72 protein-coding genes, 1 rRNA gene and 1 other annotated feature (1 of these 74 running past the window's edge) are annotated in these 55,826 nt (G+C 44.1%); of the genes, 70 read left to right on the top strand and 3 right to left on the bottom strand.

The window, feature by feature from the left end:
* On the top strand, window positions 1-28 hold the 3' portion of the coding sequence (gene disA, locus IFO66_RS20380; protein WP_192026893.1) for a DNA integrity scanning diadenylate cyclase DisA. The gene continues 1,052 nt to the left of window position 1, outside the view; the window shows 28 of its 1,080 coding nt (coding positions 1,053-1,080); its start codon lies beyond the left edge, outside the window; its stop codon occupies window positions 26-28.
* A gap of 54 nt (window positions 29-82) precedes the next feature.
* Window positions 83-808, top strand: a complete 726-nt coding sequence (gene pssA, locus IFO66_RS20375; RefSeq protein ID WP_192026892.1) for a CDP-diacylglycerol--serine O-phosphatidyltransferase — start codon at window positions 83-85, stop codon at window positions 806-808.
* Window positions 809-931: 123 nt separating this feature from the next.
* On the opposite strand, the gene IFO66_RS20370 is transcribed toward pssA, so the two are convergent.
* The gene (locus IFO66_RS20370; RefSeq protein WP_028595101.1) at window positions 932-1,327 is read right to left on the bottom strand and encodes a nucleoside triphosphate pyrophosphohydrolase family protein; all 396 of its coding nucleotides are present in this window, start codon (window positions 1,325-1,327) and stop codon (window positions 932-934) included.
* Between the two features lie 223 nt (window positions 1,328-1,550).
* On the opposite strand from IFO66_RS20370, the gene IFO66_RS20365 reads away from it, so the two are divergent.
* From IFO66_RS20365 to IFO66_RS20050, 64 genes are all read left to right on the top strand, one after another.
* Complete coding sequence (locus tag IFO66_RS20365; RefSeq protein ID WP_192026891.1) at window positions 1,551-2,639, top strand: PIN/TRAM domain-containing protein; 1,089 nt, start codon at window positions 1,551-1,553, stop codon at window positions 2,637-2,639.
* A 43-nt stretch (window positions 2,640-2,682) separates the two neighbouring features.
* Window positions 2,683-3,390, top strand: coding sequence for a 2-C-methyl-D-erythritol 4-phosphate cytidylyltransferase (ispD, locus tag IFO66_RS20360; RefSeq protein ID WP_192026890.1), 708 nt, complete (start codon window positions 2,683-2,685; stop codon window positions 3,388-3,390).
* A gap of 82 nt (window positions 3,391-3,472) precedes the next feature.
* Window positions 3,473-3,946, top strand: a complete 474-nt coding sequence (gene ispF, locus IFO66_RS20355; protein WP_192026889.1) for a 2-C-methyl-D-erythritol 2,4-cyclodiphosphate synthase — start codon at window positions 3,473-3,475, stop codon at window positions 3,944-3,946.
* 58 nt (window positions 3,947-4,004) lie between these two features.
* The gene (gene gltX, locus IFO66_RS20350; protein WP_192026888.1) at window positions 4,005-5,465 is read left to right on the top strand and encodes a glutamate--tRNA ligase; all 1,461 of its coding nucleotides are present in this window, start codon (window positions 4,005-4,007) and stop codon (window positions 5,463-5,465) included.
* A gap of 431 nt (window positions 5,466-5,896) precedes the next feature.
* Window positions 5,897-6,655 (top strand): serine O-acetyltransferase, encoded by a 759-nt coding sequence (gene cysE, locus IFO66_RS20345; RefSeq protein ID WP_192026887.1) that lies wholly within the window; start codon window positions 5,897-5,899, stop codon window positions 6,653-6,655.
* On the top strand, window positions 6,652-8,094 hold the full coding sequence (gene cysS / locus IFO66_RS20340; RefSeq protein ID WP_192026886.1) for a cysteine--tRNA ligase: 1,443 nt from the start codon (window positions 6,652-6,654) through the stop codon (window positions 8,092-8,094). The genes cysE and cysS overlap by 4 nt, the downstream gene beginning before the upstream one ends.
* 17 nt (window positions 8,095-8,111) lie before the next feature.
* Complete coding sequence (locus IFO66_RS20335; protein ID WP_192026885.1) at window positions 8,112-8,615, top strand: Mini-ribonuclease 3; 504 nt, start codon at window positions 8,112-8,114, stop codon at window positions 8,613-8,615.
* A gap of 58 nt (window positions 8,616-8,673) precedes the next feature.
* Complete coding sequence (gene rlmB / locus IFO66_RS20330; RefSeq protein WP_192026884.1) at window positions 8,674-9,417, top strand: 23S rRNA (guanosine(2251)-2'-O)-methyltransferase RlmB; 744 nt, start codon at window positions 8,674-8,676, stop codon at window positions 9,415-9,417.
* 5 nt (window positions 9,418-9,422) lie between these two features.
* Window positions 9,423-9,965: an NYN domain-containing protein gene (locus IFO66_RS20325; RefSeq protein ID WP_192026883.1), complete on the top strand. Its 543-nt coding sequence runs from the start codon at window positions 9,423-9,425 to the stop codon at window positions 9,963-9,965.
* 202 nt (window positions 9,966-10,167) lie between these two features.
* Window positions 10,168-10,824, top strand: coding sequence for an RNA polymerase sporulation sigma factor SigH (sigH, locus tag IFO66_RS20320; RefSeq protein WP_028595110.1), 657 nt, complete (start codon window positions 10,168-10,170; stop codon window positions 10,822-10,824).
* A gap of 344 nt (window positions 10,825-11,168) precedes the next feature.
* Window positions 11,169-11,318 carry a 50S ribosomal protein L33 gene (rpmG, locus tag IFO66_RS20315; protein WP_028595111.1) on the top strand — a complete coding sequence of 50 codons (150 nt, stop codon included), beginning with the start codon at window positions 11,169-11,171 and terminating at the stop codon, window positions 11,316-11,318.
* Window positions 11,319-11,356: 38 nt separating this feature from the next.
* The gene (gene secE, locus IFO66_RS20310; RefSeq protein WP_028595112.1) at window positions 11,357-11,548 is read left to right on the top strand and encodes a preprotein translocase subunit SecE; all 192 of its coding nucleotides are present in this window, start codon (window positions 11,357-11,359) and stop codon (window positions 11,546-11,548) included.
* Window positions 11,549-11,572: 24 nt separating this feature from the next.
* On the top strand, window positions 11,573-12,106 hold the full coding sequence (nusG, locus tag IFO66_RS20305) for a transcription termination/antitermination protein NusG (RefSeq protein ID WP_028595113.1): 534 nt from the start codon (window positions 11,573-11,575) through the stop codon (window positions 12,104-12,106).
* Window positions 12,107-12,179: 73 nt separating this feature from the next.
* Window positions 12,180-12,605 carry a 50S ribosomal protein L11 gene (gene rplK / locus IFO66_RS20300; protein WP_144995569.1) on the top strand — a complete coding sequence of 142 codons (426 nt, stop codon included), beginning with the start codon at window positions 12,180-12,182 and terminating at the stop codon, window positions 12,603-12,605.
* 60 nt (window positions 12,606-12,665) lie between these two features.
* Window positions 12,666-13,358 (top strand): 50S ribosomal protein L1, encoded by a 693-nt coding sequence (rplA, locus tag IFO66_RS20295; protein WP_144995567.1) that lies wholly within the window; start codon window positions 12,666-12,668, stop codon window positions 13,356-13,358.
* Between the two features lie 89 nt (window positions 13,359-13,447).
* Window positions 13,448-13,604 (top strand) — a sequence feature (ribosomal protein L10 leader region).
* Between the two features lie 55 nt (window positions 13,605-13,659).
* Window positions 13,660-14,163, top strand: a complete 504-nt coding sequence (rplJ, locus tag IFO66_RS20290; RefSeq protein ID WP_192026882.1) for a 50S ribosomal protein L10 — start codon at window positions 13,660-13,662, stop codon at window positions 14,161-14,163.
* Between the two features lie 61 nt (window positions 14,164-14,224).
* The gene (gene rplL / locus IFO66_RS20285; protein ID WP_192026881.1) at window positions 14,225-14,587 is read left to right on the top strand and encodes a 50S ribosomal protein L7/L12; all 363 of its coding nucleotides are present in this window, start codon (window positions 14,225-14,227) and stop codon (window positions 14,585-14,587) included.
* Window positions 14,588-14,719: 132 nt separating this feature from the next.
* Window positions 14,720-15,322, top strand: coding sequence for a class I SAM-dependent methyltransferase (locus tag IFO66_RS20280; protein WP_192026880.1), 603 nt, complete (start codon window positions 14,720-14,722; stop codon window positions 15,320-15,322).
* A 426-nt stretch (window positions 15,323-15,748) separates the two neighbouring features.
* Complete coding sequence (gene rpoB, locus IFO66_RS20275; protein WP_192026879.1) at window positions 15,749-19,291, top strand: DNA-directed RNA polymerase subunit beta; 3,543 nt, start codon at window positions 15,749-15,751, stop codon at window positions 19,289-19,291.
* Window positions 19,292-19,477: 186 nt separating this feature from the next.
* Entirely contained in the window at window positions 19,478-23,098 is a 3,621-nt protein-coding gene (rpoC, locus tag IFO66_RS20270) for a DNA-directed RNA polymerase subunit beta' (RefSeq protein WP_192026878.1), read from the top strand.
* A 336-nt stretch (window positions 23,099-23,434) separates the two neighbouring features.
* A complete protein-coding gene (locus IFO66_RS20265) occupies window positions 23,435-23,689 on the top strand; it encodes a ribosomal L7Ae/L30e/S12e/Gadd45 family protein (protein WP_192026877.1) in 255 nt (84 codons plus the stop codon).
* 149 nt (window positions 23,690-23,838) lie between these two features.
* Window positions 23,839-24,258: a 30S ribosomal protein S12 gene (gene rpsL, locus IFO66_RS20260; protein WP_028595122.1), complete on the top strand. Its 420-nt coding sequence runs from the start codon at window positions 23,839-23,841 to the stop codon at window positions 24,256-24,258.
* 53 nt (window positions 24,259-24,311) lie between these two features.
* Window positions 24,312-24,782: a 30S ribosomal protein S7 gene (rpsG, locus tag IFO66_RS20255; protein ID WP_028595123.1), complete on the top strand. Its 471-nt coding sequence runs from the start codon at window positions 24,312-24,314 to the stop codon at window positions 24,780-24,782.
* Between the two features lie 56 nt (window positions 24,783-24,838).
* The gene (gene fusA, locus IFO66_RS20250; protein ID WP_192026876.1) at window positions 24,839-26,914 is read left to right on the top strand and encodes an elongation factor G; all 2,076 of its coding nucleotides are present in this window, start codon (window positions 24,839-24,841) and stop codon (window positions 26,912-26,914) included.
* 110 nt (window positions 26,915-27,024) lie between these two features.
* A complete protein-coding gene (gene tuf, locus IFO66_RS20245; protein ID WP_192026875.1) occupies window positions 27,025-28,215 on the top strand; it encodes an elongation factor Tu in 1,191 nt (396 codons plus the stop codon).
* A 210-nt stretch (window positions 28,216-28,425) separates the two neighbouring features.
* Window positions 28,426-29,760, top strand: coding sequence for a globin-coupled sensor protein (locus tag IFO66_RS20240; protein WP_192026874.1), 1,335 nt, complete (start codon window positions 28,426-28,428; stop codon window positions 29,758-29,760).
* Window positions 29,761-30,117: 357 nt separating this feature from the next.
* Window positions 30,118-30,426: a 30S ribosomal protein S10 gene (rpsJ, locus tag IFO66_RS20235; protein ID WP_028595127.1), complete on the top strand. Its 309-nt coding sequence runs from the start codon at window positions 30,118-30,120 to the stop codon at window positions 30,424-30,426.
* A gap of 47 nt (window positions 30,427-30,473) precedes the next feature.
* Window positions 30,474-31,097, top strand: coding sequence for a 50S ribosomal protein L3 (rplC, locus tag IFO66_RS20230; RefSeq protein ID WP_028595128.1), 624 nt, complete (start codon window positions 30,474-30,476; stop codon window positions 31,095-31,097).
* A 25-nt stretch (window positions 31,098-31,122) separates the two neighbouring features.
* A complete protein-coding gene (gene rplD / locus IFO66_RS20225) occupies window positions 31,123-31,746 on the top strand; it encodes a 50S ribosomal protein L4 (RefSeq protein WP_028595129.1) in 624 nt (207 codons plus the stop codon).
* The gene (gene rplW, locus IFO66_RS20220; protein ID WP_028595130.1) at window positions 31,746-32,036 is read left to right on the top strand and encodes a 50S ribosomal protein L23; all 291 of its coding nucleotides are present in this window, start codon (window positions 31,746-31,748) and stop codon (window positions 32,034-32,036) included. Before rplD ends, rplW begins: the two co-directional genes overlap by 1 nt.
* 33 nt (window positions 32,037-32,069) lie before the next feature.
* Window positions 32,070-32,900, top strand: a complete 831-nt coding sequence (gene rplB, locus IFO66_RS20215; RefSeq protein ID WP_028595131.1) for a 50S ribosomal protein L2 — start codon at window positions 32,070-32,072, stop codon at window positions 32,898-32,900.
* A gap of 71 nt (window positions 32,901-32,971) precedes the next feature.
* Window positions 32,972-33,247, top strand: a complete 276-nt coding sequence (gene rpsS / locus IFO66_RS20210) for a 30S ribosomal protein S19 (RefSeq protein WP_028595132.1) — start codon at window positions 32,972-32,974, stop codon at window positions 33,245-33,247.
* Between the two features lie 34 nt (window positions 33,248-33,281).
* Entirely contained in the window at window positions 33,282-33,614 is a 333-nt protein-coding gene (rplV, locus tag IFO66_RS20205) for a 50S ribosomal protein L22 (protein WP_028595133.1), read from the top strand.
* Window positions 33,615-33,627: 13 nt separating this feature from the next.
* Entirely contained in the window at window positions 33,628-34,293 is a 666-nt protein-coding gene (rpsC, locus tag IFO66_RS20200) for a 30S ribosomal protein S3 (RefSeq protein ID WP_028595134.1), read from the top strand.
* A 2-nt stretch (window positions 34,294-34,295) separates the two neighbouring features.
* Window positions 34,296-34,730 carry a 50S ribosomal protein L16 gene (gene rplP / locus IFO66_RS20195; RefSeq protein ID WP_028595135.1) on the top strand — a complete coding sequence of 145 codons (435 nt, stop codon included), beginning with the start codon at window positions 34,296-34,298 and terminating at the stop codon, window positions 34,728-34,730.
* Window positions 34,720-34,920: a 50S ribosomal protein L29 gene (gene rpmC / locus IFO66_RS20190; RefSeq protein WP_028595136.1), complete on the top strand. Its 201-nt coding sequence runs from the start codon at window positions 34,720-34,722 to the stop codon at window positions 34,918-34,920. The genes rplP and rpmC overlap by 11 nt, the downstream gene beginning before the upstream one ends.
* A 61-nt stretch (window positions 34,921-34,981) precedes the next feature.
* Window positions 34,982-35,248: a 30S ribosomal protein S17 gene (gene rpsQ, locus IFO66_RS20185; RefSeq protein ID WP_028595137.1), complete on the top strand. Its 267-nt coding sequence runs from the start codon at window positions 34,982-34,984 to the stop codon at window positions 35,246-35,248.
* Between the two features lie 35 nt (window positions 35,249-35,283).
* Window positions 35,284-35,652 (top strand): 50S ribosomal protein L14, encoded by a 369-nt coding sequence (rplN, locus tag IFO66_RS20180; protein ID WP_028595138.1) that lies wholly within the window; start codon window positions 35,284-35,286, stop codon window positions 35,650-35,652.
* 40 nt (window positions 35,653-35,692) lie between these two features.
* On the top strand, window positions 35,693-36,043 hold the full coding sequence (gene rplX / locus IFO66_RS20175; RefSeq protein WP_084509214.1) for a 50S ribosomal protein L24: 351 nt from the start codon (window positions 35,693-35,695) through the stop codon (window positions 36,041-36,043).
* A 26-nt stretch (window positions 36,044-36,069) separates the two neighbouring features.
* Entirely contained in the window at window positions 36,070-36,612 is a 543-nt protein-coding gene (rplE, locus tag IFO66_RS20170) for a 50S ribosomal protein L5 (RefSeq protein WP_192026873.1), read from the top strand.
* A gap of 95 nt (window positions 36,613-36,707) precedes the next feature.
* Complete coding sequence (locus IFO66_RS20165) at window positions 36,708-36,893, top strand: type Z 30S ribosomal protein S14 (protein ID WP_028595141.1); 186 nt, start codon at window positions 36,708-36,710, stop codon at window positions 36,891-36,893.
* 32 nt (window positions 36,894-36,925) lie between these two features.
* A complete protein-coding gene (gene rpsH / locus IFO66_RS20160) occupies window positions 36,926-37,324 on the top strand; it encodes a 30S ribosomal protein S8 (protein ID WP_144995535.1) in 399 nt (132 codons plus the stop codon).
* A gap of 33 nt (window positions 37,325-37,357) precedes the next feature.
* The gene (gene rplF / locus IFO66_RS20155; RefSeq protein WP_144995532.1) at window positions 37,358-37,900 is read left to right on the top strand and encodes a 50S ribosomal protein L6; all 543 of its coding nucleotides are present in this window, start codon (window positions 37,358-37,360) and stop codon (window positions 37,898-37,900) included.
* Between the two features lie 63 nt (window positions 37,901-37,963).
* On the top strand, window positions 37,964-38,332 hold the full coding sequence (gene rplR / locus IFO66_RS20150) for a 50S ribosomal protein L18 (RefSeq protein WP_192026872.1): 369 nt from the start codon (window positions 37,964-37,966) through the stop codon (window positions 38,330-38,332).
* Window positions 38,333-38,358: 26 nt separating this feature from the next.
* The gene (rpsE, locus tag IFO66_RS20145; RefSeq protein ID WP_028595145.1) at window positions 38,359-38,856 is read left to right on the top strand and encodes a 30S ribosomal protein S5; all 498 of its coding nucleotides are present in this window, start codon (window positions 38,359-38,361) and stop codon (window positions 38,854-38,856) included.
* Window positions 38,857-38,869: 13 nt separating this feature from the next.
* Window positions 38,870-39,055 carry a 50S ribosomal protein L30 gene (gene rpmD, locus IFO66_RS20140; protein WP_028595146.1) on the top strand — a complete coding sequence of 62 codons (186 nt, stop codon included), beginning with the start codon at window positions 38,870-38,872 and terminating at the stop codon, window positions 39,053-39,055.
* Between the two features lie 91 nt (window positions 39,056-39,146).
* Window positions 39,147-39,587, top strand: a complete 441-nt coding sequence (gene rplO, locus IFO66_RS20135; RefSeq protein ID WP_028595147.1) for a 50S ribosomal protein L15 — start codon at window positions 39,147-39,149, stop codon at window positions 39,585-39,587.
* Window positions 39,587-40,885 (top strand): preprotein translocase subunit SecY, encoded by a 1,299-nt coding sequence (gene secY, locus IFO66_RS20130; protein ID WP_192026871.1) that lies wholly within the window; start codon window positions 39,587-39,589, stop codon window positions 40,883-40,885. The genes rplO and secY overlap by 1 nt, the downstream gene beginning before the upstream one ends.
* Window positions 40,886-41,017: 132 nt before the next feature.
* Entirely contained in the window at window positions 41,018-41,662 is a 645-nt protein-coding gene (locus IFO66_RS20125) for an adenylate kinase (RefSeq protein WP_028595149.1), read from the top strand.
* Between the two features lie 4 nt (window positions 41,663-41,666).
* Complete coding sequence (gene map / locus IFO66_RS20120; RefSeq protein WP_028595150.1) at window positions 41,667-42,419, top strand: type I methionyl aminopeptidase; 753 nt, start codon at window positions 41,667-41,669, stop codon at window positions 42,417-42,419.
* A gap of 8 nt (window positions 42,420-42,427) precedes the next feature.
* Complete coding sequence (locus IFO66_RS20115) at window positions 42,428-42,727, top strand: KOW domain-containing RNA-binding protein (protein ID WP_192026870.1); 300 nt, start codon at window positions 42,428-42,430, stop codon at window positions 42,725-42,727.
* Window positions 42,728-42,741: 14 nt separating this feature from the next.
* Window positions 42,742-42,957, top strand: coding sequence for a translation initiation factor IF-1 (gene infA, locus IFO66_RS20110; RefSeq protein ID WP_006676514.1), 216 nt, complete (start codon window positions 42,742-42,744; stop codon window positions 42,955-42,957).
* Between the two features lie 107 nt (window positions 42,958-43,064).
* The gene (gene rpmJ / locus IFO66_RS20105) at window positions 43,065-43,178 is read left to right on the top strand and encodes a 50S ribosomal protein L36 (RefSeq protein ID WP_003333770.1); all 114 of its coding nucleotides are present in this window, start codon (window positions 43,065-43,067) and stop codon (window positions 43,176-43,178) included.
* A gap of 20 nt (window positions 43,179-43,198) precedes the next feature.
* Window positions 43,199-43,567, top strand: a complete 369-nt coding sequence (rpsM, locus tag IFO66_RS20100; protein WP_028595152.1) for a 30S ribosomal protein S13 — start codon at window positions 43,199-43,201, stop codon at window positions 43,565-43,567.
* A gap of 16 nt (window positions 43,568-43,583) precedes the next feature.
* The gene (rpsK, locus tag IFO66_RS20095; protein ID WP_028595153.1) at window positions 43,584-43,979 is read left to right on the top strand and encodes a 30S ribosomal protein S11; all 396 of its coding nucleotides are present in this window, start codon (window positions 43,584-43,586) and stop codon (window positions 43,977-43,979) included.
* A gap of 136 nt (window positions 43,980-44,115) precedes the next feature.
* A complete protein-coding gene (locus IFO66_RS20090) occupies window positions 44,116-45,060 on the top strand; it encodes a DNA-directed RNA polymerase subunit alpha (RefSeq protein ID WP_192026869.1) in 945 nt (314 codons plus the stop codon).
* 31 nt (window positions 45,061-45,091) lie between these two features.
* Window positions 45,092-45,457, top strand: a complete 366-nt coding sequence (rplQ, locus tag IFO66_RS20085; RefSeq protein WP_028595155.1) for a 50S ribosomal protein L17 — start codon at window positions 45,092-45,094, stop codon at window positions 45,455-45,457.
* A gap of 111 nt (window positions 45,458-45,568) precedes the next feature.
* The gene (gene truA, locus IFO66_RS20080) at window positions 45,569-46,345 is read left to right on the top strand and encodes a tRNA pseudouridine(38-40) synthase TruA (protein WP_192026868.1); all 777 of its coding nucleotides are present in this window, start codon (window positions 45,569-45,571) and stop codon (window positions 46,343-46,345) included.
* 196 nt (window positions 46,346-46,541) lie between these two features.
* Window positions 46,542-46,979: a 50S ribosomal protein L13 gene (gene rplM / locus IFO66_RS20075; RefSeq protein ID WP_144995511.1), complete on the top strand. Its 438-nt coding sequence runs from the start codon at window positions 46,542-46,544 to the stop codon at window positions 46,977-46,979.
* 20 nt (window positions 46,980-46,999) lie between these two features.
* Window positions 47,000-47,392 (top strand): 30S ribosomal protein S9, encoded by a 393-nt coding sequence (gene rpsI / locus IFO66_RS20070; RefSeq protein WP_144995509.1) that lies wholly within the window; start codon window positions 47,000-47,002, stop codon window positions 47,390-47,392.
* Window positions 47,393-47,694: 302 nt separating this feature from the next.
* Complete coding sequence (locus IFO66_RS20065; RefSeq protein ID WP_192026867.1) at window positions 47,695-48,387, top strand: phosphoadenylyl-sulfate reductase; 693 nt, start codon at window positions 47,695-47,697, stop codon at window positions 48,385-48,387.
* A 36-nt stretch (window positions 48,388-48,423) separates the two neighbouring features.
* Window positions 48,424-49,596 (top strand): sulfate adenylyltransferase, encoded by a 1,173-nt coding sequence (sat, locus tag IFO66_RS20060; protein WP_192026866.1) that lies wholly within the window; start codon window positions 48,424-48,426, stop codon window positions 49,594-49,596.
* 168 nt (window positions 49,597-49,764) lie between these two features.
* The gene (cwlD, locus tag IFO66_RS20055) at window positions 49,765-50,475 is read left to right on the top strand and encodes an N-acetylmuramoyl-L-alanine amidase CwlD (protein ID WP_192026898.1); all 711 of its coding nucleotides are present in this window, start codon (window positions 49,765-49,767) and stop codon (window positions 50,473-50,475) included.
* 72 nt (window positions 50,476-50,547) lie between these two features.
* Window positions 50,548-51,696, top strand: coding sequence for an Mrp/NBP35 family ATP-binding protein (locus IFO66_RS20050; RefSeq protein WP_192026865.1), 1,149 nt, complete (start codon window positions 50,548-50,550; stop codon window positions 51,694-51,696).
* A gap of 106 nt (window positions 51,697-51,802) precedes the next feature.
* Here the strand turns inward: IFO66_RS20050 and gerD are convergent, their stop codons facing one another.
* A complete protein-coding gene (gene gerD / locus IFO66_RS20045) occupies window positions 51,803-52,495 on the bottom strand; it encodes a spore germination lipoprotein GerD (RefSeq protein WP_192026864.1) in 693 nt (230 codons plus the stop codon).
* Between the two features lie 156 nt (window positions 52,496-52,651).
* Between gerD and IFO66_RS20040 the strand changes: the two genes are divergently transcribed.
* Entirely contained in the window at window positions 52,652-53,293 is a 642-nt protein-coding gene (locus tag IFO66_RS20040) for a KinB-signaling pathway activation protein (protein ID WP_192026863.1), read from the top strand.
* Window positions 53,294-53,341: 48 nt separating this feature from the next.
* Here the strand turns inward: IFO66_RS20040 and pdaB are convergent, their stop codons facing one another.
* Window positions 53,342-54,157, bottom strand: a complete 816-nt coding sequence (gene pdaB / locus IFO66_RS20035; protein ID WP_192026862.1) for a polysaccharide deacetylase family sporulation protein PdaB — start codon at window positions 54,155-54,157, stop codon at window positions 53,342-53,344.
* Window positions 54,158-54,330: 173 nt separating this feature from the next.
* Between pdaB and IFO66_RS20030 the strand changes: the two genes are divergently transcribed.
* The 3 genes from IFO66_RS20030 to IFO66_RS20020 all read left to right on the top strand — a co-directional run.
* Window positions 54,331-54,948: a stage II sporulation protein M gene (locus tag IFO66_RS20030; protein ID WP_337913452.1), complete on the top strand. Its 618-nt coding sequence runs from the start codon at window positions 54,331-54,333 to the stop codon at window positions 54,946-54,948.
* Window positions 54,949-55,143: 195 nt separating this feature from the next.
* A complete protein-coding gene (locus IFO66_RS20025; RefSeq protein ID WP_192026860.1) occupies window positions 55,144-55,368 on the top strand; it encodes a hypothetical protein in 225 nt (74 codons plus the stop codon).
* Window positions 55,369-55,744: 376 nt separating this feature from the next.
* Window positions 55,745-55,826: ribosomal RNA gene (locus IFO66_RS20020) — 16S ribosomal RNA — on the top strand; the annotation flags it as partial.

The following is a 55,826-nucleotide window of genomic DNA, read 5'->3' as shown; positions in this document are numbered from 1 at the left end:
GCAGGTTTTCATTGACAGGCAAATTTAGTTTACCTACAATGAATTCACGAACGTTGGGCATAGTATAATTAGAGGTGAATCTATGATTACAAAGTCTATTCCGAACTTGTTTACCATTGGTAACTTATTTCTCGGAATTATATCCATTATGCTTGCGTTTGATCAGGAGTATAATCTGGCTGCGCTCATGGTCATTATAGCTATGCTATTGGATGGCTTGGATGGACGTGTAGCACGTGCATTGAATGCACAAAGTGAGTTCGGTAAGGAGCTTGATTCACTTTCCGATGTCATATCATTCGGAGTTGCACCAGCATTTATTATGTACGTGACTGCATTGACGGATGTGAATCCAGCTATAGCGTGGATTGTAACAGCTATTTTCCCAATTTGCGGTGCGCTTCGCTTAGCTCGTTTTAACGTGATTGAGGGCACTCCTGGTTATTTTATCGGCTTGCCAATTCCAGCAGCGGGTGGCGTTATCTGTACATTAGCATTATTCCATAATGATATTTCCACAACATTTTTATTGATTGCAATGCTGCTTGTATCCTACCTAATGGTAAGTACAGTGCGTTATCCGAACTTTAAGAAGATCGGTATTCCTAAGAAAGCAATCTGGATTACGCCGTTTGTTATTGCGGCTGCTGTCGGTCTTGCTCTATGGAAGCCGGAGCAAATGCCAGTACTTATTTTCGTGCCGCTCGTTCTATACGCGCTGCTCGGCTTAAAAAAAAACGTTAGAATGCTGATGCGTCGTCGAAAATCACAAGTGGATTCCGAAGATACAGTATCGAAACATTTATAAAATCGGTATACGAAAAGGTGCTTATTTCATCTGAAAAGGATGAGGTAAGCACCTTTTTTGTTCTTGCATACAAAAAAACCGCTATGCCCTTAGCATAGCGGTCGTTGCGAAAGCGAAAGCTCATTATGACAAGTTAAATATACCTAACGTTTGGCACTTCTTTGCTTCATCCTTCACGACATCTTCGAGTTGAATGTCCAGTAAGTTACATAGGGCAGACATATAGAATAGATGTTTTCCTAGCTCAGAGCGTATCACTTCTGTACAATGCTCACATAATTGACCTTTTACATGGCTTTCCATACTGTGTTTCGCCTCGTGAAGATTCATTTCTTCTTTGTATGGCTGCCTTTTGGCGTGTAGCTCCAAACAACCGCATTCCGTAATTGCTTTCGTTACAGCACGATTTACAGAAGCATCGGATTGGCCGTATTTGGATAGTACGTCTAACAAACTGCGATGACGTAACAGCAAATCGGCGACTTGGTCTTGAAATGCTTGCAAGTTGGGAGTGCTCATGTGCAATTCCACCTCTATTCTTGTTATGGTGCCAACCTCTTATAGTAAGGAGTGGCACGAATCGTTAAGGTTGAACGGATGCATACTACTCCACCATTATAAGACTAATAATTGCCATTTTTCAACTGTGACTCTTCGTAAAAAGCAAAGCGAATGGATTAGGACGTGGTTACTTGGGTCATAATTGTAAAGAATATACATTGGAGCTAGGAGGTGGACGTTCATGATTAAACGAATTGTTGTGATATTGGCCGGCTTGCTTGGGGCATGGGGCGGGATGGAATTATACAACAGCATGTCGGTTCAAACGATGCAGTGGTCAGCAGTAGCGGGAGGTTGGACGTCAGGTCGGATCATGTGGGCCTTTGGGGGCTCGGTAATAGGGATAGTGCTTTGTCAGGCATTCGCTTCTCCTGTTAAGCATTGGTGGAGTCTATTTCGCGAAAGAGTAGCAGAAATGTCTACACCACATATTTTGATTTATACATGCGGACTTTTAGTAGGTCTCTCTGTGTCGGCGCTGCTCGTGCCATTATTGAGCCATTTTGGAGTTATAGGTCAGCTTGCTGCAACGATAATTACAGTAGGATGTATGATTGCCGGTGTTCAAATGTCGACGTGGAAACTGGATGAAGCAGCTTCATGGTTAGCATCTGTACGTCTTCCCAAAAAAGGAGAAGATGAACGTTCGAGCACCGATTTTGAAGAGCATAAAATTTTGGATACGAGCGTTATTATCGATGGCCGTATTGCAGACATTTGCAAGACAGGATTTATTGAAGGGACAATTGTTATTCCAGAGTTTGTATTAGAGGAACTACAGCATATCGCTGATTCTTCTGACTTGCTTAAACGTAATCGTGGGCGTAGAGGATTAGACATTTTGAACAAAATCCAAAAAGAACTTGAAGTTAGAGTGCTTATTTACGAAGGCGACTTTGAGGAAATTTCAGAAGTAGACAGCAAGCTTGTTAAGTTAGCAAAACTGTTAAAAGGCAAAGTGGTTACAAATGATTTTAATTTGAATAAAGTGTGCGAACTGCAAGGGGTATCGGTTCTTAATATTAATGACTTGGCTAATGCCGTTAAACCTGTTGTACTACCTGGAGAAGAAATTGTGGTTCAAGTTATAAAAGACGGTAAGGAGCATGGGCAGGGTGTTGCTTATCTTGACGATGGTACGATGATTGTTGTTGAAGGTGGACGTGATTATATCGGGACCACGATGGAAGTGCTGGTGACCAGTGTATTGCAGACTTCTGCGGGTCGTATGATATTTGCTAAGCCGAAACTGTTGGAAAAAGCCCAGTAAAACAGGTATGATGATGTTATTATCACCATGGAGGGCGTTAACCATGCAACAAAGTTTCGGAGTTGTTGTTGTAGCGGCAGGTAAAGGGACGCGCATGGGTACTGCGGAAAGTAAGCAATTTTTACAATTGCAGGACAAGCCAGTATTCATTCATACGTTAGAGCGGTTCCAGCAGATGTCTCAATGTGAGACGATTGTGCTTGTCACTTCTTCACATGACAGTGAACGCTGCCAACAGTGGGTTGAGCAATATCAGTTGAGTAAAGTAAGGGACATCGTTAGCGGCGGTACAGAACGTCAGCATTCTGTATATGCGGGACTACAGGCGGCTAAGGCGCGAGGTGTGCAAATTGTGCTAATTCATGATGGGGTACGTCCTTTTGTGGAAGAGAAGCATGTTCTTGCTTGCTGCCAAGGTGCAGTCGAACATCGTGCTGCTGTGCTGGGTGTGCCTGTTAAAGATACGATTAAACAAGTGGACGCAGCGGGAGTCATTACGGCTACCCCAGATCGGAGCAGCTTGTGGGCGATTCAAACCCCACAAGCTTTTCGTCTTGAGGATGTAATCAGAGCTCATGATGAAGCGAATGCTGCGAACAGACTTGGCACCGATGATGCAGTTCTCGTTGAGCAGATTGGTATTCCTGTTCATGTTGTGGAAGGCAGCTATACCAATATTAAGCTGACTACTCCAGAGGATTTGGATTGGGCAGAATGGTGGCTTGAGCGTCGCTTAAATCGGGGAAGTTAGCAATAGCTTTCTCATCTACGCTGTAACGGTGAATTAGCAATTGTAATAATTAATCAGGTTAAGGAAAAGGGAGAGGGACACGATGATTCGAGTAGGACAAGGTTTCGATGTTCACCAGCTAGTAGAAGGTCGTCCATGTATTATTGGAGGCGTTCATATTCCATACGAGAAGGGATTGCTCGGGCACTCTGATGCAGATGTATTGCTGCATACGGTTAGTGACGCAGTGCTTGGTGCTCTGGGACTAGGAGATATCGGTAAACATTTTCCGGATACGGACCCGGCCTTTAAAGATGCAGATAGCATGAAATTGATGGAGCATGTGTGGAATTTAGCTAAAGAGCGTGGTTACCGTCTGGGTAATGTAGACTGCACAATTATCGCTCAGGCCCCTAAAATGCTGCCGCATATTCCAGCAATAGTTGAAAATTTAGCGCGTGTACTAGACGCTGAGACTTCGCAAGTTAATGTGAAGGCGACTACTACCGAGAAGTTAGGCTTCACAGGTAGAGGCGAAGGGATTGCTGCGCAAGCGGTTATCTGTCTTGTCCGCTAAGACAGCGGTATGATATGATGGTACGATGAAAATAAGGCATATTGTGAGGGATACATAAATGACAAAAGACATCCGCGTCCGGTATGCACCTAGTCCTACAGGACACTTGCATATTGGTAATGCACGCACAGCGTTGTTTAACTATTTATTCGCTCGCCGTCATGGCGGGAAGTTCATCGTTCGTATTGAAGATACAGACGTGAAGCGTAATGTAGCTGGTGGGGAAGAAAGCCAGTTCAAATATATGAAATGGCTCGGTATCGAGTGGGATGAAAGTATTGATGTTGGCGGTGACTTCGGTCCATATCGTCAGACTGAGCGTTTGGAAACGTACCGTAAGTATGCGCAAGAGCTAATGGACCGTGGTGTTGCTTTTAAATGTTATTGTACGGAATCGGAGCTTGAGCAAGAGCGCGATGCTCAAATGGAGCGCGGCGAAACGCCTAAATACGCTGGCACTTGCCGTCATTTAACAGCTGACGATCACGCTCGTCTTGAAGCAGAAGGCCGTGAGTCAAGCATTCGTTTCTTAGTACCAGCAGGTCGCTCGTACACATTTGACGATGTTGTTAAAGGTGAAATTACATTCGAGTCCGATACAACGGGAGACTGGGTCATCATTAAGAAAGACGGTATTGCAACGTACAACTTTGCTGTCGTTGTTGATGATTATGAGATGAAAATGTCTCACGTTCTCCGTGGAGAGGATCATATTACGAATACGCTTCGTCAGTTAATGATTTATGAAGCGCTTGGTTGGGAGCCTCCAATATTCGGCCATATGACACTTATCGTAAATGAAAATCGCAAGAAGCTAAGTAAGCGTGATGAGTCTATCGTTCAGTTTATTGAGCAATATGATCAACTTGGCTATTTGCCAGAAGCAATGTTTAATTTCATCGTATTGCTTGGTTGGTCTCCAGAAGGCGAAGAAGAGATGTTCTCGCGTGAAGAGCTTATTCAAATTTTCGATGCAAACCGTCTCTCTAAGAGTCCGGCTGTATTCGATACGAACAAGCTGAAGCACTTGAACAACTTGTATATGAAAAAAGCAGACCCGGACCGCATTGCGGACATGTCTATTCCGCATCTTCAGAAAGCAGGAAAACTGCCTGAATCGCTTAGCGAAGAACAAGCAGCATGGGCAAAAGCGCTCGTGAAGCTTTATCAGGAGCAGATGAACTGCGCTTCAGATATCGTGGAATTGTCTGATTTGTTCTTCCGTGATGAATTAGTAATTGACGAGGAAGCACAAGCAGTATTGTCCGAGGAACAAGTGCCAACTGTACTTGCAGCTTTGCATGGCAAGCTGGATGCGGCATCTACTTGGGATGTTGAAACTGTAAAAGGTGCATTGAAAGAAGTGCAGAAGGAAACAGGTGCAAAAGGCAAAGGGTTGTTTATGCCTGTGCGCGTAGCGGTTTCTGGACAAATGCACGGTCGTGATTTGAATGAGACGATTATTTTGCTTGGTCGTGAAACGGTATTGAAGCGCCTGCAAAATGGAGTATCTGCATAATCCACTAGCTTTTGCAATCCTAGGATTGTCAAGATAAGATCATTTCTCGTATACTGATGTATACACGAAATGAAATAGTATGAATAATTGAAATAGCGTTGAACGGGAGAGTATACAAGTAAATGGCATGTTCAGAGAGGGTCTTTTACGAAGCATGATTCGTAAGGTGTGAATGACCTCATGCTAATTGTATGCATTGCACCCGGAAGCTTCATTTTTGATATAAGCCATCTTTTTTTGTTTAAGGAGAAAGGCTTAAGGTAAAGAATGACGAGTCGTTCACGTTACAGAACGCAGGAGTGGGATTGGTGAGTTATCTCCGATCCAAACAGAGTGGAACCACGCGTCGCGTCTCTGTAGCATAGCTACAGGGGCGTTTTTTTTATGACCAACCATACAAAATGGCGGTTCAGGGGGAGAATGTACAAATTATGGGACGTATACGAAAGCTAATCCAGTCCGACATACAGACAGTATTCGAGAATGATCCAGCTGCACGTAGTAAGTTCGAAGTTGTGTTTACCTACTCAGGATTGCATGCGATATGGGCTCATCGAGTTGCACATTGGTTTTTTAGACGCCGCTGGTTTACGGTTGCTCGGATGATTTCTCAAGTGAGCCGATTTATGACCGGAATTGAAATACACCCAGGCGCTTCGATCGGAGAAAGGTTGTTTATTGACCATGGTATGGGAGTTGTCATCGGAGAAACTTGTATTATCGGTGATGATGTTGTTATTTATCAAGGGGTTACTCTTGGTGGTACAGGAAAAGAAAAAGGCAAACGTCATCCTACAATCGGCGACAATGTTGTTATCGGTTCCGGTGCGAAAGTGCTTGGTTCTTTTACAGTAGGGGATAATTCTAATATAGGTGCGAATTCACTTGTGCTGAGAGAAGTACCATCCAATTGTACAGTGGTAGGTAATCCGGGACGTATCGTTAAGCAAAATGGAATTAAAATTGATCGCTTGAATCATACACAGCTGCCTGACCCTGTTATCGACATGCTCCGTTCAATGGAAGATGAGATAACTGGATTGAAGGCGGAACTTGAACAGATGCGCCAGCATATACAAGTGAACAGCTCGGGGTCTTTGGTGAATGAAGCGAGACATGATAAAACGATTAAACAGTCAATACACAGTAGTACGGGACAACCCGACTTGAAGGAGGTAAAGCAGATATGACACTAAACATATTCAATACGATGACACGTGAGAAGGAGCTCTTCACGCCGCAAAAAGCGGGAGAAGTAAAAATGTATGTGTGCGGTCCGACTGTATACAACTATATTCACATTGGTAATGCAAGGCCTGCTATGGTGTTTGATGTGGTACGTCGTTACTTAGAGACGATCGGATACGATGTACAATATGTGATGAACTTTACGGATGTTGATGACAAACTGATTACGAAGTCTCAAGAGTTGAATGTTACGGTTAATGAAGTAGCCGACACATTTATCTCAGCTTACTTGGAAGATTGCGATGCGCTAGGTATTCGCCGTGCAACGATTAACCCACGTGTAACGGAGCATATTCAAGAAATTGTTGAGTTTATCTCTAAATTAGTGGAGACAGACTTTGCTTATGAGTCCGGTGGGGATGTTTATTTCCGTACGAAGCAGTTTGAAGAGTATGGTAAGCTATCACACCAAAAGATTGACGAGTTGCAATTCGGTATTCGTATCGAAGTGGATAAGCGTAAGGAAAGTCAAGAAGACTTTGTACTGTGGAAAGGCGCTAAGCCAGGTGAAATTTCGTGGAGTAGTCCATGGGGAGAAGGTCGTCCTGGCTGGCATATCGAATGCTCGGCAATGGCTCGTCGTTACCTTGGTGACACGCTTGATATACATGGCGGCGGTAAAGACTTGGCGTTCCCACACCATGAGTGCGAAGTAGCGCAGTCCGAAGCCGTAACAGGCAAGCCTTTGGCTAACGTATGGATGCATAATGGCTATATTAATATGGACAATGAAAAAATGTCGAAGTCGCTTGGGAACGGTGTGCTTGTTAGAGAATTAGTTAAGGCATATAAGCCGAATGCACTTCGCTACTTTATTTTAGCTACTCACTACCGCAATCCGTTGAATTTCTCCGCTGAAGCGTTACAACAGGCAGAAAAATCGGTTGAGCGTCTAGAAAATGCAGTAGCAAATGTGAAGCATGCTTTGCAATCCCTGGGTGTATCTGTACATGATGAAGCGGGAGATGTGTCTAGCCATGGAGAACCGAATGAAGATCTCCAAGTGAAATTGGCAAACATTCTTGAGACATTTGATGCAAAAATGCAGGATGACTTTAACACGGCCGATGCGATAACAGCGATGTTTGAGTGGGCTACAGAAGCAAATGTATGGGCACAACAGCACGCACATGCTAACACGCTACAAGCTGCTGATCTGCTTGCACTCATTGATGCATTCGATGCAATGAATGAGGTGCTAGGAATTGTAGTAGAACAAGAAGAATTGCTCGATGCAGAAATTGATCAGTTGATTCAAGATCGAATCGAAGCTCGCCAGTCAAAAAATTGGGCTCGTGCGGATGAGATTCGCGATTTATTAACGGCGCGTGGTATCGTACTTGAAGATACACCGCAAGGTGTTCGCTGGAAGCGGGCGTGAAAGGAGTGCAGTTGACGATGTCAGATGAACAGCAACAGCAAGAACGTCAGCTGGGACAGATAGAAGCGGGACAGCTGGATTGGCTGTTCCCTTATCGTCCTTCTAAAGATACAAAGCAGCTTAATCCGATTGTACTTGCGTACATCGGAGATGCGGTATACGAGATGGCTGTGCGCCAATATGTGATTTCACAGGCCAATCATCGGCCGAACCATCTACACCGTGAGTCGATTAAGCTGGTGTCTGCTAAGGCGCAAGCTCGCAACTTACAGAAACTTGTGCCGTTTTTGTCTGAAGAAGAGGCAGATGTCGTGCGCCAAGGACGCAATACGAAATCCAATGTACCAAAGAGTGCTAACGTAAATGAATATCGGCAAGCTACTGCGTTAGAAGCTTTGTTTGGGTATTTGTATTACGAGAAGCGGGTGGAACGACTCCGTGAGTTAGTGGAACTGATGATGTCTGAAGAGGATGTTTCTATTAAGGAGTCAGAAGCCGTCGTTCTCGACGATAGTAAATAGAGAAAAATGATTTGAAATGTTAAATTAGAACGATGTAATAGCTAGGAGGATATACACGATGGAAGAACAAGAACTCATTGCCGGGAAGCACTCCGTAACAGAGGCGCTTCGCTCCGGTCGAACGATCAATAAAATATGGATTGCTGAGCAGGCACAAAAACATTTAACACAGCCAATTATTGCGGAAGCGAAAAAAGCAGGTGTTGTCGTTCAATTTGTAGATAAGCGTAAGCTAGATCAAATGGCTGAGGGAATACAGCATCAAGGTGTAGTTGCTCAAGCTGCGGCATATGCTTATTTCGAAGTGGACGAGCTGTTGGCTCGTGCAGAAGAGCGCGGAGAGAAGCCGTTTTTGCTTATTTTGGATGAGATAGAGGACCCTCATAATTTAGGTTCTATTTTACGTTCGGCTGACTGTACAGGAGTTCACGGGGTTATTATTCCGAAGCGCCGTTCCGTTGGCTTGACGGCTACTGTATCGAAAATTTCTGCTGGTGCTGTTGAATATGTACCAGTAGCGCGAGTAACGAACTTAGCATCGACTATCGCTGATCTAAAAGAGCGTGGAGTGTGGGTCGTTGGAACAGATGTGTCAGCACGTGAAGATTTATATGACACGAATGTGTTTGATTCTCCAGTTGCACTCGTAATTGGCAATGAGAATAAGGGAATGGGACGTCTTATCCGCGAATCTTGCGACGTATTGCTGAAGCTTCCGATGGCTGGACAGATTAACTCCTTGAATGCGTCGGTTGCAGCGGGAATATTCATGTATGAGGTTGTGCGTCGTCGCCGGGGGTGACCTTTATGGCACAACAGCCTGATTATCGTGATGTATTGCTTGTTGACGGCTATAATATGATTGGAGCATGGACAAATCTGAAGCAGTTGGCTGATCAAGATTTGGAGGAAGCTCGCAATCGATTGCTGGATATGCTTGCTGACTATCAGGCTTATTCGGGGCGTCGAGTTATTACCGTATTCGATGCCTACCGAGTACCTGGGCTAGGGGCTTCCTACAAGCAAGGCGATGTGAACATAACATTCACAAAGGAAAAAGAAACAGCTGATGAGTGTATAGAGCGTCTTGTAGCTGAGCTGAAACATCGGCGTCGGGCGATATATGTAGCCACTTCAGATATGACAGAGCAAAATGTAGCATTTGCCCAAGGAGCTTTACGAATTTCTGCACGTGAGTTACAGCTCGTCATTCAACAAGCTCGTCAAGAAGTACAGGTTCGTATTCGCGATCAAGCTCTTTATCCTGTGAAGCGCAATCCATTAGAAGAGAAGCTTAGTCTGGATGTGTTGTTAAAGTTAGAGCAGCTTAGGCGTGGTAAATCGAAATAAGCAGTACTCTAGTAAATGAGCAAATATTTGACCTACTTGGTAGGTAGTTTCAATAGTTTCCAGTTGATCTTTGGAGTGAAAGTGTTTTTTTCGCATGGGATCAAGCTTTCTCGCGGTTGACGGTATACCAACTATTCTATATACTAAATCTATCATTTGTGATGTAACGGGTGGATTGCGTTGCAGGCCGGAGGGATTGCTAGTGAGTGTAGACCTCAAAGAATTAAGCACGTTCCCATACGATAAATGGACGGATGAACAACTCGTGGACGCTGTCCGTGAAGGTGATTGCGATGCTTTGGAGTATTTGATTAACAAGTACCGCAATTTTGTTCGTGCTAAGGCCCGTTCATACTTTCTCATTGGAGCTGATCGTGAAGATATTGTACAGGAAGGTATGATAGGACTGTACAAGTCGATACGTGATTTCAAAGGAGACAAGTTAGCTTCATTCAAGGCATTTGCGGAACTCTGCATTACCCGGCAGATTATCACTGCCATTAAGACTGCCACGCGTCAGAAGCACATTCCTCTTAATTCTTATGTTTCGTTGGACAAGCCGATTTATGATGAAGATTCAGATCGTACATTATTAGATATAATCGGGGGTTCAAGGGTTTCTGATCCTGAAGAACTTATTATCAATCAAGAAGAATTTGTTGGTCTTGAAGATAAGATGTCAGAAATACTGAGCGATTTAGAACGGAAAGTGCTGATGTTGTATTTAGACGGTCGGTCATATCAGGAGATTGCAGTTGATTTGGATCGACATGTGAAGTCGATTGATAATGCGTTACAACGTGTTAAGCGTAAGCTAGAGCGCTATCTAGAAGTTCGTGATGGTGTTGAACTGGCATAGGAAGTTATGAATTCGCTATTATTTACAGATTTGAGTCTACTTCTTACTTATTAAAGAAGTAGACCTTTTTTGATTTATTATCGTAAATGGTCTGTACAGGTTTAGTTTGAAAAGAAAACTACCATACTGATAGCAATAAAAGTTTGACGATCTTTACCTTTGTATTCAGCTGTCGGATATGATAGAGTAAAGGGCATAAACCCCCATGGCGTCAACATAAATTTCATTGACATGAAATTACCCGTATGATAAAGTGTTTTAGGTAGCCCTAAATATGCGTACGTTTTTAGGATAAAATTCCGACGCTTCTTATCATTAAAAGGTGTCTTCAGGAGGTGTACAACATGCGCGTAATCGTTACGATGGCTTGCACAAGCTGCAAACAACGCAACTATACGACAACAAAGAACAAGCGCAATCATCCAGACCGCATCGAGTTCAAGAAATTCTGCAAGTACTGCAACGAGCATACTTCTCATCGTGAAACAAGATAAGCTAGATGGAGGTGCAGTCCGTGGCTTTCTTAGGGAATGTGAAGCGTAGTTTTGGTTCGATGTTTTCCTTCTTCTCCGACAGCTGGGGCGAATTGAAGAAAGTTCGCTGGCCTAACCGTAAAGAGTTGACAAGCTATACGATCGTTGTGTTATCTACGGTCATCTTTGTTACGCTTTATTTTTGGGTGTTGGACATCGGCATTTCGGCGATTGTCGAAGCGATTATTTAATAAAAGTCCCAAGGTGGAACAAGTATGGAAAAAAGATGGTATGTCGTTCATACCTATTCAGGGTATGAAAATAAGGTGAAAGCCAATCTCGAAAAGCGCGTCGAATCGATGGGCATGGAAGATAAGATATTCCGTGTTCTTGTTCCTATGGAAGAAGAGTTGGTAAACAAAGACGGTAAGAAAAAGACTGTCATGCGTAAAGTTTATCCGGGATATGTTCTTGTCGAAATGATCCAAACTGATGAATCGTGGTACGTTGTGCGTAATACGCCGGGTGTTACTGGATTCGTTGGTTCAACAGGCTCAGGTTCCAAACCAACAGCGTTGTTGCCAGAAGAAGTTGATCAGATTCTGAAAACAATGGGTATGGAAGCGCCTAAGCCGACAGTCGACTTCGAACTGAAAGAATCAGTGCGCATTAAGGTAGGGCCTTTTGCGAATTTTGTTGGTTCAATCGAAGAGATTGTAACAGACAAAGAAAAGCTCAAGGTTCATGTGAACATGTTTGGTCGAGAAACCCCGCTTGAGTTGGATTACCACCAAGTGGAGAAGATTTAATAAATCTTTCTAAAAGGTTTCTGTTGTGGGAGAAGTGATTCTGCCCACATATTAGCGCAAGGAGGTGTACAACATGGCGAAGAAAGTCATTAAAGTTGTCAAATTGCAAATTCCAGCAGGTAAAGCGAATCCTGCACCGCCGGTAGGTCCAGCATTGGGTCAAGCGGGTGTTAACATCATGGCGTTCTGTAAAGAGTTCAACGCGAAAACAGCTGATCAAGCAGGTCTTATTATTCCTGTTGAGATTTCTGTATTCGAAGATCGTTCCTTTACGTTCATCTTGAAAACTCCACCAGCTGCAGTATTGTTGAAAGTAGCTACTAAAGTGGAAAAAGGTTCTGGCGAGCCTAACAAGAAGAAAGTTGCGACTGTAAAGCGTAACGTTGTTCGTGAAATCGCTGAGCAAAAAATGGCTGACCTTAACGCAGCGTCCGTAGAAGCGGCTATGCGTATGGTTGAAGGTACAGCTCGTAGCATGGGTATTGTTGTAGAAGACTAATCCGTCTTCGTACGCACATGTGGGAGGTTTATCCGTTATTACCACAAAGGAGGAAATATCATGGCAAAGCACGGTAAGAAATACCTTGAAGCTGCTAAGTTGATTGATAAAGATGCAATCTACGAACCAGCTGAAGCCATTGAATTGGTGAAAAAAGCAGCGACTGCTAAATTCGACGAGACTGTTGAAGCTGCAGTTCGTTTGGGTGTAGACCCTCGTAAACAAGACCAAGCTGTTCGTGGTGTAGTTGTATTGCCACACGGTACTGGTAAAACTAAACGCGTTCTCGTATTTGCAAAAGGCGAGAAAGCTAAAGAAGCAGAAGCAGCTGGTGCTGATTTTGTTGGAGATCAAGATCTTATCAACAAAATTCAACAAGGTTGGTTCGAATTCGATGTCTGCGTAGCAACACCAGACATGATGAGTGAAGTTGGTAAATTGGGTCGTATCCTTGGTGGTAAAGGCCTAATGCCAAACCCTAAAGCTGGTACGGTTACTTTCGATGTTACTAAAGCTGTTCAAGAGATCAAAGCTGGTAAAATCGAATACCGTCTAGACAAAGCAGGTCAAATTCACGCACCTATCGGTAAAGTATCTTTCAGCGCTGAACAGTTGAACGAGAACTTGAAAGCTCTAATCGATGCTCTTAACCGTGCTAAGCCAGCAGCGGCTAAAGGTGTTTACATGAAGAACATCGCGGTTTCTTCCACGATGGGTCCTGCAGCACGCGTAAACACAACTTCTTATCGTTAAGATAAACTATTGGTAATTAACGCTAAAGGTTGACATAAATCGACTGGACGTGTTAGTCTAATAGAGTTGTTGTTGACAACGTGTTGAATTAAATTTGAATAAACGTACCGTAGACAGTAGGTGCCGTGAGGCTTAATTTCCTACCGAGGTGTTCGAATAGAATGAGTGCGAAGGCTGGGCGTAGCCCGCCTGCCATTCGCTTCGTATGCCTCTGTAGAACACTGCAGAGGCTTTTCTTATGCTAATGCATAAAGAACTCATCGAATACATGCGGTCATTAATCTTGTAGGAGGTGGATCGAGTGGCAAACGCAAAAGTAATCGCAGCGAAACAAGAATCCGTTCAAGTAATCGCTGAGAAATTGCGTGGCAGCGCAACTACGGTTGTAGCGGACTACCGCGGATTGAGCGTAGCTCAGGTAACTGAACTTCGTAAACAATTGCGTGAAGCAGGCGTTGAATTCCAAGTATTGAAAAATACATTGGTTCGTCGTGCGACAGCGGAAGCTGAATTGTCTGAGTTGGACCAAGTTCTAACAGGACCTACAGCGATCGCGTTCAGCCGTGAAGACGCAATTGCTCCTGCGAAAATCTTGCATGATTTCGCAAAGAAAAACGATGCTCTTGAAATTAAGGGTGGTATCGTAGAAGGTCGCGTCGTAGACGTAGCACAAATTCAAGCATTGGCAACATTGCCATCCCGCGATGGTTTGCTGTCCATGTTGCTCAGCGTGCTTCAAGCACCTGTTCGCAACTTCGCATTGGCAGTCAAAGCAGTTGCAGAGAAGCAAGAAGCCGAAGCGTAAGAGACTTATTCGTCAAGAATGTGTCCTAAACTTATAAAAGAACTAAATGGAGGTTATCCTAATGAGCAAAGAGCAAATCTTGGAAGCCATTAAAGGCATGTCCGTATTGGAATTGAACGATCTTGTTAAAGCAATCGAAGAAGAATTCGGTGTAACAGCTGCTGCTCCAGTAGCAGTTATGGCTGGTGGCGCTGGTGAAGCTGCTGCAGAGCAAACTGAATTCGACGTAATTTTGACTAGCGCTGGCGCTGGCAAAATCAACGTAATCAAAGTGGTTCGCGAAATCACTGGTCTTGGCTTGAAAGAAGCTAAAGAGCTAGTTGACAACGCTCCAAAAGCTTTGAAAGAAAAAGTAAGCAAAGAAGAAGCAGAAGCAGTTAAAGCTAAGCTTGAAGAAGCAGGCGCATCTGTAGAAGTTAAGTAATAGCTACTTCCTTGATACGAACCCCTTGAACTTGGCTTCAAGGGGTTCGTTGTCTAGGATACGATGGATGACATTACTATGTCTTTGACGCATCCTAGGCAAGAGAGGAAAGGAAGATAGGGGGTGCCGTAGATGGCTCACTATTACAGTAAGGAACAGCAAGTTGTGCATAATAGACGTGAATTGACATTTGATTTACGTGGGATTTCATTGCGCTTATGGTCGGATGCTGGTGTATTTTCAAAAGGTAGTGTCGATTATGGTAGTAGAGTGTTAATTGAGCATATGGAAATTCCGGTGAAAAGTCAGGTGCTGGATGTAGGTTGTGGCTACGGGCCGATTGGCTTGGTAGCGGCAAAACTGAATCCAAGTGGGCATGTGACGATGGTAGATGTTAATACTCGTGCCCTTGCTTTGGCACAAGAAAATGCCGGTTTGAATGGTGTATCAAATGTAACGATTCATGAGAGTGATGGATTGAACGCGCTAGTAGGCAAGAAATACGACGTTATATTAACAAATCCACCAATTCGTGCGGGTAAGGACGTTGTGCATCGTATTTTTGAGCAATCCTATCATCAGCTGAATGGAAGTGGTAGCCTGTGGATCGTTATTCAGAAGAAGCAGGGTGCGCCATCGGCAGTTGAGAAGCTTAAAGACTTATTTGGCGAAGATAGTGTAGAGGAAGTAGCAAAAGATAAAGGTTATCGAATTTATCGTGCGATCAAATCCTAATTGGCAATATCTTCACTGGAGTATAGCGTATATTAATAACCACTTTTAATTGACTTGATATTTGTGGTGTGTTATTATTATAGAATGTCAGTATTAGAATGGTCTTCATGTCTTTAAATTACTGAAATGTCAAGCTTTTTTATGAAAAGCATGCATACATTTTCGTGAAGTAACGTATAATGTTTACATTTTGGGCAAATCTATCGAATATGAAGAACCTATGACAACACCGAAACGACGGAATGGGGAAACGGCGTCCATTGCAAATATGCGTTATCAGCGTTTTTGTTATGAGCGTATGTTTTCTTTTTGTGTTTGTTTCTTACTTAGGTGTTTTAGAGTCTCTTTCGTGGACTTTATTATAAAGGATATCGAAAAGGATTCGCAATCCAATTTTTTTGAGTAGACATGAGGGGTGAGTATAAGTTGGCAGGACATCTTGTTCAATATGGACGACGCACTCGACGTAGTTATGCGCGCATCGAAGAAGTTCTCGAGGTTCCGAACTTGATTGAAATCCAACAGAAATCGTACCAATGGTTTTTGGATGAAGGATTGCGAGAGATGTTCCAAGACATATCTCCGATTCAGGATTTCACAGGTAATCTAGTTCTGGAATTTATCGATTACAGCTTAGGTGAGCCAAAGTACTCGGTCGATGAATCTAAAGAACGCGATGTAACATATGCGGCACCGCTTCGTGTAAAGGTGCGTCTTCTTAATAAAGAAACCGGTGAAGTAAAAGAGCAGGAAGTATTTATGGGAGATTTCCCGCTCATGACAGAAACCGGAACGTTCATCATCAATGGTGCGGAACGTGTAATTGTCAGCCAGTTAGTTCGCTCCCCTAGTGTCTATTTTAGCACAAAAATCGACAAAAACGGGAAAAAGAACTATACAGCTACAGTGATTCCGAACCGTGGTGCATGGCTTGAGTTGGAGACTGATGCGAAAGATATTATCTATGTTCGTATTGATCGCACGCGTAAAATCCCAGTAACGGTACTTCTTCGTGCATTGGGCTTCGGAACTGACGAACAAATTTTAGATTTGCTCGGGCATGATGAATATATTCGCAACACTCTTGATAAAGACAATACAGATTCTACTGAAAAAGCGCTTATCGAAATTTATGAGCGCCTTCGTCCAGGTGAGCCGCCGACATTGGATAACGCAAGGAGCTTGCTTATCGCTCGTTTCTTCGATCCAAAGCGCTATGACTTGGCGAACGTAGGTCGTTACAAAATTAATAAAAAGCTTCACATCAAAAACCGTCTCTTCAATCAGCGTCTAGCTGAGACATTGGTTGATCCGGATACGGGTGAGATTGTTGCAGAAGCAGGTCAAATGATTGACCGTCGTTTGTTAGATGAAATATTGCCACGCTTGGAAAGCAACATTGGCTTCAAGATTCATCATGTAGCCGGTGGAGTACACGAAGCGGACGATATTCCATTGCAAACGATTAACGTATATTCACCGATTGACGACAGCAAAACCGTGAAGTTGATTGCAAATGGGATTATCGATAAGTCTGTTAAGAACATTACTCCAGCAGATATTATCTCATCTATCAACTACTTCATTAACTTGCTGCACGGCATCGGAAGCACGGACGATATCGACCACTTAGGTAACCGTCGTTTGCGCTCTGTTGGTGAATTGCTTCAGAACCAATTCCGTATCGGTCTTAGCCGTATGGAACGTGTTGTTCGTGAGCGTATGTCCATTCAAGATGCGAATGTGATTACGCCACAGGCGCTCATCAACATTCGTCCGGTTATTGCTTCGATTAAAGAGTTCTTCGGTAGCTCTCAGTTGTCGCAGTTTATGGATCAGACGAATCCGTTGGCTGAGCTGACGCATAAGCGTCGTCTCTCTGCGTTAGGACCTGGCGGTTTGACGCGTGAGCGCGCGGGCTTCGAAGTCCGAGACGTTCACCCATCTCACTATGGTCGTATGTGTCCAATCGAGACACCAGAGGGTCCGAACATCGGTTTGATCAACTCCTTGTCCACATTCGCTCGTGTGAACGAATATGGCTTCATCGAAGCACCATATCGTTGGGTTGATCCTAAGACAGGTCAAGTAACCGATCATATCGATTACATGACAGCGGATGAAGAAGATAATTATGTTGTCGCACAGGCGAATGCTCCTCTTAATGAAGATGGAACTTTCCGTGATGATGCAACAATCGTTCGTTACAACAAGCAATCGGATAACATCCTTACAATGCCGACGGAGCGCGTCGACTATATGGATGTATCACCTAAACAGGTAGTATCCGTTGCAACAGCGCTTATTCCGTTCTTGGAGAACGATGACTCTAACCGTGCGCTCATGGGATCAAACATGCAGCGGCAAGCGGTGCCATTGCTAATTCCGCAGGCTCCGTTTGTTGGTACGGGAATGGAACATAAGTCGGCTAAAGATTCCGGCGTATGTATCGTGTCTAAGATTAATGGTGTTGTTGAGCGTGTAAGTGCGAACGAAATTCAAGTTCGTGAGATTCAAATGGTAGATGGCCGCGAAGTTCGCGGAGATCTCGTTAAGCATAAATTGCAGAAGTTCATGCGTTCTAACCAAGGAACTTGTATCAACCAGCGTCCGCTTGCTAAACGCGGCGAAAACGTCAAAGTTGGCGATATTCTGGCTGACGGTCCTTCCACGGAGATGGGTGAATTGGCACTCGGCCGCAACGTTGTCGTTGCGTTCATGACGTGGGAAGGTTACAACTATGAGGATGCGATTCTTCTCTCTGAGAAACTTGTGAAAGAAGACGTGTATACGTCTATTCACATCGAAGAGTACGAGTCTGAAGCTCGTGATACGAAGCTTGGACCAGAAGAAATTACTCGTGACATCCCGAACGTCGGTGAAGAGGCTCTTAAAAATCTAGACGAACGCGGTATTATCCGTGTTGGTGCGGAGATTAAAGCAGGCGATATTCTCGTTGGTAAAGTTACACCTAAGGGTGTTACTGAGTTGACGGCTGAAGAGCGTTTGCTCCATGCAATCTTCGGTGAGAAAGCACGTGAAGTTCGTGATACTTCCTTGCGTGTGCCTCATGGTACTGACGGTATCGTTGTTGATGTCAAAGTGTTCACACGTGAGAATGGTGATGAATTGCCACCAGGCGTGAACCAACTTGTGCGTGCATATATTGCACAGAAACGTAAAATCTCTGAGGGAGATAAGATGGCGGGACGTCACGGTAACAAGGGTGTCATCGCTCGTATCTTGCCTGAAGAGGATATGCCATTCTTGCCAGACGGCACGCCAGTTCAAGTTGTATTGAATCCACTAGGCGTTCCTTCCCGTATGAATATCGGTCAAGTACTTGAGGTTCACTTGGGTATGGCAGCACGTTACTTGGGTATGCATACTGCTTCACCGGTATTCGACGGTGCAACGGAGTATGACGTATTCGACACAATGGAAGAAGCAGGTATGCAACGCAACGGTAAAACCGTATTGTACGATGGACGTACGGGTGAACGCTTCGAGCGTGAAGTTACTGTCGGCGTTATGTACATGATTAAGCTGGCGCACATGGTTGACGATAAAATCCATGCGCGTTCTACAGGTCCTTACTCTCTTGTTACGCAGCAGCCGCTGGGTGGTAAAGCTCAGTTCGGTGGACAGCGCTTTGGTGAGATGGAGGTTTGGGCACTTGAAGCTTACGGTGCTGCATACACGTTGCAAGAAATTCTTACTGTCAAGTCCGATGACGTTGTTGGCCGTGTGAAAACGTACGAGTCTATCGTCAAAGGTGAGAACGTGCCAGAACCAGGTGTTCCAGAATCCTTCAAGGTATTGATCAAGGAGCTCCAAAGCTTGGGTATGGACGTTAAGATTCTGACAGAGAATGAAGAAGAAATTGAAATGCGTGAACTCGATGAGGATGATGAAGGTCCTCAAGACAAGCTGAACCTTGGTTTGGATGACGACTACGCAGCTGAATAAAATAGAACTAGCAGGACGATAGCAGGCAGCATTAGCTGCCTACTATCGTTACATGGTGTATAACCGTCTGTTCTAGGGAATTTGTTGTTCTTAGGGAGACATTTGCTCGAAGATAGAACGAAGTTCACTAGGCCGTCTAACAGTAGACGGTGATCTCAAGTACAGATTAAGGAGGGTCGCTCCTAGATGGACGTCAACAATTTTGAATTTATGAAGATTGGGCTTGCCTCTCCCGAAAAGATCCGTTCGTGGTCTCGCGGTGAAGTAAAGAAGCCGGAGACAATCAACTATCGTACGCTCAAGCCGGAAAAAGAAGGTTTGTTCTGCGAAAAAATCTTCGGACCGACGAAAGACTGGGAATGTCATTGCGGTAAATACAAGCGTGTTCGTTACAAAGGTGTTGTCTGTGATCGATGCGGTGTTGAAGTAACGCGTCAAAAAGTACGTCGTGAGCGTATGGGTCACATTGAATTGGCAGCTCCAGTATCTCACATTTGGTATTTCAAAGGTATTCCAAGCCGTATGGGCTTGGCACTTGATATGTCACCACGTTCACTCGAAGAGATTATTTACTTCGCATCTTACGTGGTCACGGATCCAGGTGATACACCTCTTGAGAAGAAACAGTTGCTCTCTGAAAAGGAATATCGAAGCTACCGTGAGAAATACGGCCCTGCATTCCAAGCAGGCATGGGTGCTGAAGCAGTTAAGAAATTGCTTCAAGACCTTGATCTCGATAAAGATCTTGAAACGTTGAAAGAAGATCTTCGTACGGCACAAGGCCAACGCCGTAACCGTGCAATTAAGCGTTTGGAAGTCATCGAAGCATTCCGTAACTCTGGCAACTTCCCAGATTGGATGATTCTCGATGTATTGCCAGTTATCCCACCTGAGCTTCGTCCAATGGTACAGTTGGATGGCGGTCGCTTTGCGACTTCTGACTTGAATGACTTGTACCGTCGTGTTATTAACCGTAATAACCGTTTGAAGCGTCTTCTGGACTTGGGTGCGCCGGATATTATCGTTCAAAATGAGAAGCGCATGCTTCAAGAAGCTGTTGACGCGCTCATTGACAACGGTCGTCGTGGTCGTCCTGTTACAGGACCGGGTAATCGTCCATTGAAATCCCTCAGCCACATGCTGAAAGGTAAGCAAGGACGTTTCCGTCAGAACTTGCTAGGTAAACGTGTTGACTACTCCGGACGTTCGGTTATCGTAGTAGGGCCGAGCTTGAAGATGTATCAGTGCGGTTTGCCGAAAGAGATGGCACTTGAATTGTTCAAGCCGTTTGTTATGAAAGAACTTGTTAACAAAGGTTTGGCTCACAATATTAAGAGTGCGAAGCGCAAAGTTGAACGTGTTAGCCCAGAAGTATGGGACGTTCTCGAACAAGTAATCCGTGAACATCCAGTTCTTCTTAACCGTGCACCTACGCTTCACAGACTCGGTATCCAGGCATTCGAACCAATTTTGGTTGAAGGCCGTGCGATAAAGCTTCATCCACTCGTATGTACAGCTTATAACGCTGACTTCGATGGTGACCAGATGGCGGTTCACGTTCCGTTGTCCGCAGAAGCTCAAGCAGAAGCTCGTTTGCTAATGCTAGCTTCCGGCAATATCTTGAACCCAAAAGACGGTAAGCCGGTTGTTACACCATCTCAGGATATGGTCCTCGGATCCTTCTACTTGACGATGGATAACAAAGAAGCTAAAGGTACAGGAATGATCTTGTCTAACATGAACGAAGCTGTTTCCGCTTATCAGCGTGATGTTGCCTCTTTACATGCTCGTGTAATCATTCCAGTTAAAGCACTTGGTAAGACGTGCTTTACAGAGAAACAACAAGATGCTCTTCTCGTTACAACGGTAGGGCGTATTATATTCAATGAGATCTTCCCAGCTGATTTCCCTTACATCAATGAGCCGTCAAAGCAAAACTTGTTCGAGGGAACACCAGAACACTACTTTATTTACGATAAAGGCGCGAACTATCGTGAGTATATCAAAAATATTCCAGAGACTGGTGCAGTAGGTAAAGATTATTTGGGTCAGATCATTGCACGTTGCTTTGAGACGTTCCATACAACTAAAACAGCTGTTATCTTGGATCAAATCAAGCAGCTCGGCTTCACGTACTCGACTCGTGCGGGTATTTCTATTGCGGTGTCTGACGTTATTGTACCGCAAGAGAAGATCGAGGTATTGAAAGAATCTGATGACAAAGTTAAGGTTATTACGAATCAATATCGTCGTGGTCTTATCACGAATGAAGAGCGTTATGACCGAGTTATTGAAGTTTGGTCGAAATCAAAAGATGTCATTACTGATATCTTGATGAAATCGATGGAACGCTATAACTCCATCATGCTCATGGTTGATTCCAAAGCCCGTGGTAACAAATCGCAGATTACTCAGCTAGGCGGTATGCGTGGTCTCATGGCCAACCCGTCTGGTCGTATCATCGAGTTGCCAATCAAATCGAACTTCCGTGAAGGCCTAACAGTCTTGGAGTACTTTATCTCCACGCACGGTGCGCGTAAAGGTCTTGCCGATACAGCACTTCGTACAGCGGATTCCGGTTACCTTACACGTCGTCTCGTTGACGTAGCACAAGACGTTATCGTACGCGAAGATGATTGTGGTACAGATAAAGGCTTCCTTGTTGCGGATATTTCTGACGGCAAAGAAGTTATCGAAGGTTTGTATGACCGTGTTGAAGGTCGTTACTCCTTTGAAACGATTCGTCATCCAGAAACAGGTTCAATTATCGTTAACCGTAACGAATTAATTGATTCTGACAAAGCGGATGCAATCGTTAAAGCTGGTGTCAAGAAACTACAAATTCGTTCCGTTCTTAGCTGCCGTGCACGTCATGGTGTGTGTAAGAAGTGTTACGGCCGTAACTTGGCAACAGGTAAATTCGTTGAGATCGGGGAAGCAGTCGGTATCATCGCTGCGCAATCGATCGGTGAGCCAGGAACACAGCTTACAATGCGTACGTTCCACACCGGTGGTGTTGCGGGTGACGATATTACACAAGGTTTACCGCGTATCCAAGAGTTGTTCGAGGCGCGTAATCCGAAAGGTCAAGCGACCATCTCTGAGCTTGACGGCGTAATCAAAGAAATCCGTGAAACAAAAGATCGTCGTGAGGTTGAAGTACAAGGTGAAGCTGAGACAAAAGTCTATGCAGCTAGCTACGGATCCCGTATCCGTGTACATGAGGGTCAGACGATTGAGGCGGGCGACGAGATTACAGAAGGTTCTATTGACCCTAAAGAAATGCTTCGCATTAAGGGTATTCGTGGCGTTCAGAACTATATCCTTCAGGAAGTTCAGCGCGTATACCGAAACCAGGGTGTAGAAATCAACGACAAGCACGTTGAAGTTATGATCAAGCAGATGCTTCGTAAGATCCGTATCATCGATGCTGGAGACACTACGCTTCTTCCAGGCGCATTCGTAGACATTTATGAATACGAAACGGCTAACAAAGAAGCGATCTTGGCTGGCAAAGAGCCGGCTGTCGCTAAGCCAGTATTGCTCGGTATTACAAAAGCGTCTCTTGAGACAGATTCCTTCTTGTCCGCAGCATCCTTCCAAGAGACGACACGTGTCTTGACTGATGCAGCGATTAAGGGCAAAGTGGACCAATTGCTTGGTCTGAAGGAGAACGTTATTATTGGTAAGTTGATTCCTGCAGGTACAGGTATGAACCGTTACCGCAGTGTTAAAGTAATCAACCCACTTGAAGAAACGAATGAAGAGGCATTGGACTCTGAAGAAGTAGTTAGCGTAGCTGACTAATTCAGAGCAGAGGGATTTGCTGATTTGTATAGCTTAATATAATAGCCGTTAGGGGGTTGCGCTTGCAGCTACACCTAACGGTTTTTATATGGATATGGATAACAAACAAATTGTTGCTAGATATAATGGCAAACGTTTGTTATTGAAAATTTCGGACAAGATGGTATAGTAGTAAAGGTCGAGAAAAGATGCTTAATGGGATTAGCAGCTAGTGTTTATCGTAAAGCTAGTGATAATATTTTTATCAAAAATGATCTTGACATGATATAACTCAAGTGATAATATATCGAAGTGTGCCCAAGAGGTTAACCTGTTACTTTCGGAGGAACATGATTCATGTCTAATGATAAGAGTCTACAGGACACAAACATCAAGATTGGGACGAAACAGACTACTAAAGTGGTAGAGCAAGGAAAAGCCATTGAAGTTTATGTTGCTTTAGATGCCGACAAGAAATTAATTTCTAAGATAACATCACTTTGTTTCAAGCGTAATGTAAAGGTAACGGAAGTTACTACGATGCAAGAGCTTGGCAAACTGTTTGGTATCGAAGTCGGAGCTGCTATGGCAGCTATCGTCAAACCAGAATAGGTAACCCAATGTTTTTGTGAAGGATGACGGAATGTATTGAAGTTTCCGGAAGCAAAAACTTTTCATTTGCCCATTTATGAACCGCCTGGATCTGTGGGCTTAGGTAAGCCAGGCAACACAGTTGATTCTATAATGAGGGGGTGGCAATCATGCCAACTATTAACCAACTAGTCCGTAAGGGCCGTCAAGCAAAAGTAACTAAGTCCAAATCCCCAGCTTTGCAAAAAGGTTTCAATGCCTTGAAGCGTACGGAGACAGACTTGAGCGCACCTCAAAAACGTGGTGTTTGTACTCGTGTAGGTACTATGACGCCTAAAAAACCGAACTCCGCACTTCGTAAATATGCGCGTGTTCGTTTGACTAACCGTGTAGAGGTTACTGCTTACATCGGAGGTATTGGTCACAACTTGCAAGAGCACAGTGTCGTGCTTGTACGCGGTGGCCGTGTAAAAGACCTTCCGGGTGTACGTTACCACATCGTTCGCGGTGCTTTGGATACTGCAGGTGTAAACAACCGTATGCAAGCTCGTTCCAAATATGGTACGAAGCGTCCTAAGAAAAAAGCATAATGAAAAAAGCTCATGAACATAATTCATGATCTTATTGAGAAAGGGGGATACACATGCCACGCAAAGGTCCAGTTACTAAACGTGACGTGTTGCCGGATCCGGTATACAACAGCAAGTTGGTTACTCGTTTGATCAACCGTATTATGATCGACGGTAAACGCGGTGTTGCTCAAACAATCTTGTATGATGCATTCAAACTTATCCAAGAACGTACAGGCAATGACCCTATGGAAGTATTTGAAGCAGCAATCAAAAATATCATGCCAGTTCTTGAAGTTAAAGCTCGCCGTGTAGGTGGTGCTAACTATCAAGTACCTATCGAAGTTAAGCCTGAGCGCCGTACTTCTTTGGGATTGCGCTGGTTGGTTAACTACTCGCGTAACCGCGGTGAAAAAACAATGCAAGAGCGTTTGGCAGCAGAGATTATCGATGCTTCCAACAACACTGGTGCATCTGTTAAGAAGCGCGAAGATACGCACAAAATGGCAGAAGCGAACAAAGCATTTGCTCACTACCGCTGGTAGGATTCTAATGCGGGTTCGTTTCTCCGAACTCTTATTTTGAAGGGAGACTCCCAACAATGGCTAGACAGTTCTCCTTGCAGAATACGCGTAACATCGGAATCATGGCTCACATCGATGCCGGTAAAACAACAACTACGGAGCGTATTTTGTTCTACACAGGCCGTACTCACAAAATCGGTGAGGTGCACGAAGGTGCAGCAACAATGGACTGGATGGAACAAGAACAAGAGCGTGGTATCACGATCACTTCCGCTGCTACAACAGCAGCATGGAGAGGTCATCGTGTTAACATTATCGATACTCCGGGTCACGTTGACTTTACGGTAGAGGTTGAGCGTTCCCTTCGCGTATTGGACGGAGCAGTAGGCGTATTCTCTGCTAAAGAAGGCGTTGAGCCTCAATCCGAGACAGTATGGCGTCAAGCTGATAAATACAGCGTACCTCGTATTGCTTATGTAAACAAAATGGACATCATTGGCGCTGACTTCCTCAACGTTATTGAAACCATGAAAGATCGTTTGCAAGCGAATGCTGTAGCTATTCAGTTGCCAATCGGAGCAGAGAACGACTTCAAAGGTATCATCGATTTGATTGAGCAAAAAGCTCATATCTTCAAAGATGACCTTGGTCGCGATGTTGATATTATTGACGTTCCAGAAGAGTTCAAAGCGAAAGTTGAAGAACTTCGTATGGAACTTATTGAGAAGGTTGCAGAGCTTGACGAAGAATTGATGATGAAATACCTCGAAGGTGAAGAGCTTACGATTGAAGAAATCAAAGCTGGTCTCCGTAAAGGTGTAGTAAACGTTCAAATCTTCCCTGTTATCTGTGGTTCTTCTTACAAAAATAAAGGTGTTCAACTTATGTTGGACGCAGTTATTGACTACTTGCCAGCTCCAATTGATGTACCTGACATTAAAGGTACATTGGAAGATGGCGAAGAAGCTATCCGTAAATCTTCTGACTCAGAGCCGTTCTCGGCACTTGCGTTTAAGATTATGACGGATCCTTACGTTGGTAAGTTGACGTTCTTCCGCGTATACTCTGGTGTATTGAACTCCGGATCTTACGTATTGAACGCAACAAAAGGCAAACGCGAGCGTATCGGCCGTATCCTTCAAATGCACGCTAACAGCCGTGAAGAAATCGATGTAGTTTACTCCGGTGACATCGCAGCTGCAGTAGGTTTGAAAGATACAGGTACAGGCGATACACTGTGTGATGAGAAGAATCCAATTATTTTGGAATCTATGAACTTCCCTGATCCAGTTATCGAGATCGCGGTTGAGCCTAAGACTAAGGCTGACCAAGATAAGTTGGGTGTAGCACTCGGTAAATTGACTGAGGAAGATCCAACACTTCGTGCTCACACAGACGAAGAAACTGGACAAACGATTCTTGCGGGTATGGGTGAGCTTCACTTGGAGATCATCATTGACCGTATGCGTCGTGAGTTCAAAGTTGAGACGAACGTAGGTAACCCACAGGTTGCTTATCGTGAAACGTTCAAATCTTCTGCTAAAGTTGAAGGTAAGTTCGTTCGCCAATCTGGTGGACGTGGACAATTCGGTCACGTATGGATCGAATTCGAACCTCAAGAGCCAGGTGCAGGATTTGAGTTCGTCAACAAAATCGTCGGTGGTGTCGTTCCTCGTGAATACATCGCTCCGGTTCAAGCTGGTATCGAAGAATCGATGAAGAACGGCGTATTGGCTGGCTTCCCGATGGTAGATATCAAAGCTACAATCTTCGATGGTTCTTACCATGACGTTGACTCCTCCGAGATGGCGTTTAAGATTGCAGGTTCCATGGCGCTTAAAGCTGCTAAGGAAAAATGTAATCCTATCTTGCTAGAGCCAATCATGAAGGTTGAAGTTACAGTTCCGGAAGAGTACATGGGCGACGTTATGGGTATGTTGAACTCCCGTCGTGGTCGTATCGAAGGTATGGATTCTCGTGCAGGTGCACAAGTAATCCGTGCTAAGGTACCTCTCGCTGAGATGTTTGGTTACTCCACAACTCTTCGTTCCGGTACACAAGGACGCGGCGTGTTCGCAATGGAACTTTCTCACTATGAAGAAGTACCACGCAACATCGCTGAACAAATCGTTTCCAAAGTTAAAGGTCAATAATCTAACGATTATTTCTTAACTAACTTATATTCATGGATTGTCTGTAAGTGAGAACTTGCAGACAACCATCACACTATATTATTCCATCTACTTAAGGAGGAATTGTTCAAATGGCAAAGGCAAAATTTGAGCGTAATAAGCCACACGTTAACATCGGTACTATCGGTCACGTTGACCACGGTAAAACAACTTTGACTGCTGCAATCACAACTGTATTGTCCAAAACTTACGGTGGTGCTGCTGTAGCATTCGATCAAATCGACAAAGCTCCAGAAGAGCGCGAGCGCGGTATCACAATTTCTACTGCACACGTTGAGTACGAAACTGATACTCGTCACTACGCACACGTAGACTGCCCAGGTCACGCTGACTACGTTAAAAACATGATTACTGGTGCTGCACAAATGGACGGCGCGATCTTGGTTGTATCTGCAGCTGACGGTCCAATGCCACAAACTCGTGAGCACATCTTGCTTTCTCGTCAAGTAGGCGTTCCTTACATCGTTGTATTCTTGAACAAATGCGACATGGTTGAAGACGAAGAGTTGCTTGAATTGGTTGAAATGGAAGTTCGTGACTTGCTTTCCGAGTACGATTTCCCAGGCGACGACACGCCAATCATCCGTGGTTCCGCTCGTGAAGCTCTTCAAGCTCCTGATGGTGAGTGGGCTCAAAAGATCGTTGAATTGTTCAAACAAATCGACACTTATATCCCACAACCAGAGCGCGACACTGACAAGCCTTTCTTGATGCCTGTTGAGGACGTATTCTCTATCACTGGCCGTGGTACTGTTGCTACAGGTCGTGTAGAGCGTGGTACGATCAAAGTCGGCGACGAGATCGAAATCGTTGGTATCCAAGAAGAAACTCGCAAATCCGTTGTTACGGGCGTTGAAATGTTCCGTAAATTGCTTGACTCCGCTCAAGCAGGTGACAACGTTGGCGCATTGCTTCGTGGTGTAGACCGCAACAACATCGAGCGTGGTCAAGTATTGGTTAAGCCAGGTACTGTTAAGCCGCACACTGTGTTCTCTGCACAAGTGTACGTATTGACTAAAGAAGAGGGTGGCCGTCATAAGCCGTTCTTCACTGGCTACCGTCCACAGTTCTACTTCCGTACAACTGACGTAACTGGTGTAATCGACCTTCCAGAAGGTACTGAAATGGTTATGCCTGGTGACAACATCACAGTTACTGTAAACCTTATCAATCCAATCGCGATTGAAGAAGGTACACGTTTCGCTATTCGCGAAGGTGGCCGTACAGTAGGTGCAGGTGCAGTTGCTACAATCATCAAGTAATATCGCTTAGCGATATGATAAAGCCCTTCTCCTTCGGGAGAGGGGCTTTTTGTTATAAGTAACTATGTTGCTATGTAAATAACATAATATAAATAATTTCATTAATACTTGAAGAATGTATATCCGAATGACTATGTACATGATTATAATGAAAGGGATGTAATAAAACTCCTTAATCACAAAAGATTTCTACGGGGGAGGGTGAAATGATTGTTTAAACGGTGGGGATATAATAAAGAGAAAGAGAATAAACATGTTGCTCGTAATGACATGAATGCTAAATGGGACTTTAATCAGGAGCAAGCAGATCAACTAGGTAGTATACAATTTTCTGAAAATCATAAGATATGGTCTCAATTAAAAATGATTCAACTTACTGAAAAAGATCTCGGCATGCTGCACATGGCGCAACCATTTCTTTTGCCTTGGTTAGATGAAATTAGTGAAGCCTTTTATGAATCTGTTTTACAGGTAGGGTCACTAAAGGAAATGATTAATCAGCATAGTAGTGTTGAAAAATTGCAAATCACATTGCGCAAGCACATTGAGGAAATGTTCGATGGCTTTATTAATGAAGCATATGTAGAGAAGCGCATGCGCATTGCTTCGATTCATTATCGAATAGGTTTGGAACCAAAATGGTATATGGGAGCATTTCAAAAAGTACAAGCAGTTGTGTTTGAACGATTGATGATGCATGCTGCTAATCCGCAATTGGCTATAGAAGTTGTACATAGTTTCAATAAAGTGTTGAACCTCGAACAGCAGCTCGTACTTGAATTTTTTGAAAAGAAAAGACAAGAAGCAGAGAAAGAGCATCTTCGCCAAAAGGATGAACTTCATTTACAAATTAGTAAACTAAGTGAACAATTAGCCTCGTTATCGGTTCGTACAAATGATGCAATTCAAGAAATGGTGTCATATGGAATTGAACTGAACAACTCTACCCAACAAACCGCAAATTCATCAATAGCAACACAACGAAATGCTGAAGAAGGAAAAATGTTTATGGATCAATTGAATCATAGTATTCAACAGATTGATATCGATATGCAGCAGGTTGAACAGCATATGAGTGCGCTGAAAATGACGACCGAACATATTGCATCGATTGCCCAGTCCATTATAGGGATTGCTGACCATACACATCTATTATCATTGAATGCTTCAATTGAAGCAGCACATGCGGGGGAACGAGGAGCAGGTTTCTCAGTTGTAACTAAGGAAGTAAACAAACTTGCTGTTAGTACAAAGCAAACCGTGAACAATATTGAAAATCTTATCGTTAATTCAAGTGAAGTGACAAAAGCAGTAGTAGAAGTAATTTCGGCCGTGCAGAATAATGCAGGTCAAGTAAGAATAAATGCAGAGCTTACAATGGAGAAATTCTCGAACATAGTTAGTGAAATTTCTGAAAGCGCTTCACAACTTAATGTCATTAGCAATAATATTCAAAGCCTGTCAGATGCAATTCAAAGTATTAGTGAATCCACTGAACAAGTTGCTTCATCAGCTGAACAGCTTAATCGTATTAGTTCCCTATAAATAATTTGAGTGATCTAATAGTCTACAAAGCTAGTAAATCAGTGGTGGAATAGATTTCCGTAGAAAATTCAATTGCTTCATTATATAATGGACAACAGCAGAAGACGAATAGTTCCCGACAGATGCAGGATATCAGAACGTACAGACCTTATTACAGAAGGAATTGTTTCGTAATGAATTGAAATAAAAGCTTGCAATTGTCGGGACTATTATATATAATAGTGAATGTTGTTCGTCGACGTTGCGATGATGTGAGAGGTTACCGACACACCCGGCCCCTTTGCCATGGGGAGTGTGAAGGAAAATTTTCGCGGAGTATGTCCGATGCAAAATTGGGCGATTAAAGGAGGGAATACAATGGCAAAGCAAAAAATTCGTATCCGCTTAAAAGCATACGACCACAGAATTCTTGATCAATCCGCTGAGAAGATCGTTGAAACAGCGAAACGTTCCGGTGCAGGAGTGTCCGGTCCAATTCCGTTGCCAACGGAGAAGCAAATCATCACGGTTCTTCGTGCGGTGCACAAGTACAAGGATTCTCGCGAGCAATTCGAAATGCGCACTCATAAGCGCCTTATCGATATCGTGAGTCCAACGCCGCAAACGGTTGATGCGCTTATGCGACTAGACCTACCGTCCGGTGTAGATATCGAAATCAAGCTGTAATATCAGCTTAAAATGAACGGATCATGGAAACGAAAAGAGGTGTCAACATGAAAGGTATCTTAGGAAAAAAACTCGGCATGACTCAAGTCTTTACCCCAGAAGGTAACGTATTGCCAGTTACAGTTATCGAAGCTGGTCCTTGCGTCGTTCTTCAGAAGAAAGACGTTGAGAATGACGGCTACGAAGCAATCCAAGTCGGCTTTGCTGACAAAAAGGAAAAGCGTTCTAACAAGCCTGAACAAGGTCACGCTAAAAAAGCAAACACAACACCTAAGCGCTACATTAAGGAATACCGCGGTATCGATCTTTCTCAATACGAAGTTGGCCAAGAATTGAAGGCTGATCTCTTCGCAGAAGGTGAGTTCGTTGACGTAACAGGTATTTCTAAAGGTAAAGGCTTCACCGGCACAATCAAGCGCTGGGGACAAAGCCGCGGACCAATGTCTCACGGTTCCCGTTACCATCGTGGCCCTGGTTCCATGGGTTCCATTCAAGCGAACCGCGTACCTAAAGGTAAACACCTTCCAGGTCACATGGGAGCAGAAACAGTTACAATTCAAAATCTTGAGGTTGTTAAAGTGGATGCGGAACGTAACGTTATCCTCGTTAAAGGCTCCATTCCTGGTGCTAAAAACAGCTTCATTAACATTAAATCTGCAATTAAAAAGTAATTGGTGAGGAAAGGAGGAGCTCAGAATGCCTAAAGTAGCAGTATTCAACATCTCCGGTGCTCAAGTTGGCGAGATTGAACTTGCTGACAGCGTATTCGGAATTGAACCAAACAAACATGTGCTTCATGATGCTGTTGTGATGCAACTTGCATCCATGCGTCAAGGAACACACAAAGTTAAAGGCCGTTCCGAGGTTCGCGGCGGTGGCCGTAAGCCATGGAAACAAAAAGGTACTGGTCGTGCGCGTCAAGGTTCTATTCGTGCGCCGCAATGGAAAGGCGGCGGTGTCGTTTTCGGACCAACACCACGCAGCTATGCATACAAGCTTCCTAAAAAAGTTCGCCGTTTGGCGATCAAATCCGCACTTTCTTCCAAAGTGTTGGAAAATCAAATTATCGTTCTAGACGAGTTGGCATTCAATGCGCCGAAAACGAAAGAATTCCAAGCGTTGCTTAACAACTTGAAAGTGGATCGCAAAGCGCTAGTTGTGCTTCCTGAGTACAACGACAACGTTGCATTGTCCGCTCGTAACATCCCATCCGTTAAATTGGTAGCTGCTGACGGAGTAAACGTTTATGACGTTCTTCGCCATCAAAAGCTTATCCTTACTAAGGATGCGGTTTCGAAGGTACAGGAGGTGTTCGCGTAATGAAAAACCCTCGTGATATTATCAAACGCCCAATCATCACTGAGCGTACAGCTGAAATGATGGACGATTTGAAATATGTCTTTGAAGTTGATATCCGTGCTAACAAAACGGAAATCAAAGCTGCAATCGAGCAAATCTTCAAAGTTAAAGTAGCAGGTGTGAACACGTTGCGTGTTCCAGCTAAACCTAAGCGCTACGGTCGTTACAACGGTTACACTTCCGAATGGAAGAAAGCTTTCGTAACATTGACTGCAGACAGCAAGCCGCTTGAGTTCTTTGAGACGGTATAAATATACAATCCTTAAAGTTAGGAGGGAAAACTAGTGCCTATTAAAAAGTATAAACCGACATCCCCGGCTCGCCGTGCGATGAGCGTATCTACGTTCGAAGAAATCACAACGAGCACACCGGAGAAATCGTTGCTTGCGCCTCTTAGCAAACAAGCAGGCCGTAACAACCAAGGTAAAATTACAGTTCGTCACCAAGGCGGCGGACATAAGCGTAAGTATCGTATTATCGATTTCAAACGTAACAAGGATGGCATTCCAGGTCGCGTTGCTACAATCGAGTACGATCCAAACCGTACTTCCAACATCGCGTTGATCAACTACGCGGATGGTGAAAAGCGTTACATTATCGCTCCTAAAGGCTTGAAAGTTGGAGACGTAATCGTTTCTGGACCAGAAGCTGATATCAAGATCGGTAATGCATTGCCACTTGAGAACATCCCTGTAGGTACAGTTATCCACAACATCGAGTTGAAGCCAGGCAAGGGCGGTCAGTTGGTTCGTGCAGCTGGTACGGAAGCTCAATTGCTTGGTAAAGAAGAGCGTTATGTTACAATTCGTTTGGGTTCTGGCGAAGTTCGTAAAGTATTGAAAGTTTGCCGCGCTACAATCGGATCTGTAGGTAACGAAGATCATGAGCTCATCAAAGTTGGTAAAGCAGGTCGTTCACGTTGGTTGGGCAAACGTCCAGTCGTACGTGGTGTTGTAATGAACCCTGTTGATCACCCACACGGTGGTGGTGAAGGTCGTGCACCAATCGGTCGTAAATCTCCTATGTCTCCATGGGGCAAACCGACACTTGGTTACAAGACTCGCAAGAAGGGCAAGCACTCCGACAAATACATCGTTCGTCGTCGCACGAAGTAATATTTGTTTGGTTAGTAAATTAGCCGCGTAATAAGCGAAATTAACGGATTTCGTGAAGGGAGGATTTACACATGGGTCGCAGTTTGAAAAAAGGACCATTCATTGATGGTCATTTGATGAAGAAGGTTGAAGTTATGAACGAGAGCGGTAAAAAAGTTGTTATTAAGACTTGGTCCCGTCGTTCCACTATCTACCCTCAATTCATCGGTCACACTTTCGGCGTTTATGACGGTCGCAAACACGTGCCAGTGTACGTAACTGAAGATATGGTCGGACACAAGCTTGGCGAATTCGCGCCAACTCGTACGTACAAAGGTCATGACGACGATAAGAAGACAAGACGTTAATACTGATATCTAGCACTTGAGGGGAGGTACTTCCATGCAAGCGAAAGCACATGCGAATATGGTTCGCATCGCTCCGCGTAAAGTTCAGATCGTTCTTAACTTGATCCGCGGTAAGCAAGTAGGCGAAGCGATCGCAATTTTGCGTCACACGCCAAAAGCAGCATCTCCAATCGTGGAGAAGTTGTTGAACTCTGCTATTGCGAATGCAGAACACAACTATTCTATGGACGTGAACAAACTCGTTATCGAGCAAACGTTCGTTAACCAAGGTCCAACGTTGAAACGTTTCCGTCCTCGCGCAATGGGACGTGCAAGCCGTATCAATAAGAAAACTAGCCACATTACGCTAGTAGTATCTGAGAAATAAGGAGGGAAAACGTGTGGGTCAAAAGGTAAATCCAGTCGGACTTCGAGTGGGTGTTATCCGCGATTGGGAGTCTAAGTGGTATGCTGAAAAAGATTTCGGTACATTACTTATCGAAGACGTAAAAATCCGGGAATACCTCAAAAATAAATTGAAAGATGCGGCAGTATCGCGCATCGAGATCGAACGTGCAGCTAACCGCGTGAACGTTACGATCCACACCGCTAAGCCGGGTATGGTAATCGGTAAAGGCGGTTCCGAAGTTGAAGCACTTCGCCGTGAAGTAACTAAAATTGCTAACGGTAAAAAAGTTCACATCAACATTTCGGAAATCAAAACACCAGATTTGGACGCTATTCTTGTTGCTGAGAGCATTGCTCAACAACTTGAGCGCCGCGTTTCTTTCCGTCGTGCACTTAAACAAGCTATTCAACGTACTATGCGTTCCGGTGCAAAAGGAATTAAAACTGCGGTAAGTGGACGTCTGGGCGGTGCTGAAATCGCTCGTTCGGAAGGATACAGCGAAGGAACTGTACCACTTCATACGCTTCGCGCTGATATCGACTACGGAACTGCGGAAGCTCATACAACTTACGGCCGTATCGGCGTAAAAGTATGGATTTATCGTGGAGAGGTACTTCCTACGGCTAAGAAAAAGGCTGTTGAGGAAGGAGGCAACTAATCATGTTGGTACCTAAACGTGTAAAACATCGTAAACAACAACGTGGTAGCTTGAAAGGTCGCGCTAAAGGCGGCACAACGGTTCACTTCGGTGAATTCGGCTTGCAAGCTCTTGAACCAACTTGGATTACGAACCGTCAGATCGAGTCCGCTCGTATCGCGATGACTCGTTATATCAAGCGTGGTGGTAAAGTATGGATTAAAATCTTCCCAGACAAACCAATTACGGCTAAGCCGCTAGAGGTACGTATGGGTAGTGGTAAAGGTAACGTTGAGAAATGGGTAGCTGTGGTTAAGCCTGGTAAAGTTATGTTCGAACTTTCTGGTGTACCTGAGGAAGTCGCTCGTGAAGCGATGCGCCTTGCTGCTCACAAGCTGCCTTGCAAAACTAAGTTTGTGAAACGCGAAGAATTGGGTGGTGAAGCAAATGAAAGCTAGTGAATTCCGCAACTTGACCACTGCTGAACTTGAACAGAAGATTGCAGGATTCAAGGAAGAACTTTTCAACCTCCGTTTCCAATTGGCTACTGGACAGCTTGACAACCCAACTCGTATCCGTGACGTGCGTAAAGCAATTGCTCGTGCGAAAACGGTATTGCATGAAAGAGAACTTGGGATCACTAGTTAATTGAAGTCAAGGTCTTGACTGAAAATAGACATCCTGTAACCAGGAAGGAGGCAATACACTGATGAGTGAACAACGTAATGCTCGTAAAGTGCAAATCGGTAAAGTTGTCAGCGATAAAATGGACAAAACAATCGTAATCGCGGTTGAAACGTACAAAAAGCATGACTTGTACCACAAACGCATCAAATATACGAAGAAGTTCAAAGCTCACGACGAAAACAATGAAGCTAAAATCGGCGATACTGTAAAAGTCATGGAGACTCGTCCGCTGTCTAAAGACAAGCGTTGGAGACTCGTGGAAATCGTTGAAAAAGCAGTAATCGTTTAATGTCCGGGTAGCTCTACCGAAAGGAGGAAATCAGAATGATTCAACCATTTACACGTTTGAAAGTAGCAGATAACTCTGGTGCGAAAGAATTGATGTGTATCCGTGTGTTGGGTGGTACGGGACGTCGTGTAGGACACATCGGTGACCTGATTGTATGCTCCGTGAAACAAGCAACACCAGGTGGCGTTGTCAAAAAGGGTGACGTAGTTAAGGCAGTTATCGTTCGTACAAAACGTTCGGTACGTCGTAAAGACGGTTCTTACATCGCTTTCGATGAGAACGCAGCGGTTATCGTTAAGGAAGATAAAGGACCACGCGGAACGCGTATCTTCGGACCTGTTGCTCGCGAACTTCGCGAGAAAGATTTCATGAAGATCGTTTCCTTGGCTCCGGAAGTTATCTAAATCAACTTGCCTGCCTGGCAAGACTCAGGAGGTGTAACACATGCCACGATTGAAGAAGATTCTCGAGTCGCATAATAATAAATTGCACGTGAAAAAAGACGACACGGTCATCGTTATCACAGGTAAAGATAAAGGTAAAAAAGGCCGCGTCATCGCAGCATTCCCTCGTCAAAACCGCGTTCTTGTAGAAGGCGTAAACATGGTGAAGAAGCACCAGAAGCCTAACCAAAAGAACCCACAAGGCGGTATTATTGAGCAAGAGGCTGCTATCCACGCTTCCAACGTGATGCACGTGGATCCGAAGTCCGGTAAAGTAACGCGCATCGGTTACAAAGTAGAGAACGGTAAAAAAGTGCGCGTAGCTAAACGTTCCGGCGCTATTATCGACTAATTGCTAGGAAAGGAGGTCCATTTACAATGGCAGCTCGTATGAAAGAACGTTATTTGAACGACATTACTCCTGCTCTTATGCAGAAGTTCAACTATACAACAGTCATGCAAGTACCTAAAGTTGAGAAAGTTGTTATCAACATGGGTATGGGTGAAGCTGTTCAGAACTCCAAAGTACTGGACACAGCTGTAGCTGAATTGCAACTGATTTCTGGTCAAAAGCCAGTTATTACACGCGCTAAAAAGTCTATCGCAGGCTTCAAGCTTCGTGAAGGAATGCCGATTGGTGTTAAGGTAACATTGCGCGGTGAGCGTATGTTCCACTTCTTGGACAAATTGTTCAACGTAACGCTTCCACGTGTTCGTGACTTCCGCGGAATTTCGAACAAAGCGTTTGACGGTCGTGGTAACTACACGCTTGGTCTTAAAGATCAATTGATCTTCCCTGAGATCGAGTACGATAAAGTTGATAAAGCACGCGGTATGGATATCGTCATCGTTACTACAGCGAAGACAGACGAAGAGTCCCGTGAATTGTTGACGCAACTCGGCATGCCTTTCGTGAAGTAAGGTCGGTCTAACTCATCATTTGATGAATAATATTAGGACATGAATTTGTCCGGTGACCATGATGTCACGACAAAGTTCATAGGAGGTGTCAACACGTGGCAAAAACTTCGATGGTTGTTAAACAGCAACGCAAGCCGAAGTTCCAAGTACGCGCATACACTCGTTGTGAGCGTTGCGGTCGTCCGCATTCTGTATTGCGTAAGTTCAAAATTTGCCGAATTTGTTTCCGCGAATTGGCACATAAAGGCCAGATTCCTGGCGTTAAAAAAGCTAGCTGGTAATCAACCCTGTTTCGGGAAGGAGGTTTACACTAATGGTTATGTCTGATCCAATTGCTGATATGCTTACTCGCATTCGCAATGCTAACACAGTACGTCATGAAACAGTGGAAATGCCTGCTTCTACGATGAAGAAGCAAATCGCTGAAATCTTGAAGCGTGAAGGCTTTATCCGTGATGCAGAATACATTGATGACAACAAACAAGGGATCATCCGTATTTTCTTGAAATATGGTCAAAACCAAGAGCGTGTCATCACTGGTTTGAAGCGTATCTCTAAACCAGGTCTACGCGTTTACACGAAGTCCAACGAGGTTCCTCGTGTACTTGGCGGTCTCGGAATCGCAATCATCTCGACGTCCAAAGGCGTTTTGACGGACAAAGAAGCTCGTCAATCCAAATCTGGTGGCGAAGTGATCTGCTACGTTTGGTAATTTACTGCATAATGATAGGAGGTGCAACAACACATGTCTCGTATTGGTCGCAAACCAATTAACGTTCCAGGTGAGGTAACAGTTACTCTGGACAATAGCGTGATTACGGTTAAAGGACCGAAAGGATCGTTGACTCGTGAACTTCACAAAGATATTCAAGTATCTCTTGAAGAGAACGTGATTAACGTGACTCGTCCTTCTGAACATAAACTTCACCGTTCCCTTCACGGAACAACTCGCAGCGTCATCAGCAACATGATTAACGGCGTAACGGAAGGCTACTCCAAAACTTTGGAGCTAGTTGGTGTCGGATATCGTGCAAACAAAACTGGTGACAAACTTGTACTAAACGTTGGATACTCTCACCCAGTTGAGATTACTCCAGAAGCAGGTATCGAGTTCGAAGTACCAACTCAAACACAAATCATTGTTAAGGGTATTAACAAAGAGCGTGTTGGTGAGTATGCTGCAAAAATTCGTGCTGTACGTGCACCAGAGCCTTACAAAGGCAAAGGTATCAAGTACCAAGGCGAACGTATTCTACGTAAAGAAGGTAAAGCAGGCAAGAAGAAGTAAGATCTTGCCTAGCTCGCTTACCTCTGTAGCTTAATGGCTAAACTGAAGGGAGTGAAAACAACGATGATCACAAAAGGCGATAAGAACAAAGCTCGTTTGAAACGTCACCTTCGTGTGCGTAAGAAAATTGAAGGAACGACTGCGCGTCCACGTTTGAACGTATTCCGTTCCTCTAAGCATATCTACGCTCAATTGATCGACGATGTGAAGGGCGTAACTGTTGCTTCCGCTTCGACAATGGACAAAGAATTGCGTGATCAAATCAAAAACGGCGGCAGCGTTGAGGCGGCAGCTAAAGTTGGCGAATTGATTGCAAAGCGTGCTAAAGAGCAAGGCCAAACAAACGTGGTATTCGACCGCGGTGGTTACTTGTACCATGGACGTGTTCAAGCATTGGCAGACGCAGCGCGTGAAGCTGGTCTTGAGTTCTAAGAATTTTACAAAAGGAGGTTAACGACTTGCGAGTTGATCCAAACACGTTAGAACTATCTGAAAAAGTTGTTCAAATTAACCGCGTTTCTAAAGTTGTAAAAGGCGGACGTCGTTTCAGCTTTAGCGCACTTGTCGTTGTCGGCGACGGCAAGGGCTGGGTTGGCGTAGGAATCGGTAAAGCATCCGAAGTTCCTGACGCGATCCGTAAAGGTATCGAAGACGCTAAGAAAAATCTAATTCATGTTCCTTTCGTTGGCACAACAATTCCTCACCAAGTAATTGGTCACTTCGGCGCTGGTAGAGTTCTTCTTAAACCGGCTTCTGAAGGTACAGGAGTTATTGCTGGTGGCCCGGTTCGTGCAGTATTGGAGTTGGCTGGTGTAGGCGACATCTTAACGAAGTCCCTAGGTTCTTCAAACTCCATGAACATGGTAAACGCTACGCTTGAAGGTTTGTCTCGTTTGAAAACTGTAGAGCAAGTAGCTAAGCTTCGTGGCAAATCCGTAGAGGAACTGTTAGGATAAGGAGGGGACGACAATGGCTAAATTGCAAATTACCCTCGTTCGCAGTCTGATCGGTCGCCCGGAAACTCACCGCAAAACGGTGAATACTTTGGGCCTACGCAAGCTGAATCAGACGGTTGTTCAAAACGACAGCCCAGCGATTCGCGGCATGGTAAATCAAGTTACTCATTTGGTTGAAGTTAAAGAAATCGAAGCTTAAGCTTAGAAACATTTAATTTCGTTAAATGAATTGCGATCGAACACTCGATTGATAGATAACAGCATAAATATTTAAGGAGGTGCGACGAACGATGAATTTGCATGAACTTTCTCCAGCACCTGGTTCCCGTAAGGAAGGCTTCCGCCGCGGACGCGGTATCGCTTCCGGTAACGGTAAGACAGCAGGTCGCGGTCACAAAGGTCAAAATGCTCGTTCCGGTGGTGGTGTTCGTCCAGGCTTTGAGGGCGGACAAAACCCATTGTACCGTCGTTTGCCTAAGCGTGGATTCACGAATCCAACTCGTAAAGAGTACGCGGTGTTGAACGTAGCGGACTTGAACCGTTTCGAAGCAGGAACTGAAGTAACTCCGGAATTGCTTATGGAGCAAGGTATCATCAAGAACCCATTGAGCGGAATCAAGATCTTGGGTACTGGTGACTTGTCTGTTAAGCTTACGGTTAAAGCTAACAAGTTCTCTCAATCTGCGGTAGAGAAGATCGAGGCTGCCGGCGGTAAATCCGAGGTGATCTAATGTTTAAGACCGTATCGAATATATGGCGAGTTGGGGATCTAAGAAGTAAGATTCTTTTTACTCTTGGTGTCCTTATCATCTATCGCGTCGGGTCCTTTATTCCGGTTCCCGGCGTTGATCCTTCGGTCTTTCAAAGCAACACTGCTGGAACTGAATTGTTCAGCTTGCTGAATACATTCTCCGGCGGTGCGTTGTTCCAATTTTCCATCTTTGCTATGAGTATCTTTCCATACATCACGGCATCGATCATCATGCAGCTTCTTTCCATGGATGTGGTTCCGAAGTTTGCACAATGGGCGAAAGAAGGCGAAGTTGGTAAACGTAAGATTGCTCAATTTACGCGTTATGGCACAATAATCTTAGGTTTAATCCAAGCATTCGGTACAGCTATTGGTTTCAATAGAATGTATGGAATGCAGATGATTCCTAACGCGACCATGACGGATTACGTAGTGATCGCCATTGTTTTGACAGCTGGTACTGCATTTCTAATGTGGCTCGGTGAGCAAATCACTGAGAAAGGTATTGGCAACGGTATATCCATTATCATCTTCGCGGGAATCGTGGCTGGTATTCCAACACTTCTTGGGAAGATGTACGAATCACAATTTGTTAACGGTGATGGACAATTGTTCCTAGGCATTATTAAAATGGTCATTGTTGCAATTGTGATCTTGCTAATTATTGTAGCGGTTATTTTCATCCAGCAAGGATCTCGTAAGATTCCGGTACAATATGCGAAGCGTGTTGTTGGAAACAAAATGTATGGAGGCCAGAATACGCACATTCCACTTAAAGTGAATGGTGCAGGGGTTATCCCAGTAATCTTCGCTTCATCATTGTTGATGTTCCCAACAGTTATCGCACAGTTCTGGGCTGATAAAGCATGGGCGCAATGGATCATTAACAATACGTCTTCTGATAAGCCGCTTGGTATGACTATTTTCGTTCTGCTTATTATCGGTTTCACGTTCTTCTACACGTTCGTTCAATTGAATCCACAGCAAATGGCGGATCAAATGAAAAAGAACGGTGGCTATATTCCAGGTATTCGCCCGGGTAAAGCTACAGCTACTTACTTGACACGAGTGATGTCCCGTATTACTCTTTCTGGTGCCATCTTCTTGGCTCTAATTGCAGTATTGCCAGTGTTCCTTGGATCGCTTGCAGGGTTCCCTCGTGAAGTACAGCTTGGTGGAACGTCGTTTCTTATCGTTGTCGGCGTAGCGCTTGATACGATGAAACAGGTTGAAAGCCAGTTGATTAAACGCCACTACAAAGGTTTTATCAATAAATAGGCAATAGGTACTGACTTAGGTCGGCACCTATTGTGCTGTTTCTTGTAAAGCAGAGGCTTAACGAATGCCATCGAAAGCATACACTTCCGACGAAAGTTAAGCCTATGCTTACCAAAAAGGGAGTGACATTCGATGAACATTCTATTCATGGGGCCTCCTGGGGCAGGTAAAGGGACGCAGGCTGAACGCATTGTAACGGAGTTCGGTATTCCTCATATCTCCACAGGCGATGCGTTTCGTGCAGCAATGCGCGAAGAAACGCCAATCGGCTTAAAGGCAAAGGAATACATTGATCAAGGTCTGCTCGTTCCTGATGACGTTACAGTCGGGATTGTGCGAGAGCGTCTCGCTCAGCCGGACTGTGAGAAAGGGTTCCTTTTGGACGGATTCCCACGAACGTTGGCTCAAGCGGAAGCTTTGGACGACATGTTGGGAGCACTAGGTCGCAAATTGGACCATGTCATCAACCTGAGCGTTGACCGTGAATTATTACTGGCACGTCTCACAGGCAGACGCATTTGCAAGTCTTGCGGCGCGACGTACCATGTCATTTTTAACCCGCCACAACAAGAAGGCGTCTGTGATAAGTGCCAGGGTGAGCTATACCAACGTTCGGATGATTCCGAAGAGAAAGTTGGCACACGCTTGGATGAATATATCAACAAGACTGCCCCTTTGCTTGACTATTACGGCAACAAAGGCTTGTTGCGTGATGTTGACGGGGAGAAGGAAATTGATACGGTGACGTCTGAAGTCGTATCTTTACTGCGAGGTTAAACGAATGATCATTTGTAAGTCCGAAGTGGAATTAGGCTTTATGAGAGAAGCAGGGAGAATTGTTGCGGAAACGCACCGTCTCATGTCTCAATCGATCAAGCCGGGCATTACGACTCGGGAGCTTGATGCTATCGCGGAACAATTCATTCGCAGCCAAGGAGCATCTCCTTCTTTCAAGGGATACAACGGGTTCTCTGGAAGCATTTGCGCATCAGTTAATGAAGAGCTGGTGCACGGTATTCCTGGTAACCGCGTTTTAAACGAAGGCGACATCATCAGCATCGACATCGGCGCAGAGTATCGTGGGTATCATGGTGACTCAGCTTGGACATATGGAGTTGGACAGATTTCTGAAGAGGCACAGAGATTATTGGACGTTACTGAACGTTCGCTCTATGCTGGTTTAGAACTTGTTCGGCCGGATGAACGGTTGTACACCATTTCTCATGCTATACAACGTGTCATTGAAGATGCAGGTTTTTCCGTCGTACGTGAGTACGTCGGACATGGAATCGGTGCGAGTCTTCATGAAGAACCACAGATTCCGAACTACGGTAGCCCGAACCGTGGGCCTCGACTCAAGCCGGGCATGGTGCTCGCGATTGAACCGATGGTCGTTATTGGTGAGCGTTATGTAAAAACACTTGCGGATAACTGGACGGTCGTGACGGTGGATGGTACATGGTGTGCTCATTTTGAGCATACAGTTGCAGTAACACCGGACGGTTGCGAAATTTTGACGAGATTGCAGGAGTAGGTGAGGGAATGAATCATATTCTGAACCCGCAACTCGGGCAATTTGTCAAAGTGGCTCAAGGCAGAGATGCCGACAAGCTAGCTGTCATCGTTGGCTTAGAGCCTGAGCGATATGTCTTTATCGCGGACGGGGACAAACGCAAGTTTGAACAACCGAAACGTAAAAACCTGCTTCATCTGGAGTTGCAGAAGGATATAAGCCGCGAAGTTGTCCAGAGTTTAAACGAAAGCGGACGGGTTACAAACAGCAAGCTTCGCTACGTCATTCAGAAGTATGCGGAGCAGCTGAACGAAGCAAATGCGGAATAGAAAGGAGAATCACGTTGGCCAAGGAAGATGTGATTGAAGTAGAAGGTACGGTCATCGAGCCGTTGCCAAACGCGACTTTTCGAGTTGAGCTAGAGAACGGACATCAGATTCTTGCCCATGTTTCTGGAAAGCTGCGGATGCACTTTATCCGTATCCTAACAGGTGACAAAGTGGTCGTACAGCTATCGCCATACGATTTGAGCAAAGGTCGCATCACATATCGTAAGTAGCATTAGCACTCGGAGCTTCAAAGAGCGCTTGCAATGCACTTGCAAACCAACAGACTGCATGCGAGACGGTTTGACGCGTGCAACTTAAGGACTGGGAGGTATTCAGCATGAAGGTAAGACCTTCTGTTAAGCCCATTTGCGAAAAATGCAAAGTCATTCGTCGCAAAGGTAACGTTATGGTAATTTGTGAAAATCCGAAACACAAACAAAAACAAGGATAATTGAAGGGGGTGTAGCGTAAATGGCTCGTATAGCTGGTGTAGACTTGCCACGTGATAAACGCGTTGAGATCGCCTTGACATACATTTTCGGTATCGGAAAGACAACATCTCAAAAAGTAATCGCAGCAACTGGCGTTAATGCTAATACACGCGTTCGTGATCTTACAGAAGACGAAGTAAACGCTATTCGTGAAACAATTGATAAAACGGTTAAGGTTGAGGGTGACCTTCGTCGTGAAATTTCTTTGAACATCAAGCGTCTGGTTGATATCGGATGTTACCGTGGTGTTCGCCATCGTCGTGGATTGCCTGTTCGCGGTCAACGCACGAAAACTAATGCTCGTACACGCAAAGGCCCTCGTCGTACGGTAGCAAATAAGAAGAAGTAAGGAGGGATAAGTAGCAATGGCTAAACCAAAAAAAGTCGTACGTACAAAACGTCGTGACCGTAAAAATATTGAAGCTGGTGTGGCACACATTCGTTCTACGTTCAACAATACGATCGTAACAATTACGGATACACACGGCAACGCAATTTCTTGGGCAAGCTCCGGTGGTCTTGGATACCGCGGTTCGCGTAAATCCACACCGTTTGCTGCACAAATGGCTGCAGAATCAGCTGCTAAAGCAGCTATGGAACATGGTATGAAGACGGTAGAAGTATCGGTTAAAGGCCCAGGCGCAGGCCGTGAAGCTGCCATCCGTTCCTTGCAAGCTGCAGGGTTGGAAGTTAGCATGATCAAAGACGTAACTCCAGTTCCTCACAATGGCTGCCGTCCGCCAAAACGTCGCCGCGTATAATTTACGTGTGTGGCTAACGTGTCGTTTATAATGACGCCTGTTGGGAATAATGGTTGTTTAGGCATACTGCATGAATCGACCGACCGTAGGTGTTTAATGGTTTAACGCCAGCGACGTTTTGAAGGAGGGTTATATAGTGATTGAGATCGAAAAGCCGAAGATTGAAACCGTTGATGTCAATGAAGAAGGTACTTACGGCAAGTTCGTAGTCGAGCCGCTTGAGCGTGGCTACGGTACGACACTAGGGAATTCCCTACGCCGTATCTTGCTTTCTTCCTTGCCAGGCGCGGCAGTGACTTCTGTGCAAATTGACGGCGTACTTCATGAGTTCTCTACAATCCCTGGTGTCTTTGAAGACGTAACAGAGGTTATTTTGAACCTGAAGTCCCTTTCACTCAAAATTCACTCCGATGAAGAGAAAATTCTCGAAATCGATGCTGAAGGTGAAGGGGTAATTACTGCCGGAGATATTCGTGCGGATAGCGATGTGGAAATTTTGAACCCGGATCTTCGCATTGCTACATTGTCACAAGGCTCCCGTCTCCATATGCGTATTTATGCGAATCGTGGTCGTGGCTTTGTCCTTGCAGATCGCAACAAGAATGAAGATCAACCTATTGGTGTCATTCCTGTTGACTCGATCTACACACCAATCTCTCGTGTTAATTACAGTGTAGAGAATACGCGTGTAGGACAAGTGACGAACTACGACAAGCTTACGCTTGAAGTATGGACAGACGGAAGCACGCAACCAGAAGAAGCAGTTAGTCTTGGTGCGAAAATTCTTACAGAGCATTTGATGCTCTTCGTAGGATTGACGGACGAAGCAAAAGATGCGGAAATCATGGTTGAAAAAGAGGAAGATAAGAAAGAGAAAGTGCTTGAGATGACTATCGAAGAGCTTGATCTCTCTGTTCGTTCCTATAACTGCTTGAAACGTGCAGGCATTAATACTGTTCAAGAGCTAATTACGAAGACTGAAGAAGACATGATGAAAGTCCGCAACTTGGGCCGCAAGTCTTTGGAAGAAGTTCAAGAGAAGCTCGAAGAATTAGGATTAGGCCTCCGCATGGAAGATTAATCGGGACTTGGCATAGAAGGAGGGGAAACATATGGCATACCAAAAGTTGGGTCGTGACTCCAGCGCTCGTAAAGCGTTGTTCCGCGACTTGGTAACTGATCTGTTCTTGTACGAGCGCATTCAAACAACTGAAGCTAAAGCGAAAGAAGTTCGTTCTATCGCTGAGAAGCTTATCACGTTGGCGAAGCGTGGTGACTTGCATGCTCGCCGTCAGGTGGCTGCATTCGTACGTCGTGAGACTGTAGATGGCGAGAAAGACGCAATCCAGAAACTATTCTCGGATTTGGCACCTCGTTATGCTGAGCGTCCAGGCGGTTATACGCGCATCATGAAATTGGGTCCTCGCCGTGGCGATTCCGCGCCAATGGTTTACTTGGAACTAGTTGACCGCGCGTAATAGCGGCAAGATGCATTTGATATAGCGCAATAACGCAGCATGAGCAGCGTGGAAGAAGGCTCCCTCGAGGAGCTTTTCTTTTTGTGTATATCGTAGACACCGGAGGGAAGTATGCGAAATATCGGAATGACTGTGTCTTATGATGGTACTGCATATAGCGGCTTTCAAAGACAGCCTGATCAAGACACGGTTCAAGGACGAATCGAAGCAGCGATTGCGAAGCTTACGAGCGATCAAATTACGATATCGGCATCTGGGCGTACGGATGCAGGTGTTCATGCTAGGGGACAGGTGTTCAACTTTCATACAACATCTGCTATTCCGATCGAACGCTGGGTACTAGCGATGAATTCTAGGCTACCAAATGACATTGTCATTCAGGATGCTTGGGAGGCACCGTTAGACTTCCACGCTCGTTATTCGGCTAAGGTAAAGACGTATCGTTTCACCATTCTAGCAGAGCGCAACCCGGACTTATTCCGACGTTTATACGAGTTCCATCATCCGCGTCCTCTCCATATTGAGGCGATGCGGAAAGGAATGTCTTATTTAGAAGGTGAGCATGACTTTACTTCTTTTACATCGCCGAAGTCAACGAAGCAATCTAATGTTCGTACGATATTTCGCTCATGGATGGAAGTCGAGGATGCAGGAAGTGATGAAGCTGGCCGTGGTCGGATTCACTTGTTCTTCAAAGGTAATGGATTCTTATACAACATGGTACGGATTATGGCAGGTACGTTGATGTGGGTTGGGGAAGGCAAACTCCGTCCTGAGGATATACCCGATATTATGGAGGCTCGTCATCGTGATGCTGCAGGGCCTATGACCGTGGCACATGGTTTGTTGCTGTGGAGCGTCGAATACGATGGGGAAGAACGAATCTAGAACTTTAGCAGAGCAAAAACAACTTGCAAAATCGAGCGTTATATTGTAAAATAACATTTGTGTTTCTTTATGGCTTCCCACGGCCCCCAATAAAGAAATGCGTTATGGTAACAGCTAACATTTAAATGTAACAGATTGAACGATATATACGTTTTTTGAATTAAAGCGAACAATGAATTTGTTAGGAGGATGTTTCATGCGTACAACATACATGGCGAAACCAGCTGAAGTAGAACGTAAATGGTTCGTTATCGACGCTGAAGGTAAGACGCTTGGTCGTCTTGCTACTGAAGCTGCGGCACTTATCCGCGGTAAGCACAAGCCAACATTCACACCTCATGTTGACGGTGGCGACTTCGTAGTCATCATCAATGCTGAGAAAATTGTTTTGACAGGTAAGAAACTTCAAAACAAAAACTACTACAGTCACTCCCTCTACTCCGGTGGTTTGAAAGTGACTCCAGCTCACGAAATGCTTGCTAAGAAGCCTGAGCGTATGCTTGAACTTGCTGTTCAAGGTATGCTTCCTAAGACTCGCATGGGTAACAAAATGAAGCTTCGCGTTAAAGCTTATGCTGGCGCAGCTCATCCACATCAAGCACAACAACCAGAAGTTTACGAACTTCGCGGATAAATAAAAGGGAGGACAGTTTCATGGCACAAGTACAATACTATGGGACAGGTCGTCGTAAGCATTCCGTAGCGCGCGTTCGCCTAATTCCAGGTGAAGGCCGCATCGCAATCAACAAGCGTGACCTTAATGAATACTTCGGTTTGGAAACATTGAAACTTATCGTCAAGCAACCATTGAACCTTACAGAAACAATCGGCAAATACGATGTTTTGGTATTGGCTCATGGTGGTGGTATCTCCGGTCAAGCAGGCGCAATTCGTCACGGTATCTCCCGTGCATTGCTTAAAGCAGACCCAGAGCTTCGTCCAGCATTGAAGAAAGCTGGATTCTTGACTCGTGACCCTCGTATGAAAGAGCGTAAGAAATACGGTCTTAAAGCAGCTCGTCGCGCACCTCAGTTCTCCAAACGTTAATATTGGATTACAATGGGTATCAAACCTCTTCTGTGTTTACACAGAAGAGGTTTTTTGCATACTTTAAATCAAACCTCAATAATCTTCCTCTTCACGAGATTATCTCCTGTGTATCACAAGACCCAATCAAGTTTATTCGTTATCTCCAACCAGTCCTTTAACCCAAAATAAGAAAAAGTTATAGCTAAAACGCCTCAATTAGTCAAAAAATGGATTGACTTTGTTTGAAATCAAATTATACTTATTAAGTATATAAAACACACCTAAATACTAGGAATTTAAAGATGGTGGAGGATGCGGTAATGAACTTATTAGAGAAAGAAGCGTTGATAGCTGAGAAGGCTGAATTGTTTGAAACGTCTAGTCCTGAAGAAATTATTCAATGGGCTATAGAAACGTTTCCGAATATAACATTTGCATGCAGCTTTGGGGCAGAAGATGTTGTTCTGGTTGATATGGTACAGAAGATTAGTCCTTCAACTGATATTTTTTACCTCGATACAGATTTTCACTTCGAAGAGACCTACCACACTCGCGACCAAATACAATCTCATTACAACTTAGAATTTGTACGTGCAGCACCAACAATTACTCCAGAACAACAAGTTGAGCAGTATGGGGCTGAGTTATGGAAGAGTGATCCCAACAAATGCTGTAACATCCGTAAAGTAGAACCTTTAACACAAATTTTAAGTAAATACGATGCATGGATTACAGGTATTCGACGTGATCAAGCACCTACACGTGCTAATGCTAAAAAAATTGAGTACGATACGAAATTTGGCCTTGTAAAGTTCAATCCGATTGCACATTGGACTTGGGATGATGTGTGGGCATATATCCGCAGTAATAACATTATCTACAACCCACTTCATGACAACCACTATCCGAGTATCGGTTGCTCTCACTGCACAAGACAAGTTATGCCTGGTGAGGACCCTCGTGCAGGACGTTGGTCAGGTACTGGCAAGGTAGAATGCGGATTGCATAAATAAAACGATATGCTACAAATAGCAGGGAGGAATAGAAGCATGACAGCAATACCCGCACATGGAGGATCATTAGTAGATCTTCGTGTATCAAGCACAGAACGAGAAGCGCTTCTAACGCAATTGCAGAACGCTCCAGTCATTCCGATTAACCGTTGGACCATATCTGACCTTGATTTAATTGGTGTAGGTGCATTTTCTCCATTAACCGGTTTTTTAAATGAAGCTGATTATCGGAGTGTTATTGACCGTATGCGACTTGCTGACGGTACGGTCTGGAGTATCCCGATTACACTTGCAGTGGATGCGAATACAGTTAAGTTGTTATCGGTAGGTAAGGTTGCTGCTTTAGTTGGTGAAGAGGATGGTATTACTTACGGTTCTATTCAAGTAGAATCTATTTATACAGTCGATCATAAGCATGAAGCTGTGCAGGTATTTAAGACAGACGATAGTGAACATCCAGGTGTTCAAAAGCTACTGAATCGTCCTAATACGTACGTAGGTGGAAGTATCCGTTTACTTGAGCGACCACAACCGGATCGTTTTCAAGAGTATTATTTTGATCCAGCTGAAACACGTAGACTATTTGCAGAACGAGGATGGCGCACGGTAGTTGGTTTCCAGACCCGTAATCCTGTTCATCGTGCACACGAATATATACAGAAAAGCGCAATGGAAATTGTAGATGCCCTATTCCTAAATCCGCTTGTTGGTGAGACGAAGTCAGATGATGTCCCAGCAGATGTTCGAATGAAGAGTTATGTTGCGCTGTTAGAAGGTTACTATCCTAAAGATCGTACATTCCTAGGCGTATTTCCGGCAGCAATGCGTTATGCGGGTCCGCGTGAAGCGATATTCCATGCGATTGTACGCAAAAATTACGGCTGTACGCATTTTATTGTTGGTCGTGATCACGCAGGTGTTGGAGATTACTACGGAACCTATGAAGCGCAGGAAATATTTAAGAACTTTGAAGCGAATGAGCTTGAAATAACACCATTATTTTTTGAACACAGCTTCTTCTGTACAAAATGCGGCAATATGGCATCCAGCAAAACATGCCCGCATAATAAAGAAGATCATTTAACGTTGTCAGGAACCAAAGTTCGTGCCTTGTTACGAGACGGTATTTGCCCGCCTCCAGAATTCTCGCGTCCTGAGGTTGCGAAAATACTTATTGAAGGCATGGCTATAGAACCGACAACCGTTTAAGCAATTAATAACAATAACGAACATAACCGAAGGACATGCGTAGTATATTTGTCCACCACTGCCCATATAGTGATTAGAGATGCTATTGGAGCGGAGGTGGACTTTTTCGTGTGGAATGACAACAATAAACCGCGGAGAACGCGTTTTTTATCTATTAATTTGGGTTCAATGAAACAATGGTTTATGTGCTTGGGTCTGTTTGTGTTGGTAATCGGCTTGTTGATATCGGAGGCCCCATCCAAGAAAAGCTGGAATCAATGGTCGCTCCCACTGTCAGGTAAAGTGATTGCTATTGATGCTGGGCACGGGGGGGCGGATGGAGGTGCGGTAAGTAAACAGGGAATTATCGAAAAAGATATAAATTTGCTCATCGCTCTATATTTACGTGATTACTTGCAACAGGCAGGGGCTGTCGTTTATTTGACACGAGAGGCAGACCATGATCTTGCTGACTCGAATACGAAAAAAATTTCTAAAAGAAAGTCAGAGGATTTGCAGCGCAGAGTAGCTTTTGTAGAGAAAAAGAAGGCAGACGTATTTGTTTCGATTCATATGAATAGTATCAATTCCAATCGTTGGCGTGGGGCTCAAACTTTTTATGCGAACCATATCCCACAAAATGAGGCGTTGGCTAAATTTATTCAAACAGAAATACGTCGTAATTTAGAAAATACAGAGCGTGTGGCAAAGTCGGACGATCGTGGCCTATACTTGCTGAAGTCTGTAAATGTGCCTACTGCACTTGTGGAGGTTGGTTTTTTATCTCATCCGGATGAGTCTCGGATGTTGGCCGACAGTGTATATCAGCGCAAAGTTTCGGCTTCGATATATAAAGGAGTTCTTCGTTATTTATCAGGAGAAAAGCTTGGTAAAGATTAGTGGTGTGTTATAATAAATGAGGATGAAGGAAACATCGCACAAGCATTAGCGCATAGAGACGAGGTGCATCTTATGATAACAAGAGAACAATGCTTAGACCTGTTGCATGGATTGCAAGAACCGCTATCAGGAAAAACCCTGCTTGAGCTGCAATGGATACGTGATATTATGGTCAAACCTGAGCAAGTGGCACTTACGATTATACTAGCACCAGATGGGGCTAGCGATTCTATACGTGATGGACTGACAGCGCAAATTAAATCAAAGTTAGTTAGCAGTGGAGCGACAGATGTTCATGTGCGTATTCGTATAGCATCTGAGCAAGAAATGGCGGCTGCTGGCTTTGGGCATCGAAATGCTGGGGCAGTGAGTCAAGGACAGTCAGAGCATGGATCAAGTAGCGGCCAATCTGCCCCTCAAGGACATGGAGCTGGTCTTGAACAACTTAGTCCATTATTATCGCCTTCTTCTAAAGTTGCATTTATTGGTGTAGCTAGCGGCAAAGGTGGGGTTGGAAAGTCTACTGTAACGGTGAACTTGGCTGTTGCATTGGCACGTCAGGGTAAAAAGGTTGGCATAATAGACGCTGATATTTATGGTTTCAGTGTACCTGACATGATGGGGATTGAAGACAGACCCATTATCCAAGACGAACAAGTAATCCCGATTGAACGCTTTGGTGTTAAAGTAATGTCTATGGGCTTTTTTGTAGAAGACAACAGTCCAATTGTATGGCGAGGACCTATGCTAGGTAAGATGCTGCGTAACTTCTTCCAAGAGGTGAATTGGGGCGAACTTGATGTTGTGTTAATTGATTTACCACCTGGAACAGGAGATATTGCTCTGGATATTCATCAGATGATTCCGCAAACGAAAGAAATAATCGTAACGACACCTCATTCTACAGCTGCGTTTGTGGCGGCAAGAGCGGGTGCGATGGCGATTACGACGAAGCATGAAATCATTGGAGTCGTTGAAAATATGGCTTACCTCGAGTGTGGAGCATGTGGCGATAAGCAATATGTATTCGGTCGTGGTGGCGGAGGTAAATTAGCTGAGTCCCTACACACATCCCTATTGGCTCAGATTCCATTAGGAGCACCGGAGAATCATCCTTCGGAGCCGGATTTCTCGCCTTCTGTATATCGTGAATCACATCCGATCGGGCAATTATACAATGAGTTAGCACAACGTTTAATAGATAATGGTGTTTTATCTTAGTACCGTATACGATGTAATAGTAGTTTACATAAAAAGCGGACCTTCTAGGGGTCCGCTTTTGTCATCATGTAGGAGTAAGTATACCCTAATTGAACCTTGTACGGATTTATTGGCCGCCTTTTTGACCTCCACCTCCGCCGCTGTCAGAGCCGTCTCCTTCACTTGAACCACTGTCCTCTTTCTCACTAACTCCCTCTTCGCCACCTTTTTCTTTCTTATTCTCTTTAGGTTGGAGTTCTTCTTTAACAGCCTTTGTCATCATTTCCATGATTTCTAGCTTAAATAATGGACTATTCATTGCATCTTTCATTAGGGCCATTAATTGTTTGCGATATTCAGGTGACTTTGTTACTTCCAAATAAGCATTCATGAGATCAGGTGATTTTAAAATATCGCCGACAGCTTTTTGATAAGTAGGGTCTTTAATTAAATCCTTATGAATTTGTTTGTCTTCTTTGCTAATGGTCTTCGCGAATTCCCCGGCAAACTTAGGGTCCTTCATAATCTTCTCGATTACCTTTTCGTAGTCAGGAGAGACAAGTGTATCTTTGACTGCGAGCCTGATTTGTTCTTGCTGTTGAGTATTCATTGCCTTCATTTGCATAGAGCTTCCACCGTTAGATTGAGCGGACTCGATTGCTTTTTGTCCTTCTTCCGTTTTTAAAATATCTACAACCATCGACTTAAGTTCCTTGTATTCCACTTTATTTCCTGATGATTGTGGTTCTTGAGAACACGATGTACTTACAAGCATAAGCACAATACAAGTGATACAAAGTCGAATAGATACGGATCGCATGTACAGGACTCCTTTCAACGTGCTGCTGTGTCATTGCTGTTAGGTTATAGAAGCGTCTTTATGTAGTATGGGGAAAAAATTATGAATTATGTTCGATAACGATAGTCTTTTGCTGATAACGCTGGTAAAATATGAATATTGCGGAGGTGGAGCAGCTTGAATTTAAAAAAATGGTCTTACTTATTCTGGACGACGCTCTGTCTGGGTGGAGCAGTTATGTTGGTAACAGGGCTGTCTATGCAACTGTATCAACAGGAATTGTCCAATCTTAGAGGTCCTGCAGATGTGCTAATGAACATTTTCCAGCTTATTTTAAGTGGCTTTACAATTAGTGTATTTGCGCAAATGGGCTTTTTTGCCTATTTGACGCTTAATTTGCTTGCCAATGGTATGTTTAGACGAGTTTGGCCGTATATACAAGTTGTTCTTACGGTAATCGTTTTATTGGATGTTATGTTTTTACGGACTTTACTTGGACAAGAACGGGACTTGATCCAAGATGTTGTGTTAGGTCTAACTTTATTAGTATTCTCGGTAGGCGTAGCAATTGTAAAAATGAAAGTAACATCGTCAACGGCAGTAATACCAACGTTGTTCTATATGATTGTTGGTACAACGATCGAAATGACATTTGCATTGAACATGAGTCCAATAGCGACTTGGTTTTTATTTATCCCTTTAGTAGCATGTAACGCGTATCAAATCCTTATCCTTTCGCGTGTATTGGAAGGGAAGGTAGGAAAAAACAGAGAAATGCATCCAGAAGCGGGTATGACTACAAAAGTAGTAAAGAGCTGACCAATAGTGGTCAGCTCTTTGTCATTTAAGGGGAAGTGCTTACGATGGTTACGCTCCAGCTGCATCATGAACATGTGTCTGTGGCTGGATAGGCTGAATAGTAGTGTCTTGGATTGCCTTATTATTCAGCTCTGTTTGCTGGATAAGCTCGGATACGGTAACGAACTCATAACCTTTTGCTCTTAACTGATCGATAATGGCGGGAAGGGCAAGGTGAGTTTGTTTGCATGAATCGCTGGCATGGAGCAAAATAATATCGCCATTATGCGCACGATCGACGACACGCTTTACAATCGTATCTACGCCGGGATTTTTCCAATCTTGTGAATCTGTATCCCATTGAATAACTTTGTAATTCATTTGATTAGCTATTTTAAGTACACGTTTATCAAAATCGCCGTTAGGTAAACGGATGAGATTAGGTTGTTTACCAGTAAGCTCACTTAAAATGGTATGCGCTGTATTAATTTGCTTTTTGATTTCTTCATCATTGAGACTGCTGTAATTTACATGCTTGTGACCGTGGCTGCCTATCTCATAACCAGCGTCAACCATTTTTCTGACAATCTCGGGATGGGTTTTACTCCAAGGAGAAGATAAGAAGAACGTTGCCTTGTCTAGTTTCTTTTCGGTTAAAATATCAAGTATAGGCTGTGCTCGTGTTTCTCCCCAACTGATATCGAATGTTAGTGCCACAACTTTTTTATCAGTAGGGACACTATAAATGGCTGAAGGACTGCCTTCCGAGAAGACAGTAATGTTGTCGCTCTCCACCACGACGACACCGGCTGCAAACAGCACGGCGACGATGATGAAGAAGATGCGCTTTACTTTTTTACCGCTAATCACATAAAAACTATTCATGCAGCGTGCGCTCCTCTCATATAACGATGCTAAGATGCGTGAAACCCAAATACTTGCGCGGCTTGTCACGCTTGTTTAATACACTGTATGCTTGAGTTATACATAGATATGACAAACAATCATCCCCGTAGCGGGAGATAATGTGGGATGACAACAAGAAGGAGTGAAGGATTGTGCTAAGTTGGCGCTCGTTTGTACGAACGTTAGGGGAGATAAAAGGGTATATCTTATTCTCATCTCTTGTTTTTATTGGGAGCATAGTGGTGGGGTGGATGTGGACTGGGTTTCATGAATTTTTAGACGGTCAAATATCCCAGATTGGTGAGATTGCGAGATCTTTACACCAGTCTGCAAATCCCATTGTGACGTTGTTTATATTCATTTTCTTTAATAATGCGATCAAAGCTGTACTTGTAATGTTCTCTGGAATCGTGTTCGGGTTATTTCCGTTGTATTTATTAGTCGTAAATGGGATGGTATTAGGATATCTATTCTTTGATATGCATCGAGAGGGTTTAAATGTCTTTATGCAGTTTACTGTGGGCATTTTACCGCATGGCATTTTAGAACTACCTGCTATCATTATAGCTGCAGCTTTCGGTATTCGATTTGGTGTGTTGGCGTTTCAACGAATGACTCGTTCGGGTCGTGGAAGCGGATTAACGATTAAAGAATGGGCCAAGAAAACAGGAGCAGCGGCGGTTTGGATTACAATTATTCTGCTTGCAGCTGCATTAATCGAAAGTACAGTAACGTTGTGGATTATGGAATTGTATCGTTCAAGTATATAGAAGAAAATGTTGCTACTAAGAAAGAAGATAATTTTATTCAGATGATTATGTGATAAAATGATGCGAATTTGTGCATAACAGTAAAGCGGTCCATCACTTATCTAAGGTATTGCTGTCCTTAGAAAGGGATTAGGGCCGCTTTTGTTCCGAATATAAGAGAAAAGTTTGAGTTGTTGTTAGAGGAGGAGAAAGTTCGTGCTAGGATTCTTATTTAACGAAAAGGAATGCAAGGAACTTGGGTATATGCTTAGAAAAGAACTTGATGAAATGCTACTTGATCTAAGTGATAACCGTTTAGATAAAGAAGTAAGAAGAGCAATAGCTAATCGATACAGAACGGTATTTCGGATGTATGCACGCATAGCTACGCCTAAAGACTTGTCTCGGTACGTAAGGAACCATCGCATCATTCCAATGTAAACGAAACGCTCATTATAGATTACCATAAAGTGGACTGTATCAAATGATTGACGGGGGTTGGTATTTATGATAAATTATTTTTTGTTCCCTTCTTGAACAACTTTGATTGAGAGGCGGACAAGTCATCGATATTCAATTGAGTCATAAACAACTTTGAAAAAAACTTTAAAAAAGTTGTTGACACAAAATGAACGACATGATATATTATAAGAGTCGCCGCTGAGAAACACGGCGAACGAGAGCGAAAGAAAACGAATCGTAAGATGAGTGATCTGAGCCAAATTGTTCTTTGAAAACTGAACAACGAGTGAAGCGTTTGATATAAGGAATTCAGTAATGAATTTCGTCAGCATTACAAATGAGCAAGTCAAACACTTTTATGGAGAGTTTGATCCTGGCTCAGGACGAACGCTGGCGGCGTGCCTAATACATGCAAGTCGAGCGGACTCTTACACTTT

This window comes from Paenibacillus arenosi, from assembly GCF_014841135.1.
GTDB lineage: Bacteria > Bacillota > Bacilli > Paenibacillales > Paenibacillaceae > Paenibacillus_B > Paenibacillus_B arenosi.
Note: the sequence above shows the minus strand (reverse complement) of the source record. Positions and strands in the feature narration are given on the sequence as shown.

Coding starts and splice junctions, on each gene's coding strand:
- rpsI (WP_144995509.1), top strand. CDS start 47,000: ATGGCACAAGTACAATACTATGGGACAGGTCGTCGTAAGCATTCCGTA.
- truA (WP_192026868.1), top strand. CDS start 45,569: ATGCGAAATATCGGAATGACTGTGTCTTATGATGGTACTGCATATAGC.
- IFO66_RS20365 (WP_192026891.1), top strand. CDS start 1,551: ATGATTAAACGAATTGTTGTGATATTGGCCGGCTTGCTTGGGGCATGG.
- pssA (WP_192026892.1), top strand. CDS start 83: ATGATTACAAAGTCTATTCCGAACTTGTTTACCATTGGTAACTTATTT.
- rpmD (WP_028595146.1), top strand. CDS start 38,870: ATGGCTAAATTGCAAATTACCCTCGTTCGCAGTCTGATCGGTCGCCCG.
- rpsQ (WP_028595137.1), top strand. CDS start 34,982: ATGAGTGAACAACGTAATGCTCGTAAAGTGCAAATCGGTAAAGTTGTC.
- rplW (WP_028595130.1), top strand. CDS start 31,746: ATGAAAAACCCTCGTGATATTATCAAACGCCCAATCATCACTGAGCGT.
- rpmJ (WP_003333770.1), top strand. CDS start 43,065: ATGAAGGTAAGACCTTCTGTTAAGCCCATTTGCGAAAAATGCAAAGTC.
- cysE (WP_192026887.1), top strand. CDS start 5,897: ATGGGACGTATACGAAAGCTAATCCAGTCCGACATACAGACAGTATTC.
- rpmC (WP_028595136.1), top strand. CDS start 34,720: ATGAAAGCTAGTGAATTCCGCAACTTGACCACTGCTGAACTTGAACAG.
- rplR (WP_192026872.1), top strand. CDS start 37,964: ATGATCACAAAAGGCGATAAGAACAAAGCTCGTTTGAAACGTCACCTT.
- rplF (WP_144995532.1), top strand. CDS start 37,358: ATGTCTCGTATTGGTCGCAAACCAATTAACGTTCCAGGTGAGGTAACA.
- rplO (WP_028595147.1), top strand. CDS start 39,147: ATGAATTTGCATGAACTTTCTCCAGCACCTGGTTCCCGTAAGGAAGGC.
- rlmB (WP_192026884.1), top strand. CDS start 8,674: ATGGAAGAACAAGAACTCATTGCCGGGAAGCACTCCGTAACAGAGGCG.
- ispD (WP_192026890.1), top strand. CDS start 2,683: ATGCAACAAAGTTTCGGAGTTGTTGTTGTAGCGGCAGGTAAAGGGACG.
- rplC (WP_028595128.1), top strand. CDS start 30,474: ATGAAAGGTATCTTAGGAAAAAAACTCGGCATGACTCAAGTCTTTACC.
- IFO66_RS20280 (WP_192026880.1), top strand. CDS start 14,720: ATGGCTCACTATTACAGTAAGGAACAGCAAGTTGTGCATAATAGACGT.
- map (WP_028595150.1), top strand. CDS start 41,667: ATGATCATTTGTAAGTCCGAAGTGGAATTAGGCTTTATGAGAGAAGCA.
- sat (WP_192026866.1), top strand. CDS start 48,424: ATGACAGCAATACCCGCACATGGAGGATCATTAGTAGATCTTCGTGTA.
- rpsK (WP_028595153.1), top strand. CDS start 43,584: ATGGCTAAACCAAAAAAAGTCGTACGTACAAAACGTCGTGACCGTAAA.
- rplD (WP_028595129.1), top strand. CDS start 31,123: ATGCCTAAAGTAGCAGTATTCAACATCTCCGGTGCTCAAGTTGGCGAG.
- pdaB (WP_192026862.1), bottom strand. CDS start 54,157: ATGAATAGTTTTTATGTGATTAGCGGTAAAAAAGTAAAGCGCATCTTC.
- cwlD (WP_192026898.1), top strand. CDS start 49,765: ATGAAACAATGGTTTATGTGCTTGGGTCTGTTTGTGTTGGTAATCGGC.
- rplN (WP_028595138.1), top strand. CDS start 35,284: ATGATTCAACCATTTACACGTTTGAAAGTAGCAGATAACTCTGGTGCG.
- IFO66_RS20050 (WP_192026865.1), top strand. CDS start 50,548: ATGATAACAAGAGAACAATGCTTAGACCTGTTGCATGGATTGCAAGAA.
- rpsM (WP_028595152.1), top strand. CDS start 43,199: ATGGCTCGTATAGCTGGTGTAGACTTGCCACGTGATAAACGCGTTGAG.
- IFO66_RS20370 (WP_028595101.1), bottom strand. CDS start 1,327: ATGAGCACTCCCAACTTGCAAGCATTTCAAGACCAAGTCGCCGATTTG.
- rpsH (WP_144995535.1), top strand. CDS start 36,926: ATGGTTATGTCTGATCCAATTGCTGATATGCTTACTCGCATTCGCAAT.
- secY (WP_192026871.1), top strand. CDS start 39,587: ATGTTTAAGACCGTATCGAATATATGGCGAGTTGGGGATCTAAGAAGT.
- ispF (WP_192026889.1), top strand. CDS start 3,473: ATGATTCGAGTAGGACAAGGTTTCGATGTTCACCAGCTAGTAGAAGGT.
- IFO66_RS20065 (WP_192026867.1), top strand. CDS start 47,695: ATGAACTTATTAGAGAAAGAAGCGTTGATAGCTGAGAAGGCTGAATTG.
- gltX (WP_192026888.1), top strand. CDS start 4,005: ATGACAAAAGACATCCGCGTCCGGTATGCACCTAGTCCTACAGGACAC.
- rpsJ (WP_028595127.1), top strand. CDS start 30,118: ATGGCAAAGCAAAAAATTCGTATCCGCTTAAAAGCATACGACCACAGA.
- rplX (WP_084509214.1), top strand. CDS start 35,693: ATGCCACGATTGAAGAAGATTCTCGAGTCGCATAATAATAAATTGCAC.
- rpsG (WP_028595123.1), top strand. CDS start 24,312: ATGCCACGCAAAGGTCCAGTTACTAAACGTGACGTGTTGCCGGATCCG.
- rpsL (WP_028595122.1), top strand. CDS start 23,839: ATGCCAACTATTAACCAACTAGTCCGTAAGGGCCGTCAAGCAAAAGTA.
- rplK (WP_144995569.1), top strand. CDS start 12,180: ATGGCGAAGAAAGTCATTAAAGTTGTCAAATTGCAAATTCCAGCAGGT.
- rpsS (WP_028595132.1), top strand. CDS start 32,972: ATGGGTCGCAGTTTGAAAAAAGGACCATTCATTGATGGTCATTTGATG.
- rpoC (WP_192026878.1), top strand. CDS start 19,478: ATGGACGTCAACAATTTTGAATTTATGAAGATTGGGCTTGCCTCTCCC.
- rplA (WP_144995567.1), top strand. CDS start 12,666: ATGGCAAAGCACGGTAAGAAATACCTTGAAGCTGCTAAGTTGATTGAT.
- IFO66_RS20335 (WP_192026885.1), top strand. CDS start 8,112: ATGTCAGATGAACAGCAACAGCAAGAACGTCAGCTGGGACAGATAGAA.
- IFO66_RS20325 (WP_192026883.1), top strand. CDS start 9,423: ATGGCACAACAGCCTGATTATCGTGATGTATTGCTTGTTGACGGCTAT.
- rplE (WP_192026873.1), top strand. CDS start 36,070: ATGGCAGCTCGTATGAAAGAACGTTATTTGAACGACATTACTCCTGCT.
- rplM (WP_144995511.1), top strand. CDS start 46,542: ATGCGTACAACATACATGGCGAAACCAGCTGAAGTAGAACGTAAATGG.
- tuf (WP_192026875.1), top strand. CDS start 27,025: ATGGCAAAGGCAAAATTTGAGCGTAATAAGCCACACGTTAACATCGGT.
- IFO66_RS20125 (WP_028595149.1), top strand. CDS start 41,018: ATGAACATTCTATTCATGGGGCCTCCTGGGGCAGGTAAAGGGACGCAG.
- fusA (WP_192026876.1), top strand. CDS start 24,839: ATGGCTAGACAGTTCTCCTTGCAGAATACGCGTAACATCGGAATCATG.
- nusG (WP_028595113.1), top strand. CDS start 11,573: ATGGAAAAAAGATGGTATGTCGTTCATACCTATTCAGGGTATGAAAAT.
- IFO66_RS20115 (WP_192026870.1), top strand. CDS start 42,428: ATGAATCATATTCTGAACCCGCAACTCGGGCAATTTGTCAAAGTGGCT.
- gerD (WP_192026864.1), bottom strand. CDS start 52,495: ATGCGATCCGTATCTATTCGACTTTGTATCACTTGTATTGTGCTTATG.
- rplL (WP_192026881.1), top strand. CDS start 14,225: ATGAGCAAAGAGCAAATCTTGGAAGCCATTAAAGGCATGTCCGTATTG.
- cysS (WP_192026886.1), top strand. CDS start 6,652: ATGACACTAAACATATTCAATACGATGACACGTGAGAAGGAGCTCTTC.
- rplQ (WP_028595155.1), top strand. CDS start 45,092: ATGGCATACCAAAAGTTGGGTCGTGACTCCAGCGCTCGTAAAGCGTTG.
- rplP (WP_028595135.1), top strand. CDS start 34,296: ATGTTGGTACCTAAACGTGTAAAACATCGTAAACAACAACGTGGTAGC.
- rplV (WP_028595133.1), top strand. CDS start 33,282: ATGCAAGCGAAAGCACATGCGAATATGGTTCGCATCGCTCCGCGTAAA.
- IFO66_RS20265 (WP_192026877.1), top strand. CDS start 23,435: ATGTCTAATGATAAGAGTCTACAGGACACAAACATCAAGATTGGGACG.
- rpmG (WP_028595111.1), top strand. CDS start 11,169: ATGCGCGTAATCGTTACGATGGCTTGCACAAGCTGCAAACAACGCAAC.